Raw genomic sequence first — 54,119 nt, 5'->3', positions numbered from 1 at the left:
TGTGCGCGACCCGCAGAGCCCGTTGTTCCAACGGATCAGTGGCGCATACGAGCGGGCGGTGGGCTCGCCGATGCCGTTGGCGGCCATTGGCGGGGGCACCGACGCGAAGGGCCAGGTCAATCTGGTCGCGGCCGGCCCGCTCTTCACCGTGTCGTTCGGCCCACCGATCAACTACCACGGCCTGGACGAAGGCGCGCCGATCGAAGACCTTCAGCTCGGCGCCCGCATCCTCAACCAGATCATGCTGGACGAGATCGCCAGCAAGACCGCGAAGTAGCGGCTGCCCCTCGGGGGCGGTCCAATGTGAGGCGGCGGCATGCCGGGGGCGTCGAGCAGAGCCCCCAATGCCGCCCCTGGTTCAGAACAGCGTCATGCTGAGCCGGCGGCGGTACTGGTCAACGACGGGATCGGCCGGGGCGGTGTTCACCTTCCCCGCCACCTCCACCGCGCCCTTTGGTGCGGCATCGGCCTTCGCGGCCGGTGCCGGCTTGCTCATCAACTCGAGGATGGCGACGTAGGCCTTGCGGGCGAGTTCGTCGTTCCAAGCCTTGTCGCGCATCAGGATCTCGAGCAGCTCGTCCATCGCTTCGGTGAAACGCTGCGCGGCGAAGTGAACCTGGGCCAGTTCGAAGCGGGCGTCGAAGTCGCGCTTGTTGGCGGCAATGGCCGCCGCGAGGGCGTCAGGGGTGCGGGCGGAGGCCGCCTTCTCCTGCGCGTCGATCCAGTGGCCGGCCGCGGCCAGGCGGGCGTCGAGCAGCACCTTGCTGGCAACCGGCTCGAATGCGCGGCGCGCCTCGACCGTGCGGCCGGTGGTGAGCAGGGCGCGAAGGTAGTCGTAGCGGATGCCATCGTTGGCGGGGTCGATGGCGACGGCTTCCTGCAGCCGCTCGAGGGCATGCTCGGCGTCGCCCTCGGCCAGCAGCTCGTCGGCAAGCTCGGCCTCTTCGCTGGCTTCGGCTTCCTCGGCGCTCGGCACGTGCTTGTCGAGGAACTCGCGCAGCTTCGATTCCGGCAGCGCCCCCACGAAGCCGTCCACCGGCTGGCCGCCCTTGAACAGCACGCAGAAGGGAATGCTGCGCACTCCGAACATCTGGGAGAGCTGGCCCGAGATCTCCGGCTGTTCATCGGCGTTGAGCTTGGCGAGCTTGAAGCGTCCGGCGTAGGCCACCTCCAGCGCCTCGAGCACCGGCGTCAGTGCCTTGCACGGGCCGCACCACGGCGCCCAGATGTCGAGCAGCACCGGCTGCTCGAGCGAGGCTTTGATCAGGTCGTTCTCGAAGTTTTGAATGGTGATGTCCATGGTGTCTCAGCCGTCGGGCAGTGAGGAGGGCGGGCGCGGGCCGCCTACAATCCGGGTCTGTTCAGCACTTGGAGCGAGCCTTGAGCAGCGCCCCCGTGGTTGGCGTGGTGATGGGGTCCAGCAGCGACTGGGAAACCCTCCGCCTCGCCACCGAGATTCTCGCCGAGTTCGGCATTCCCTTCGAAGCGCGGGTGGTCTCGGCCCACCGCATGCCCGACGACATGTTCGCCTACGCCGATGCCGCCGCGGGCCGCGGCCTGCGCGCCATCATCGCCGGTGCCGGCGGTGCGGCACACCTGCCGGGCATGCTGGCCGCCAAGACCACCGTGCCGGTGCTCGGCGTGCCGGTGGCCAGCCGCCACTTGCAAGGGGTCGACTCCCTGCACTCCATCGTCCAGATGCCCAAGGGCATTCCGGTCGCCACCTTCGCCATCGGCACGGCCGGTGCGGCGAACGCCGCCTTGTTCGCGGTTGCGATGCTGGCCAGCGAGCAGCCCGAACTGCGCAGCCGGCTCGAGGCCTACCGCGCCCGCCAGACGGAAGCCGCCCGTGCCATGACGGCCGACCTGAAATAAGCTGAAGCGCCCCGTGTCCACGATTCCCTTCATCGCGCCCGGCGCGACCCTCGGCGTGATGGGCGGCGGCCAGCTCGGTCGCATGTTCGCCCATGCCGCGCAGCAGGCCGGCTACTTCACGGCAGTGCTCGATGCCGACGCCGACAGTCCGGCCGGCACGGTGTCGCACCATCACGTGCGCGCCGGCTACCGCGATGCCGCGGGCCTGGCCGAGCTGGCGCGCCTGTGCGCCGCCATCACCACCGAGTTCGAGAACGTCCCTGCCGACTCCCTGCGCACGCTGGCCGCGCAGCGTCCGGTGGCGCCCTCGGGGGAAGCGGTCGCCACCTGCCAGGACCGCGCCGTGGAAAAGGCGCACATCGTGGCCTGCGGCGTGCCCTGCGCACCGCACGCCGTGATCGAAACGGCCGCCCAGCTGGCCGCCGTGGATGCCGACCTGCTGCCGGGCATCCTCAAGACCTCCCGGCTCGGCTACGACGGCAAGGGTCAGGTGCGGGTGGACACCCCCGAGGCATTGGCGGCCGCCTGGGCCGAGCTGAAGCAGGTGCCCTGCGTGCTCGAGAAGCGCCTGGCGCTCGCCTACGAGGTGAGCGTGATCGTGGCGCGCGGGGCCGCAGGTGAACTCGTTCACTTCCCGCTGCAGCAGAACCTGCATCGCGAGGGCATCCTTGCCGTCACGCAGGTGCCGGCGCCGGACGTCACGCCCGAAGTACAGCAACAGGCCGTCGACGCGGCCGGACGCATCGCTGCCACGCTCGGCTATGTGGGCGTGCTGTGCGTTGAGTTCTTCGTGCTGGCGGATGGCCGCCTGGTGGCCAACGAAATGGCGCCGCGGCCGCACAACTCCGGCCACTACACCCTCGATGCCTGCGACCTCTCCCAGTTCGATCTGCAGGTGCGTGCGCTGACCGGCGCACCGCTCGTCGCGCCGCGCCTGCATTCGAGTGCCGTCATGCTGAACCTGCTGGGCGACCTCTGGTTCACCGCAGGTGGCACCGAACCCGTCGAACCGCCGTGGCAGCACGTGCTGGCCCTGCCGGGTGTCCACCTGCACCTCTACGGCAAGACCGAAGCGCGGCCGGGCCGCAAGATGGGCCATCTGAACGTCACGGCCGCCTCGCCGGCCGAGGCGCGCGACGTGGCCTTGCGCGCGGCCGAGTTGCTCGGCCTCGCGGCCTGGTGAACCGGAGCCTGCCCGTGCGGCTCGACGGACACGACCCTGCGGCCATTGCCCGCGCGGCCCAGGCCCTGGCCGAGGGCGAACTCGTGGCGCTGCCCACCGAGACGGTGTATGGGCTCGGCGCGCGGGCCGACGACGACGCGGCCGTGGCCAAGGTCTTCGCGCTCAAGGGCCGGCCGGCGGACCATCCCCTGATCGTTCATGTGGCCCAGGCAGCCGATGCGCGAGCCTTTGCGGCCGACTGGCCGCCGGTCGCCCAGCGGCTGGCCCAGGCCTTCTGGCCCGGGCCGCTCACGGTCATCGTGCCGCGCGCGCCCGGCATGGCGGCCGCGGCAGCTGGTGGGCAAGACACCGTGGGCCTGCGCTGCCCGGCGCATCCGGTGGCGCATGCACTGCTGCTCGCCGCGCGCGAGCGGGGCGTGGCCGGTGTCGCGGCGCCCAGCGCCAACCGCTTCGGCCGCATCAGCCCGACGCGCGCCGACCACGTGCTCGACGAATTCGATCCGGGTCTGCTGGTGCTGGATGGCGGCCCGTGCCAGGTCGGCATCGAGTCGAGCATCGTCGACTGCTCTCGCGGCCGGCCCGTCCTGCTGCGGCCGGGCGTGATCACCCGCGCGCAGCTGGAGGCGGCTGCCGGCGAGCGACTCCTCGACCGCGACGCCGCAGCTCCCCGTGCCTCCGGCACCCTGGACGCGCACTATGCCCCGCGCGCGAAGCTGCGCCTGATGGCAGCCCCCATGTTGCGGGCCGCCCTGGAGATGCTCGACGGCACGCCCTTGAAGCTGGCGGTATATTGCCGCACGGTGCCGGCCAAGGTCGCCGGCAAGGCGCTCTACCGCGCCATGCCGGAGCGGCCCGAGCAGGCCGCGCAGGAACTCTTTTCGGTCCTGCGTGAACTCGACGCCCAGGGGGTGTCTCTGATCTGGGTCGAAGCGCCTCCCGCCACCCCCGAATGGGATGGCGTGCGGGACCGGCTGACCCGTGCTGCCGCGTCGTGACACCGTTGTCCGGCCCGGCCTTTCTCAAGTTTTTGGAGCGTTCATGATCTTTTCCGGTGATGTCCTCAAGGCCTTCGGGCGCACACCTGTGGCTGCGGCCGTCCTCGGTTCGCTGCTCCTTGCCGCCTGCGGTGGAGGCGACCAGAAGGAGACCTTCCGGGCGACGCGCATCGTGAGCTTCGGCGACGAGAACACCCTGATCAACCCGGACGGCACGCAGTACACCGTCAACAACCCCCTGGCCGCCACGGCCACGACGCCGGCCTACGCGCCATGCGCGGTGAATCCGGCCTGGATCCAGGTCGTCGCCACCCAATACGGCCTCGGCTTCGGCGAATGCACCGGCACCGCCATCAAGCCGCAGGCGCAGATGAAGGCCGTCGTGGGCGAGACCGTGGCCGGCGCGCGTGCCAAGGTCAACGCCTTCCATGCGGCGACGCCCCTGGCCACCGGCGACCTGGTCACGATCATGGTCGGTGCGCACGATCTGGTGGCGATGTACGAGGCCAATCCCACGGCCGCAGGCAACGACCTCACCACCCTGCAGACCGCCGCCTTCAACCTGGGCCGCGACCTGGGCAGCCTCGCGTTCGAGGTCGTCGACCGCGGCCCGAAGGTGCTCATCACCACCGTGCACAACCTGAGCACCGCTCCGCTGGCGCCCACCGGCACGGATGCCGACGCGACCGCCCGCCGCAAGGTGCTCGACACCATCTCCAAGGCGTTCAACGACGGCCTGAACGATCGCCTGAGCGACGATCCCAACGGGGGCGGTCGCAGCGGCGCCGTGCTCGAGGTGGACCAGCAGATCGAGAAGTACCGCCGCAACGTCGACGCGGCCTACACCGCCATCGGCGACCGCGTGAACCCTGCCTGTGTGGTCGCCGGCACCACGACCCCGATGGCCGATGCGGACCTCGATACCTGCACGTCCACGTCGGCCACCGACCCGCGGCTGACCAACCTGTGGGCCGGTCGCATGCAGTTCGGCGTCGCGACGCACCTGCAGCTCGGCCTGGATGCCGTCACCCGCATCACCGGCAACCCGTTGTGATCTGAAGCGGCGGCCCTGCCGCCGCGGGCTCGGCCGGGACGGCCCGGCTGGCCGGCTCACCCCGGCCGCAGTCCGCCGTCCGCCGCCGTGAGGCGGCAGCGGCCCCGTTTGCTAGAGGTTGCCGGTCCACTGGGCCAGCGCCTCGAGGGCCGGCCGGGCTGCGCCCGCATTCGGATGGTTGATCACCGCCACCAGCACGTGGCGGCGCCCCGACGCACCCAGCACGTAGCCCGCGATGCCCGTGACATCGCGCAATGAGCCCGTCTTCAGGTGGGCGCGGCCGGCATTGGCATTGCGCGTGCGGCGCATCGTGCCGTCCACGCCGCTGACCGGCAACGAGCTCATGAGCTCCGGCATCGCAGGCCCCATCCAGCTCGCCTGCAGCACACGCGCCAGCAACTGTGCGGTGACTCGCGCGTCCCGCGAGAGCCCGGAGCCGTTGTCGAGCACCGTGCCGGCCGCGTGGTCGCCGAAGCGGTCGATCAGCCACTGGCGCAGCACCACCTGCGCCGCCTCGGGCGAACCGATGCCGCGCTGCGTGAGGCCGAGCGTCAGGAAGAGCTGCTGGGCCATCACGTTGTTGCTGAACTTGTTGATGTCGCGCACCACTTCGGCCAGGGGGGGAGAGGCGAACTCCAGCGTCGGCGCCACGGGGGGCGCCGTGCCCGCGCGCACCTGGCCATCCAGGCGGCCGCCGAGTTCCCTCCACATGCCGGCAATGGCCCGCTCGCTGAAGCGCTGCGGGTCCGCAGGCGCCACCGACCACTCGCGCGTGCCGCAACTGGCGGGGTAGCCGCCCGTGAAGCGCACGCGGTCGGGCCGGGTGAAGTCGGCGCGGAGTTCGCCACGCCAGTCGTCGCACGCTCCCTTGGTGAGCGGCACCGTGTCGTCCGCGCGCACACCGTCGAGCGGCACGTCGGCGCTGATCGCTGCCACCTGGCGGCCCGGGACCGGGGTGAAGCCGTACGTCACCGACTTGTAGTTGACCAGCAGCGCATCCGGGCCGGCGTTCGACGGTCGGTAGGGCTCGTTGTCGAAGGCCGCCGCATCGTGCGCCGGCAACGCGAAGGCACTGCGGTCCAGCACGATGTCGCCTTCGATGCGTCGGATGCCCAGCTGCTGCACGCGGCGCAGCAGTTGCCACACGCGCTCCACCACGAGTTTCGGGTCGCCGCTGCCCTTGATGTACAGCGAGCCCTTGAGCACGTTGCCGCGCACCTCGCCCTCCACCCACACCGGCGTGCGCCACTGCCAGGCCGGGCCGAGCAGGTCGAGCGCCGCGGCGGTGGTCAGCAGCTTCTGGAGGGAGGCGGCATTCACCGGCTGGTGCGGCTGCCAGCTCAGGCGCGGCAGTGGCTGCCCCACTTCCTGAACCAGCACCACCAGGTGTTCGGGCGGCACGTTGGCACGTGCCAGGGCGGCTTCGACTTCGGGCGGGAGGGGCGTTGCGGCAAGCGTCGGCAAGGCGGCCGCAAGGGTGCAGGCCAGCGCGGCCGCGGCGCGCAGGAACATCGGCTTTCTCATGCGTCGATGATCGCACGCAGGCGTGACGTGACGGTGGTGCGAGGGACGCCCGCCGTTCGGGCACGCCCCGAAGGGGTTCGACCAGGCCGCCCCCTCACAACGCCGCATGATCATCACCGCTTGCTCGAATCTCAATGCCAGTTATTTGTGGGACAGGACACTAGACTTGAGGGATGAACACCTTGCTCGCCTTCGACACCTCGACCGATCTGATGAGCATTGCGCTCGGCACGCCATCGGGCAGCGTCGTTCGGGAGTCCGAGGGCGGGGCGCTGGCCTCTGCCCGTCTGGTGCCCGACGTCATGGCATTGCTGGCCGAAGCGGGCGTGGCGCTCGGCGACGTCGATGCCATCGCTTTCGGGGCCGGACCGGGTGCCTTCACCGGCCTGCGAACCGCCTGCTCGGTGGCGCAGGGGCTGGCGCTCGGCGCCGGCAAGCCGGTGGTGCCGGTCGACAGCCTGATGCTGGTGGCCGACGACGCGCGGGCTCAGCTCGGCGATGCGGCGCCCGCCACGCTCTGGGTCGCCATGGATGCGCGCATGGGGCAGGCCTATGCCGCGCCGTACCGCTGGGACGAGGAACGCTGGACCGCACTGGAAGCCCCGGCGCTGTTCGATCCGGCGGCGCTCGCCGCCCGCTGGCAGGCCGAGCTGCCCCGGGCGGTCGCCGGGTCCGCGCTCAGCGCGTTCGGCTCCGCCCTCGGCCTGCCGGGCGGCATGACGACCGTGCCCGCGGCCCGCTCGCGCGTGCAGGCCTTGCTTCGCGTCGCCCGCATGCAGTGGAAGGCGGGCGCCGCGGTCGATGCCGCGCTTGCGCTGCCCGTCTATGTGCGTGACAAGGTGGCTCAGACCACGGCCGAGCGCGAGGCGCAGCGCTCCCACGAGGCCGCCGCGGGAGGTGGCGCTTGAAGCCGTCGGTCCGGGATCAACGACAATGGCGGCCGATGACGGTGATGCAGCTGGATGCGGTGCTGGCCATCGAGCAGGTGGCCTACAGCGTCCCCTGGACGCGAGGCAACTTCATCGACTCCATCGCCTCCGGGTACGAGGCCTGGTTGCTGATGTCGCCCGACCAAGGGGTCCTCGGCTACTTCATCGCCATGGACGGCTATGAGGAAATGCACCTGCTGAACCTCACGGTGGCGCCAGCGGTGCAGGGCCGGGGCCACGGCCGCGCGATGCTCGACCGTCTGGTGGACATCTGCCGGGCCCGCGACGCGCTGCAGCTCTGGCTCGAGGTGCGCGAGAGCAACGACCGCGCGCGGGCGCTGTACCAGCGCTACGGCTTCGTGCCGGTGGGCGTTCGGCGTGACTACTACCCGCTGCCCCCAGGGGTGCCGGGGCGGGAAGATGCAGTGGTGATGAGTCTGAAGACGGCGACGACGGAGTGACGATGGTGGTGAGCGAGCGTCAGGCGGCAATGTTGAAGGAGATGGGCATCCGCCTGTGGCGGCCGCCCGTGCCCGATGCCGCCTCCACGTCGCCCCTGCAGGCCGATGCGGTGGAGGCCGCGCCCGCTGCGGCGGCGCCCGTGCCGCGTGCTGGCACGGAGGCCCTGCGGCCGATGACCCCGCCCGCCGCCTCCGACGCTGCACCGGCGCGGCCCGGTCGCGAGGCGCCCGCGCCGGATGCCGAGCCGGTTGCCGCAGTCTCGCGGCCGGTGCGGTTGCGCGAGCCGGTGGCACCGGTCGGGGACCCGGTAGGCGGCGTCGCCGGCATGGGCTGGGAGGCGCTCGAAGACGCGGTGGCCAATTGCACCGCCTGCGCGCTGTGCGAGGGCCGCACCCGGACGGTGTTCGGCGTGGGCCACGCCAGTGCCCACTGGATGGTGGTGGGCGAGGCGCCCGGTGAGCAGGAGGACCGCCAGGGCGAGCCGTTCGTCGGCAAGTCCGGCCAGCTGCTCGACAACATGCTGGCCGCCCTCGGCCTCACGCGGCAGCCGGCCGAGGCCGCGCGCCAGGTCTACATCGCGAACACGGTGAAATGCCGGCCCCCGGGCAACCGCAATCCCGATCCGACCGAACTGGCCCGCTGCGAGCCCTACCTGGTGCGGCAGATTGCGCTGGTCAAGCCGCGCGTCATCCTGGCCATGGGACGCTTCGCGGTGCAGAGCCTGTTGCGCAGCAACGAGCCCATCGGCCGGCTGCGCGGCCGCGTCCACCAGTTCGAAGGGGTGCCCCTCGTCGTCACCTACCACCCGGCCTACCTCCTGCGCAACCCGGAGGACAAGGGCCGCGCCTGGGACGACCTCTGCCTCGCCCGCGAGGTGCTCGCCCAGGGCTGAGCCGGCTGGCGCCGCGGCACGCTTTACGTTCAGAAAAGGTCACTGGGCCGATGTGAGCGATATCATGCGCTGCCCGGGGCAGGGCTTGCCGCGCTTCGATCACGCCCCGCGTGATGCCCCCACCACCACATGATGAACGACCCACGCGCGTTGCCCGACAGCGATCTGCCCGCGCCCGACGACTGGCCCTGCGCGCTCGCCTGCCTGGACGAGAGCGGGGCGGTGCTCACGTCGACGGCGGCCTTCACCGAAGGCCTCGGCATGGCCGAGGGTGCGCATCCGTCGTGGGTCTGGTCGGCCGTCCTCACGCCCGGCTCGTTCGCGCAGCTTCAGGCGGCGCTCGCACTGCAGCGCGACTTCCATCTCACCTTGTCCTTGAAGGACACGCCGACCCATCCGGGTGGCCTGTGGTTCGACGTGCGGGCCCGCTGGGACAAGGCCCGCGCCCGCTATGCCTGCGTGTTCCTCGACATCACCGAACGCATGCTGGCCGATGCCGAGGCCCGCCACCGGGCCGACCAGTTCAAGTTGCTGGCGGACAACGTGCCGGTGCTGATCGCCTACTTCGAGGCGCGCTCGCTCACCTGCCAGTTCGCCAACCAGCAGTACGCCGCCACCTTCGGGTTGACCGAGCAGGAAATCATCGGCCGCAACGTGGCCGACATCATCGGTCCCGGCGCGAGCCGCGAGATCGAGCCCTACGTCGAGACGGTGGTGCGCCGCGTCGCGCCGACGGCCTACGAGCGTGAGCTGACCGGTCGCGACGGGGAGCGCCGGTGGCTGGAAGTCAACCTGCTCCCGCACATCGCGCCCGATGGCGAGGCGCTCGGGGCCTTCGTCCTCATCTCGGACATCACCCGCCACCGCACGGCCGAGCAGGCCCTGCGCGAAACGCAGGACCGGCTGGCGAGGTTCATGCAAGCCACCGCCGAGGGCATCGCCTTCCTGCAGGAGGGCGTGATCACCGACGTCAATCCGGCGGCGTGTCTGCTCGTGGGCCGCACGCGCGAGGAGCTGGTCGGCGCCCGCACCCTCGACATCGTGGCCCCGGACCAGCGGGCGAAGGTGGCCGACACCATCCGCGCCGGCACCGAGACGCCCTACGAAAGCGTGCTGCTGCACAAGGACGGCCGTCGCCTGCCGGTGGAGCTCATCGGCCGCACCATGGAGCACAAGGGCGAGCGCATCCGCATGACCATCGTGCGCGACATCCGCGAGCGCTACGCCGCGCAGGAGCACATCCGCCACCTGGCCCTGCACGATGCCCTCACCGGCTTGCCCAACCGGGCGAGCCTCATGGAGGACATCGGTCATCAGATCGCCGCCGCGCGTCGCGCCGACTCGCAGTTCGCGCTGCTGTTCATCGACCTCGACCACTTCAAGCGGGTGAACGATTCGCTCGGTCACCTGGTGGGCGACACGCTGCTCCAGACGGTGGCGCGCCGCATCACCGACAGCCTGCGCACCACGGACCGCGTGGCCCGCTTCGGCGGAGACGAGTTCATCGTGCTGCTGCCGAATACGCTGGAGCGACTGGACATCGAGGAGGTCTGCAACAAGCTGCTGGCCGCCATCGAGGTGCCGGTGAACGTCGACGGACGCCTCATCTCCGTCACGCCCTCGATCGGCATCTCGGTGTTCCCCCACGACGCCGGCACCGCCGACGCCCTGATCAAGAACGCCGACACCGCGATGTACCTCGCCAAGTCGCGCGGGCGGGCCAACTACCAGTTCTTCACCCCGGCCATGGCCCGCTCGGCCCTGGAGGCGCTGGTGATGGAGAGCCAGATGTCCCAGGGCCTGGTGCATGGCGAGTTCGTGCTGCACTTCCAGCCGCAGGTGCGGGCCGACGGTACCCTCGTCGGGGCCGAGGCCCTGATGCGCTGGAACCATCCTGAACGCGGCCTGCTGATGCCCGACGCCTTCATCGAGCTCGCGGAGCAGCAGCGCCTGATGCTGCCGCTCGGCCAGTGGGCCTTGCGCGAAGCGGTGCGCTGCGCCCGGCGCTGGCATGCCGCCGGCATTCGCCATGCCCCGGTGGCGGTGAACCTGTCGAGCGTGCAGTTCCAGACCAGCGGGTTCACGGCCCTCGTGCAGCAGCTGCTGCGCGACGAAGGCGTGCCGGGCGAGCTCATCGAGCTCGAACTCACCGAGCGCATGTTGATGGACGACCTGCCCGAGGTGCAGCGCAAGCTCGGCGAGTTGAAGGCCATGGGCATCCGCATCTCGGTCGACGACTTCGGCACCGGCTATTCGTCGCTCGCGCACCTCAAGGAGCTGCCGATCGACAAGATGAAGATCGACCGCTCGTTCGTGCACGATCTGCCGGGAGACCCCGACTCCAACGCCATCGCGCGGGCCATCATCGAGATGTCGCGCGGGCTGGGCTTGAAGGTGATCGCCGAAGGCGTGGAGACCGTCGCCCAGCGGGACTTCCTGTCGGAGGCGGGATGCGACGAATTCCAGGGCCTGCTGGTGAGTCGCCCGCTGGCGGTGGACGACTTCGAGGCCTGGGCGCTGGGCTCGCAGGTGCTGTCGACCTGAGCCTGCGCCTGAGCGGGACGCCGAGCCCCAGGCCCGGTCCGGCGCCTCAGGCCTTCTTCTGCTTGACCGGACGGGTCCAGCCGTCGAGCACCATCTGCTTGCCGCGCGCGACGGCCAGGCTGCCGGCCGGCACGTCCTTCGTGATGGTGGAGCCGCCCCCGATGGTGGCCCCGTTGCCCAACGTCACGGGCGCGACCAGCACGCAGTTGCTGCCCACGTGCACGTCTGCGCCGATGGTGGTGCGGTGCTTGTTGGCGCCGTCGTAGTTGGCGGTGATGCTGCCGGCCCCATAGTTGACTCGTTCGCCCACCGTGGCGTCGCCCAGGTAGGCGAGGTGATTGGCCTTGGCGCCGCGCGCGAGCGTCGAGTTCTTCACCTCGACGAAGTTGCCGATGTGCACTTCGTCGCCCAGCTCGGCGCCGGGCCGCAGGCGGGCGAAGGGGCCGATCAGCGCCCGCTCGCCGACGGTGGCGCCGAGGGCCTCGCCATCGATGTGGGTGAAGGGATGGATCACGGTACCGGCGCCGATGCGGGCGTTGCGGATCACGCAGTTGGCGCCGATGCGCACGTTGTCGGCGAGCGTGACCTCGCCCTCGAAGACGCAGTTGACGTCGATTTCGACGTCGGCGCCGCAGGTGAGGGTGCCGCGCACGTCGAAGCGCGCCGGGTCGGCCAGGCGCACGCCGGCATCCATGTGGCGCACGGCGAGCGTGCGCTGGTGCAGGCGTTCGAGTTCGGCGAGCTGCACCGGGCTGTTCACGCCGAGCACCTCCACCTCCGCGGCCGGCTGGGCCGCCACCACCGGCACGCCGTCGGCCACGGCCATGGCCACGATGTCGGTCAGGTAGTACTCGCCCTGGGCGTTGTCGCAGCGCAGCTGCGCGAGCCACTGGCGCAGGCGTGCCGTCGGCACGGCCATCATGCCGGTGTAGACCTCGCGGATCGCGCGCTGCGCCGGCGTGGCGTCCTTGTGCTCGACGATGGCGCGCACCGCCTCGCCGTCCCGCACGATGCGGCCGTAGCCGGTGGCGTCGGCCAGTTCGATGGTCAGCAGGGCGAGGCGCTCGCCACCGCAGGCCTCGACCAGCGCGCGGGCGGTCTCGGCACGGATGAGCGGCACGTCGCCGTTGAGGATGAGGGTGGTGCCGTCGGCGTGCAGCGAGGGCGCGGCCTGCTGGACGGCGTGGCCGGTGCCCAGCTGGGGCATCTGGCGGACGAACTGCAGGTGCGGCGCCTGGACGGCCGCCTCGACCTGCTCGGCGCCGTGGCCGGTGATCGTGATGATGCGGTCGGCCCCGAGCGATGCTGCGGTTTCCAGGACGTGCTGCAATAGGCTCCGCCCGGCCAGCTTGTGCAGCACTTTCGGCAGGCTGGATTTCATGCGGGTGCCCTTGCCCGCGGCCATGATCACGATGTCGAGCGCCATGCAGCATCCTTGTTCGAAGACCGCAATTATCGGCGTGCTCCTGCTTTTCACCACCCTGCTTTCGGGGTGTGGTGCGCTGCGCCTGGCCTATGGTCAGGCTCCCGATCTCGTCTACTGGTGGCTCGACGGCCATGCCGATTTCACCGATCCGCAGAGCGAGCGGGTGCGGGCCGACCTGGGCCGCTTCTTCGACTGGCACCGCCGAACCCAGTTGCCCGACTACGCCGGCCTGCTGTCGCGTGCGCAGGCCCAGCTGCGCTCACCCGAGCCGGTCACGCCGGAGGGGGTATGCCGCTGGTCAGACGAGATCGCCGCCCGCATCCAGCCCATGGTGGACCAGGCGCTGCCCATGGCGGCCGAGTCGGTGCTGCAGCTGGCCCCGTGGCAGCTGAAGCACATGGCGCACAAGTTCGACAAGGTGAACGCGAAGTTCCGCGACGACTACCTCCAGCCGGACCCGGCCGAGCGCCTCGAAGCGGCGGTGGAGCGGACGGTCGACCGCACCGAGTCGCTCTACGGGGACATCGACGACGCGCAGCGCGAGCGCATTGCGCGCCTCGTCGCCGCATCCCCCTTCGACCCGGCGGTCTGGCTGGCCGAGCGCCAGCAGCGCCAGCAGGACCTGCTGGCCACCTTGCGCACCCTGAAGGCGCGTCAGGCGACCGTCGGTGAGGCTCAGGCGGCGCTGCGGGCCCTGGTGGCGCATGTGCAGCGCTCCCCCCGTGAGGCGTATCGCGAGTACGACACGCGCCTGCGCAGCTACAACTGCATGGTGGGCGCGCAGGTCCACAACGCCATGACGCCGGCCCAGCGCCAGCGGGCGGTCGAGCGGCTCAAGGGCTGGGAGGACGATCTGCGGGCCTTGTCGACCAGCCGCTGACGGGCCGGACATGCGGACGATCCGCCCGGGGCCCGGGCGGCACGCAGCGAGCGGTCAGGGCAGCGGAACGCTGACACGGCGCGGGTTCACGCCGGTGTGCGGGAAGTCCTTCATCGCCGCCTTGAACATCGCGCCGAGCAGGTCCTCGCCGCCCGGGGTGTTCCCGTCATTCGTGGCCCGCGCCTCGTAGAGCGGCTCGCCGGACGTGCGATCGCGGATCAGCATCACCACCTCGCGCTCGTAGCGCGGGCTGTCGAAGTGGTAGATGACCTGCGGCCCGTAGAACGAATGGCGTCCGAAGCGCGAGTAGTACAGCCCGCCGCGCCACCACAGCGGGTCGTCGTAGGGCGAGCGCTCGGCGCGGCTGGCGCGGGCACCGATCTGCACGGAGACGTCCGCGGCCTTGGGGTCGGCCGCCGGCTTGAAGCCGGCGGCTTCCAGCGCCGGCCGGGCGATGCCTTCGAGGCGCTCCTGGTCGCGGGCACGCGCCTCCTGCGAAGGCAGTCGCTCGAAGGCGTAGGTGCCCACGGCGCGGGCAGGTGCCCATTTGCTGTAGGTCGAGACATCGCTCTCGACGGTGTTGAAGCCGGCGCAGCCCGCCAGCCCGAAGGCCAGCGTGCCCAGCGCGAGGGCAGTCTTCCACATGATGTTCGGCTCCCGGTCCAGGTTCAGGTTCAGCGCTGCAGGGTGATGACGCCCGTGGCCGGCACGGCCGGCGGCGCGCAGATCTCTTCGTCGTCGAAGGCGCGGTCGCCGTCAGGGTCGGCCACGCCTGTCGCTTGGAGCGTGGCGAAGGGGAACAGGTTCCGGTCCATCAGGTGCGAGGGCACCACGTTGCCCAGCGCCGAGAAGAGGTTGTCCACGCGGCCGGGGAAGCGCTTGTCCCAGTCGCGCAGCATCTGCCGGGTCTGCACCCGCTGCAGGTTCTCCTGGTTGCCGCAGAGCGAGCACGGAATGATGGGGAACGCGCGGTGCACTGCCCAGCGCTCCAGATCGGTCTCGGCGACGTAGGCGAGCGGCCGGATGACCACGTTGCGGCCGTCGTCGCTCACGAGCTTGGCCGGCATGCCCTTGAGCTTGCCGCCGAAGAACATGTTCATGAAGAGCGTCTGCAGAATGTCGTCGCGGTGGTGGCCGAGCGCGATCTTCGTGCAGCCGAGCTCACCGGCCACGCGGTACAGGATGCCGCGCCGCAGCCGCGAGCACAGGCTGCACATCGTCTTGCCTTCGGGAATGACGCGCTTGACGATCGAGTAGGTGTCCTGGTTCTCGATGTGGAACGGCACGCCGCGCGAGGCCAGGTACTCCGGCAGGATGTGTTCCGGAAAACCGGGCTGTTTCTGGTCGAGGTTCACCGCCACCAGCTCGAAGCGGATGGGCGCGCGCTGCTGCAGGTTGAGCAGGATGTCGAGCAGGGCGTAGCTGTCCTTGCCGCCCGACATGCACACCATGACCTTGTCGCCCTCCTCGATCATGTTGAAGTCGGCGATGGCCTGGCCTGCCAGGCGGTGCAGGCGCTTGGAGAGCTTGTTGATCTCGTAGTCGGCGCGGGTGCGCTCGGACGCGCCTTCGGGGCCGTGGCCGGAGGCGGGGGAGTGGGAAGGAGAGGGGGTGGGGGCGTCGATGACGGCGGTCATGGTCAGGCTTCCTTCTTCAGGCCGAACACCTCGCAGCCGACGGAGTCGCAGTCGGGGTAGACGTCGGGCTTTTCGGTGGAGACGCGCGCGGCCTTGACGCGGGGGTGCTGCAGCATCAGGGCCAGCACCTCGTCGCACAGAGTTTCCTGCAGATGGATGTGGCCGCGCTTGACCCGCTCGCCGATGGTGCGGCGCATGAAGTCGTAGTCCACCACCTCATCGAGCTCATCGTTGCGCGGGGTCGACTGCGCCAGCGGGATGTAGAGGTCGACGTTGATCAGCACGCGCTGCTCGCCGCGCTTCTCGAAGTCGTGCACGCCGATGTTGATCCACACCTCGTAGTTGCGCAGGAAGAGGCGCCGGCAATCCATCAGGCTCGGGTGGCTGAGCAGGCTATGCATGGAGGCGGCTCCGGCGGAGGGACGAGCGGGTCATCAGGGGGCTTTCGGTGCCGCGTCGCGCGCGAGGAACATCACATCGCGCGCCTGCGGCTGCAGGTGCTGGCCGCCGTCCACCAGGAGGGTGGTGCCGGTGATGGCCGGGGAGTCGATCAGAAAACGCACGGTGCGGGCGATGTCGGCCGGCAACGAGGCGCGCTTCAGCGGGGTCAGGGCGTGGGCGGCGGCGAATTCACCGTCGGTCATGGGCCCGGATGGCAGCGTGACACCCGGTGCCACGCCGCACACCCGCAATTGTGGCGCAAGTGCCTGCGCCAGCATCACCGTGGCCGCCTGCAGGGCGGCCTTGGACAGGGTGTACGAGAAATAGTCCGGATTCGGGTTCCACAACTTCTGGTCCAGCAGGTTCACCACGCAGGCGGTGTGCCCCACCGCCGTGGCGTGGGCGTGCAAAGCTTGCGCCAGCAGCACGGCCGGCGCGGTGTTGGCCCGCCAGTGCAGGTCCATCGCGGCGAGCGAAAAGCTCTGGGCGTCGTCGTACTCGAAGGTGGAGGCATTGTTGACCACGGCATCCAGGCGGCCGAAGTGGGCCACCACTCGGGGCACGAGGGCGCGGCAGGCCGGCTCGTCGGCCAGGTCGGCCGCAAAGGCCATCGCGTGCGCGCCACTCGCCCGGAGTTCGGCCACCGCGTCCTCGGCCTCGGCCTGCGAATGGCGGTAGTGCACGGCCACATCGTGGCCGGCGGCGGCCAGATCGAGGGCAATGGCACGACCCAGGCGGCGGGCGCTGCCGGTGACCAGCACAACAGGGCGATCGGTCATGGTTCCTACAATGGCGGGATGCAACCCAATGAGTCCGTCAGTGTATCGGCGGCCCTTCCCCGCCTGATCCACGAGGCCATCGCCCGCAATGGCGGCTGGCTGCCCTTCGACCGGTTCATGGCGATGGCGCTCTACGCCCCCGGCCTCGGCTATTACGCCAACGCGAGCCGCAAGTTCGGGCAACTGCCCCAGTCCGGCAGCGACTTCGTCACGGCGCCGGAGCTCTCACCGCTGTTCGGGCGGGCCCTGGCGCGCCAGCTGGGAGAGGCCCTGCAAGCGAGCGGCACCTCGGAGGTGTGGGAGTTCGGCGCCGGCTCGGGCGCACTGGCCGAATCGCTGCTCGATGCGCTCGGGGCCGCGGTCACGCGCTACACCATCGTCGACCTGTCGGGCAGCCTGCGCGAGCGCCAGCAGGCGCGGCTCGCGCGCTTCGGTGGGACGGTCCAGTGGGTGGACCGCCTGCCGGACCAGCTGGCCGGCGTGGTCGTGGGCAACGAGGTGCTCGACGCCATGCCGGTGCAGCTGCTTCACTTCGATGGCGTCGCATGGCATGAGCGCGGCGTCGTGGCCGCCCCGGATGGCACGGGCTTCGCCTGGGCAGACCGCCCCAGCGACCAGCGCCCGCCCACCGACGGCCCCTGGGTGCCCGGCACGGTGACCGAGGTCCATCCGCAGGCGGAGGCCTTCATCGCCACGCTGGCTGACCGCCTGGAGCGCGGCGCCGCCTTCTTCATCGACTACGGCTTCCCCGAGGCCGAGTACTACCACCCGCAGCGCCATGGCGGCACCTTGATGTGCCACCGCGCCCACCAGGCCGATCCCGACCCCCTGTCCGACGTGGGCCAGAAGGACATCACCGCTCACGTCAACTTCACCGGCATCGCGCTGGCCGGCCAGGACGCGGGCCTCGACGTGCTGGGCTACACCTCGCAGGCCAACTTCCTGTTCAACTGCGGCATGCTCGAGTTGATGGAGGGCGGTGACCTGCGCACGAACCTGCCCGTCCAGGTGCTGCTGCACGAGCATGAGATGGGCGAACTGTTCAAGGTGATCGGCTTCGCCCGCGGCTGCGATGCCGCCTTCACGCAGGGGCCGGTCGGCTTCTCGCGTGGCGACCGGTCACACCGACTGTGAAGGCCCGCCCATGATCCGCTGGTTGATCGGCGTCTTCATCGTGCTGCTGTTGTTCGGCAACTTTCACCGCTGGCTCGAACGCATCGGCCTCGGGCGGCTGCCCGGCGACATCCGCTTCACCCTCTTCGGACGCCAGTTCTTCTTCCCCTTCGCCAGCAGCGTGCTCATCTGCGTCACGATCCTGCTGATCGGCAAGCTCTTCTGAGGTGCTGAGGTACTCGCAGTCAAGGCGGGCCGTGGTTCGCCGGGCGGCGGTGGAACGCGGCCTGCAAGAAGCGCAGGCCCGCGATGACCTCGTCCACGCGTGAGGGTTCGAGCGCACCGATGCGCTCGCCCAGGCGCCACTTGTAGACGCACGACACCTGCGAGGCGACCACGACGCTCTGCCGGGCGAGGCCGCCTTCGCCCGGTGTCAGCAGCACGTTGCCGGGCTCGGTCGCCTTGTGCAGGTTGGAACTCAGGGCGCACACGACCACGGTCCCGATGCGCGAGTGGTTGAAGACGTCGTCCTGGACGACGACGTGCGGGTGCGGCGCGCCGGGAATCGATCCCCGGGTTTCGTCGGGCGCGATCCAGAAGATGTCGCCCCGGTTCACGTCGGGCGCCGCGGCGGGCGGGGCAGGCGTACGGTCCATCAAGGGGTGCCTCGGTTCAACGGGTGTGGTTTCGATCGCTGCCCTGCCGGACGCAGTGCGGGCCGGGTTCGGGCCCGGCGAAAAGCATCAAGCCGGAGGGCCGGCGAGTGCCTGGGCGATCGCCTGCACCCTGGCTGCGCGGATGGCGTCGGCGATCGCCGGCCCCTGGCGGCCCTGGGCGATGGCCGCTTCCGCCACGCTGGCGGTATCGACGGCCTGCGCTGCAGCCAACGCACTCAGCAGGCGGGGCCGCTGCGGATACGGTTCGTCCTCCCGGCCGAGGCGGCCGCGGGCATCGCACTCGCAGGCCAGCAGCACCTCGGCGAAGCGCTCGGGGCGGCGCCAGGCGTCGCAGCGTTCGAGCAAGCGGACCACGGCGGCCGCGTCGAGCGATTCGCTGCGGTGCACGTTGCCGTGCTCGCGTGCCACCGTCTCGGCAACCTCCCTGCACTCGTTGGGCACGCGCAGCCGCTCGCACACCTGCTTCACCAGGCGCACGCTGCGCGCCTCGTGGGCGATGTGGCGCGGCCATTCCTCGGGACGCGTCGTGCCCTTGCCGAGGTCGTGGCCCAGGCAGGCGAAGCGAACGGTGAGGGGCGCATCCAGTCGGGCGGCCGTATCGAGCACCATCATCAGGTGCACCCCGGTGTCCACCTCGGGGTGGTGGGCCTCGGGTTGCGGAACGCCCCACAGGCAGTCGACCTCGGGCAGCAGGCGAGCCAGGGCGCCGCAGCCGCGCAGCACCTCGAACATGCGGGAGGGGCGGTCTTCCATCAGGCCGCGCGCGAGTTCCTGCCACACCCGCTCGGGCACGAGCGCGTCCACCTCGCCGGCCGCGACCATGCTTTCCATCAGGGCCTCGGTCTCGGGCGCGACCGTGAAGCCGTCGAAGCGCGCGGCGAAGCGGGCCAGGCGCAGGATGCGCACGGGGTCTTCGGCGAACGCGGGCGACACATGGCGCAGCACGCGATCGGCGAGGTCCTGGCGGCCGTTGTACGGGTCGACGATCGTGCCGTCTTCGGCCTGCGCCATCGCGTTGATGGTGAGGTCACGACGCTGCAGGTCTTCCTCGAGCGTGACGTCAGGGTGGGCGTGGACCGCGAAGCCGCGGTAGCCCGGCGCCGTCTTGCGCTCGGTGCGGGCCAGGGCCACCTCCTCGTGCGTCTGCGGATGCAGGAACACGGGGAAGTCCTTGCCCACCGGCAGGTAGCCCAGGTCGAGGAGTTCCTGCGGCGAGGCACCCACGACCACCCAGTCGTGGTCGTTCACGGGGCGACCCAGCAGCGCGTCGCGCACCGAGCCGCCCACGAGCCACTTCTTCATGCGCGCGCGGTGCGGTACTGTTCCTCGAAGGGGAGGAAGTCCTTCTCGGCGCGCGCCGCTTCGCACCAGGCCGAGACGCTCTTGAGGGCCAGCACGCGGTCCATGTAGGCGCGCACCGCCGCGGGCACCGGCGCGCCGTACGTGACGAGGCGGGTGACGACGGGCGCATAGAACGCGTCGGCGATGGAAAAAGCGCCGAACAGCATGGGGCCACCGGACTCGGCGAGCAGGCCGGTCCACATGGCGATGATGCGGTCCAGGTCGGCTTGCAAGGCGGGCTGCTCCTTCAGCACGCGCTGGCCCACCTCGGACAACTGAGCCTCGATGTTCATGCCCCAATGGCTGCGCAGCGCCGAGAAGCCGGAGTGCATTTCGGCGCACACGCTGCGTGCGCGCGCGCGCTGCCTGACATCGGTGGGCCACAGTTGGCGGTCCGGAAAGCGTTCCGCCAGGTACTCGGCGATGGCGAGCGTGTCCCAGACGGCGAAGTCGCCGTCGAGGAGCACAGGCACCTTGCCGACCGGATTCAGGCTGGTGATCTCGGCCTTGAACTGCGAGCCCGGCTCGAACGAGTCGAAGCGCACCAGCACTTCCTCGAACGGAATGCCGGCCTCGGTCATCAGCACCCAGGGGCGCATGGACCATGACGAGTAGTTCTTGTTGCCGATGTAGAGCTTCATTCCCTCGGACTCCCTGCGCATATTGGTGGTGGTGGAACGTCAGCGTCCGGCGGTGCGGCGCCAGACGTCGAGCCGGGCTACGCTGTCGCGCCGGGCCAGCAGCATGGGCATGACCGCCTCCAGTGCGGCGGGCGTGATGCCGAGCTCGGCCAGACCGGGCAGCGTGCCGGTCGCCACATTGTCCACCCTGAGGGAGTCGAGGTTGTCGCGCGACATCAGCGGCTCGCCGGGCAGGCATTCCATGGCGAGTGCCTGCAGGCGGGCGAGCGGCCCGGGCAGGCCGAACACCGGCCGCGCGTGGCCCGACCAGCGCCCGGCCAGCCGCACGAGCTCGGCCAGCGTGTAGACGCGCGGCCCGACCAGCTCGTACGTGCGGCCGATGGTGTCCCGCCGCGCCAGCGCCAGGGCAATGGCATCCGCGACGTCATTGACCCAGACCGGCTGGAGGCGACTGTCGGCACCGGCGAGCGGCATCACCGGGAACATGCGCTGCAGGCCGGCGAAGAGGTTGAGGAACTGGTCCTGCGCGCCGAAGATGACGGAGGGTCGCATCACGGTGACGTCGAGCCCCGATGGGGCGAACACCGCTTCCCCGGCCGCCTTGCTGCGCTGGTAGCGGGAAGGTCCGTTGGCCGAGGCGCCGAGCGCGCTCACGTGAACGATCCGCTTCACCCCGACCCGGGCGCAAGCCTGCACCAACCGGCGTGGCAGCTCCGCGTGCGTGCGCTGGAACTCGGCCTCGCTGCCGTGCAGGCGGGCAATCAGGTTGACCACCGCATCACTGCCGGCCAGCACCCGATCGAGGTCGGCGTCACGGTTGACGTCGGCCGGGATCACGTCGACCGTGGGCAGGAACTGCACCCGCCGGCCCCGCTGCAATTGCCGCGTCGGGACCACGATGCGTGGACCGGCGCCACCGTGGCGCGACACAAGTTGTTCACACAGGCTTTGGCCCACAAAGCCCGTCCCCCCCAGCACCAGGATCTTCTTCAAGGCTGCTCCGTCAAGGCAACTCCGCATCAGGCGCCGGCACGCCGGCTTCACGCGGACCAATGGTCGCTCCCAGTCGCGCCTTCAGCGAAGGCGCCCGGGTGGCCTCCCTATTGTTCAACAAGGCGGCGTAGAACGTGGCGTTGGACAGCACTTTCTTCACGTAGTCGCGGGTCTCGGAAAAGGGCACGTTCTCGACCCAGATGGCGGACTCCAGGCGCGGACCCTCCCGCCAGCGGCGAGGGCGGTTCGGTCCGGCGTTGTAGGCCGCCGTGGCCATGGCCTGCGAGCCGCCCAGGTCGTCGAGGATGAGCTTCAGGTAGCTGGTGCCGAGCTTGAGATTGACGTCGCGGTCCTGCAGCATGTCGGGCGAGTAGGACATGCCGACCTTGCGGGCCGTCCAACGCGCCGTGGCCGGCATCACCTGCATCAGGCCGGATGCGCCCACGCCGGAGCGGGCGTCCACGATGAAGCGAGACTCCTGGCGAATCAGGCCGTAGACGAACGCGGGCTCGAGGCCGGCCTGCGAGGCGTGGTGTGTGAGCTCGCGCCGGAACGGCGTAGGAAAGCGCTGCGCCATGTCGATCTCGACCTGCGTGCGCTCGCTGGTGTTGATGCAGCGGTCCCACAGTTCGCGTTCGCAGCCGAGCTGGGCGGCCGCGCGCAAGGCCCGGTCGTCCATGCCACGCAGGGTGAAGTTCCACTCGCGGTTGCCCTCGTTGCGCAGGCCGACCGAGATCAGCAGCAGTGCGCGCGACAGTCCGGGCACCCGAAGCGCCGCATCGCGCTCGTCACGGGTGAGTGGAGCCGGCACCGGGGGCAGGGTGATGGGCCGGCCCAGCTCCTCGGCGGCCAGCGACCCGTAGTAGTGGTACTGCCCGGCGATGCTGGCGAGCATGTCGTCGGCCTGCTTGCGCAGCGCGGCGGGGTCGGAGGAATCGGCGGCGAGCGCGTGCAGAGCGCGCGCCTTCCAGTACACCCACGTCGGGTCGCCTTGCTCCTTCGGCTCCATGGCGTTGATGGCCTGGACCACCTGCTGCCAGCGCGGCTTGCCGTCGTTGGCCCGCAATGCGGCGCGGGCCTTCCAGGCGAGCGTGTTGTCGGCCCAGACGGGCTCGCGGTCGGTGCGTGAGGCCAGCAGATCGGCCTGCTGGAAATAGGTGGAGGCCGCCGGCAGCAGCCGGATGGCGGCCTGCTTGCCCACCGTGGCCCAGGCCCAGGCGGCCTGCTCCGGCCGCAACTCGTTCTGCCAGCTGTTGAGCTGCTGGGCTGCGAGCTCCGGGTCCATGGCGGCTTGCCGCATGAGGGCCAGGGTGACCAGTTCGGTGGCCGTCCGGTCCATGGGTGGCCTGCGGCGGGCGAGGTAGCGCGCCGGGTTGTCGCTCAGCTCGGTGACGTCGCCGGCGAGTGAGGGGGCCACCAGCTGCACCGCCTGCTGGGCGGCGCGCGGCTTGTTGATGTCGATCGCGACGCGGGCACGGCGCCAGGCGTCTGCAGCCGCGAACTGCCGGGCCTCGAAGAGCGTGGTGGCCAGCAGTGCGCAGCCGTCGTCCGCGTCCTTCTGGGCGAACCAGGCGGTACGGGCGGCCTCCCGCACGTTCTTGCCGGCGAGGTGGTCCGCGAGCAGGGCGTAGCACGTGACCTCACGGTCGTCGTTCATGCGAAAGCGTGGGTAGTCGGCCGCGAGGGCCGCCCAGTCGCGGCGCTTGCCGAGCTCGAGCAGCCAGTCGTTGCGCAGGCGGTCTTCGACGTAGGTGCCGGCCCAGCGACGGTAGAAGGCGGCCACCTCGTCGGCCTGGGCGGTGCTCATGCGGGCGTTCAGGTCCCAGTAGTGCACCCAGGACGCGAGGGCCTGGTTCTCGGCGATGGCCGCGTCCCGCAGGGCGCTCAGGCGCGCCGTGTCCTTGCGGCGGTGCGCGTCGCGCGCTTCCAGCACGTTGCCGGGGGTGGCCGGTTCCTGCGCGCACGCGGGCAGACCGACGGAGAGCAAGGTGACCGTGGCCGTGGCCGCCATCCAGTGGGCGGTGAGGCGTCGGCCGGCCGCGAGGGGCCCATATACTCGATTGGAGTTCTTCAACGTGTCTTTCATGGGTGGATTGATGCCCTCTGACCTGCCAGATTCCGCGCGCACCGCCTTGCGCCAGCAACTGCTGGCCGACCGCACGCGGTTCATGCAGACCCCCGCTGCCGAAGCGGCTGCGCGCGCGCTCGCGACCCAGGTGCGAGTCGTGCTGGACCAACTGGTTCCCGAATGCCTCGGGCTGTACTGGCCGATGCGATCCGAATTTAACGCAGTGGCCCTCGGCCTGCAGGACGAAAAGGACCTGGCCGTGGCCCTTCCTTTCGCCCGGCGCGATCCGCCGTCCATGCACTACCGGCTGTGGGACGGCACCGAGCCCGAGGCGCGCGATGGATGCGGGCTGCCCACGGCAAGTGGCGCGCCCGTGCAGCCCGATGTGGTGCTCGTGCCCTGTGTCGGCTTCACCGAGGACGGCTATCGCCTCGGCTACGGCGGCGGGTTCTTCGACCGCTACCTGGATGCGCATCCGGACACCACGGCCGTCGGCGTGGCCTGGTCGGTCGGTCGCATGCCTCGTGAGGCCTTCACGCCGGCCGCGCATGACCGGCCGCTGATGCTGGTCGTCACCGAGAACGGGGTCATCGGCTAGGAGTGTGGGCGGCAGAGAGAAGGGCTCGCGCCGGGGCGAGTCGCGGTGGCAGACGAGGCGCCGGCGAGGCCGTGTGGCGAGCCACACAACGAGTCGGCAACGAAGGATGGCGCCGCGAATCGCCCCGGCCCGAAGGGTTGGCCCTGAAAGGGGGCGTCGGCGTCGTTGCAAAAGCTCGCCGGGTGTACAACCCGGCTCCGCTTTGCGCCTATCCGGCGCCCCCTTTCAGGGCTAACGCGAGCCCTTCTCTCTGCCGCGCACACTCCTAGCAGGTACCGCCACGCCTGCGACGGTTTCCCGAGCGGTCGACTTGCCGCCGGGCGCGGCCTTCTGTCCGGCCTTCGCGGGGGCTTTGGCCGCCTTCTTGGCTGCTGGCGTTGCGCTCGCCTTGCGGGCGACCGCCGGTGACGCCGAGGAGGGGCGCGGCTTGGCGCGCTTGGGCGCGGTGCGCGCGCGCAAGGCGGCTTCCAGCGCCAGTCGCGCCCAGTCGCGCATCACGGCCGGCGACTCCATCGCCTCGTCAGGCGCGCTCCAGTAGCTGGTGGTGACGGTGCGCCCGGCGCCCTCGTAGGCGAAGGGATGGCAGCCCGCCGCCTGGTAGCGTGCCATGGTGAGGTCGTCCGCCTTGAGGAACAGCTGGTCGCCGAACCCGAGCGCCAGGAACACCTCGTCGACGTAGAGGCCGTGACCGCCGAACATCCGCCGCACGCGAACCGGTCCGAGCGAGCCGAGAAGTTCAACGCAGTGAACGATGTAGTCGGGAAGGACCTGGGAGGAAGGGGAGCGGGTGGCCATGCCCACAGTCTTGCACAATGGTGGCTGGCTCTGAGGCAAGCGCATGAACCCGACCGAACGCGACACGCTCCGCGAGAAGCTCATCAAGGACCGGCAGGCCCTGCCCGACCGCCTGGAGCGCGCGGTGCAGTTGCAGCACGTGCTGCGCACCTGGCTCGTCAGCCGGCGCGAGTCCTCCATCGGCGCCTACTGGCCCATCAAGGGTGAATTCGACCCGCTGCCGGCGCTCTTTCGCTGGAGCGAAGGCGGCCCGGAAGGGTCGCCGCGGCGCATCGGCCTGCCGGTGACGAACCGCGAGACCGAGTCCCTGGCCTTCCATGTCTGGTACCCCGGCTGCCCGATGGAGCTCGATGCACACGACATTCCGAAGCCCAAGGACACCGACGTCTTCCAGCCCGCCATCCTGCTGCTGCCCTGCGTGGGCTACGGACCGGGCGGGGTGCGCCTGGGCTACGGCGGCGGCTTCTACGACCAGACCGTGGCGGCGCTGAACCCGCGCCCGCTGACGGTGGGCGTGGGCTATGCCCATGGCTTCCTGCCGATGCTGCGGGCCCGGCCCGAGGAGACGCCGCTCGACGTGATGATCACCGAAGACGGCGTGATGTTCTCGAGGTGAGGCACCCGCGGGGCGACGGGTTGTCGCCCCGGTCGGGTGCCCGATGCAGGCGGCCGGAGCCGCTCCCGAGCCTCTGGCGCGGCCTACCAGCCCAGGCGTCGGGCGAGGGCGAGCGTGGCCGCGCTCTGGTTCATCGTGTAGATGTGGAAGGCGGGGGCGCCGCCTTCGCGCAGGCGCTCGCACAGGGCGCTCACCACGTCGAGGCCGAAGGCCTTGATGGACTCCACGTCGTCACCGAAGGACTGCAGGCGCAGGCGGATCCAGCGCGGGATCTCGGCGCCGGTGTTGTCGGCAAAGCGGATCAGGCCGCTCGCGTTGGTGATCGGCATGATGCCCGGCACCACCGGCACGTCGGCACCGAGGCGCGCCGCCTCGTCCACGAAGCGGAAGTACGCGTCGGCGTTGAAGAAGAGCTGCGTGATGGCCGAGTTGGCACCCGCCTGCACCTTGGCCGCGTAGGCCTGCAGGTCGGCCTGAGGCGAGCGGGCCTGAGGGTGCATCTCGGGATAGGCAGCCACTTCGATGTGGAAGTGGTCGCCGGTTTCCGCGCGGATGAAGGCGACGAGGTCGCTCGCGTAGCGGAACTCGCCAAAGCTGCCATAGCCGCTCGGCAGGTCGCCGCGCAGTGCAACGATGCGGCGCACGCCCTCGGCCCGGAACTGCGCCAGCGCGTCACGGATGGTCGCCTTGTCGGCACCGACGCAGGTGAAGTGGGGCGCGCCCTCCACGCCTTCGGCGAGGATGTCGTGCACCATGCTCAGCGTGCCCTTGTGCGTGGAGCCCCCGGCCCCGGCCGTCACCGAGCAGAACGACGGCTTCAGGGCGTAGAGCTCCTGGCGCACGGCGGCGTACTTGGCCACGCCGTCGGGCGTCTTGGCGGGGAAGAACTCCAGGCTGAGGGGCAGCTTGGCGGAAGAGGCGGTAGTCGGGCTCATCGGGGTAGGGTCCTGGGTGCGGTGCTCACTGCGGCTCGACGGCCTGCGCCCACACGAAGAATTCGGTGTTGCCGTTGCCCCCGGTGATGGGGCTCTGGAAGTACGCGCGCAGTTGCAGCGACTGCTGGCGGCAGGCCTGGCGGATGCGCGTCTCGACTTCCTGGAACAAGGCCTTGTCGCGCACGATGCCGCCCTTGCCGATCTGGTGCGGCTGCAGTTCGAACTGCGGCTTCACCAGGAGGAGCAGGTGGCCTCGCGGCGCGAGGTAGTGGACCAGCGTCGGCAGCACGTGGGTGCTGGAGATGAAGGACAGGTCGCCGGTGACGAAGCCGAAGCTCTGCGGCTTGACCGCGGCCTCGAAGGCCGAGCCCTTCACGTCGCGTGCGTTCACGCCCTCGAAGGACTGCACCCGCGGATCGGCCGCCAGCTTGGGGTGCAGTTGCCCGTGGCCGACGTCGATGCCCACCACTCCCGCGGCGCCATGTTGGAGCAGGGCGTCGGTGAAGCCGCCCGTGCTCTGGCCGGCGTCGAGGCAGGTCATGCCGGTGACGTCGATCTTGCAGTGGGCGAGGGCACCCTCCAGCTTGAGGCCGCCGCGCGAGACGAACTTGAGTTCGGCATCGTCGGTGACCTCGAGCTGGCATTCCTCGGGCACGTCTTCACCGGCCTTGCGCGGCACCGCCCAACCCTTCGGGCCGAGCCACCGCACCGCACCGCGCTCGATGAGCCGCTGGGCGGCCGAGCGGGTGGGCGCCAGGCCCTTCTGGAGAACGAGTTGGTCGATGCGCATCGGAAAGGCCTGATCAGTAGCGGTAGGTGTCGGGCTTGTACGGGCCCTGCTTGTCGACGCCGATGTAGGCCGCCTGCTCGTCGGTGAGCTCGGTCAGCATGGCGCCGACCTTCTTCAGGTGCAGGCGCGCCACCTTCTCGTCGAGGATCTTCGGCAGCACGTAGACCTTGCCCACCTGGTAGGCGTCGGGGCGCGTGAAGAGCTCGATCTGGGCGATCGTCTGGTTGGCGAAGCTCGAGGACATCACGAAGCTCGGGTGGCCCGTGCCGCAGCCGAGGTTCACGAGGCGGCCCTTGGCCAGCAGGATGATGCGCTTGCCGTCCGGGAACTTGATGTGGTCGACCTGCGGCTTGATCTCTTCCCATTCGTACTTCTCGATCGAGGCGATGTCGATCTCGTTGTCGAAGTGGCCGATGTTGCAGACGATGGCCTGGTCCTTCATGGCGGCCATGTGGTCGTGCGTGATGATCCGCTTGTTGCCGGTCGTGGTGACGAAGATGTCGGCCTTGTCGGCGGCGTACTCCATGGTCACGACCTTGTAGCCTTCCATCGCGGCCTGCAGGGCGTTGATCGGGTCGATCTCGGTGACCCACACCTGGGCGCTGAGCGCACGCAGAGCCTGGGCCGAGCCCTTGCCCACGTCGCCGTAGCCGGCCACGACGGCCACCTTGCCCGCGATCATCACGTCGGTCGCGCGCTTGATGCCGTCGACGAGCGATTCACGGCAGCCGTAGAGGTTGTCGAACTTGCTCTTGGTGACGCTGTCGTTCACGTTGAACGCGCGGAACAGCAGCGTGCCCTTGGCGCTCATCTCGTTCAGGCGGTGCACGCCGGTGGTGGTCTCCTCGGTCACGCCGATGATCTGGGCGGACTTGCGGGTGTACCAGGTCGGGTCCACGGCCAGCTTGGCCTTGATGGCAGCGAACAGGCAGGTCTCTTCCTCGCTCGTCGGGTTCGACAGCAGCGAGGCATCCTTCTCGGCGCGCTGGCCCAGGTGCATCAGCAGCGTGGCGTCGCCGCCGTCGTCGAGGATCATGTTCGGGCCTTCGCCGTCGGTGCCCTTGGCGCCGAACTCGAAGATGCGGTGGGTGAAGTCCCAGTACTCGGCGAGGGTCTCGCCCTTGTGCGCGAAGACCGGCGTGCCTTGCGCCACCAGGGCGGCGGCGGCGTGGTCCTGCGTCGAGAAGATGTTGCACGAGGCCCAGCGCACCTGGGCGCCGAGGGCCTGCAGCGTTTCCACCAGCACGGCGGTCTGGATGGTCATGTGCAGGCTGCCGGTGATGCGGGCGCCCTTGAGCGGCTGCGACTTGGCGAACTCGTCACGGATGGCCATCAGGCCGGGCATCTCCGTCTCGGCGATGCGGATTTCCTTGCGGCCCCAGTCGGCGAGCGACAGGTCGGCGACCGCGTGATCGGTATGGGGTTTGAGAATGGCGTTCATCGGGCAGGCTCCTGGGGTTGGGAACCCGCACGGGCACATGCCACGGGGAAGCGGTCGGCCCCTTCAGGGGCGGACTTCGGCACTCACCCACGAACACGTCGTCGTGCGGGTGAGCGCGGTTGCAAGTCGAAGTTCCGAGCCTGGGGCACCACGCCATGCGGGGGTACCTTGCAACGCTCCTCGGAAAGTTCGGAGATTGTAATCCGAGGCCGGCGGTGCCGTCAGTCAGTCAAGCGCGGAAATGCACGGATTCATGCGCGTCATCATGGCCGGGCCGAAGATCGTGGCAAAGGCCACGTCCTTGGCGTCGCGCGCCACGCCGGTGCGCACCAGCTCGTCGAGTGGCGACATCTTGGTCGGGTCGAAGGCCACCCAGCCGCAGCTCAGCCAGGCCTCGAAGACGGCGTGGAAGTCGGGCGGGGGGTCGTCGAAGGTCGCGTAGCCGACCGCCAACCGGGCCGGGATGTTGAGCGCCCGGCAGAAGGTGATGCCCAGGTGGGCGAAATCGCGGCAGACCCCGGCCCGCTGCAACAGCACATCCCGGGAGGTGGATGTGGCGTTGGTGGAGCCGATCTGGTAGTCGATGTTGTCGTGGATCCAGTCGCTGATTGCCAGCACGCGCCCGTAGCCCATCGGCACCTGGCCAAAGAGCTTCTGCGCGAAGCGGCTGAGTTCGTCCGACTCGCAGTAGCGGGTGGCGAAGAGGTTGTGCAGCACGTGGTCGGGCAGCTGGGCGAGGGGCACTTCGGTGGCCTCCCGGGCGTCGGGCTCGGGCAGGCGGCGCACCTGGGCGCGGTAGCGGACGCTCAGCGGTCCGCTGCCCGCGCGCAGGCGCACGAAGCGGTGGTGCTCGATGGGATCCTCGAAGATGTGCGTCGGGACCGCCGGGCTGACCTCGAAGGACTCGGAGATCAGGTGCTGGCGCGGCGTCGTCATCGCGTGCAGCTGGAACAGGAATTCGCAGTCGCCGCCGAGGTCGTACGCCAGTTCGCAGTCGATGTCGAAGCGTCGGCCCTGCGGCGTGTCGGTGGCGTTCGCCGTGTGCAGGTGCGGCTCGGCCGGCTCGGCGGTGCAGGGCAGGGAGAGGTCGAGGGCAGTCGTGCTCATGGGAGGCCTGGCATCAAGGGGCGGGCTCGGAAGCGAGGCGCCGCTGGTGCCATTGGAGGTGATTCCGCCGCAGTGCACCATCGGCGCCTCGCGCACGAGGCAGTAGGACAACGTGCGTAGCAATTCCCGGGCCCCGCATCCGCCCGGGCCGGCATCGCGGTGCAGGCCGTGCGACGATGCCGCCCATGCTCACCGCTCGCACGCCGGCATCCACCCTTCGGATCGCGGTGGCCCTGGCGCTTGCCACGGCCGTCTCGCTCGGCCTCGCCCGTTTCGCCTACGCCCTGCTGCTGCCGCCGATGCGGTCCGACCTGGGGTGGAGTTACCTCACGGGCGGCGCCATGAACACCGTGAACGCCGCCGGCTACCTCGTCGGCGCGCTGCTCGCCCCCGCCTGCCTGCGGCGCTTCCACGCCCGACCGGTGCTCGTGGTGAGCGCCGTGCTGACGAGCGTCCTGCTCGCCTTGCACGGCGCCGCACGGGGCGATGCCGCCTTGTACGGGCTTCGCTTTCTCACGGGCTGCGCCAGTGCGGGCACCTTCGTCTCGGGCGGGTTGCTCGCGGCGCGACTGGCCAGCGGCCCGGCCGTGCCGCCCGGTCTCGTGCTCGGCATCTACTACGGTGGCGCCGGGCTCGGCATCGTCGCGGCCTCGCTGCTGGTGCCGCCGCTGGCCGGCATGGCCATGCCCGGCGCGTGGCAGTGGGCCTGGGCGGCGCTGGGCGCGGCCGGCCTGTGCGCCGCAGCCGTCACGGCGCGGGCCACCCGGGGCTGGCAGGACGACGCGACCGCGGCCGGGGCCGCCTCGCCCTTCGAACTGCGGCGCTTCGCGTTCGGCCTCGCCGGCTACTTCTGCTTCGGACTGGGCTACATCGGCTACATGACCTTCATCATCACGCTGCTGCGCGAGCAGCGTTTCGGCGACGGCCTGATCACCGCCTTCTTCACCCTGCTGGGTCTGGGCACGGTGCTGTCGTCCTGGCTGTGGGCGGGCTTGCTGCAGCGGCATCGCAACGGAGTGCCGCTGGCGCTGCTCAACGTCCTGCTGGCCGGGGCCACGCTGCTGCCGGTGCTGAGCCGGCACCCGGTGGCGGTATTCGCCTCCGGCGCGGTGTTCGGCGGTGTGTTCCTGTCGGTGGTGGCGTCGACCACCGCGCTCGTGCGGCACAACGCCCCGCCCGCGGCGTGGTCGCGGGGCATCAGCGCCTTCACCATCACCTTTGCCGCTGGCCAGATCATCGGGCCGAGCGGGGTGGGGTGGGTGGCGGATGGACCGACCGGGCTGGTCGGCGGCCTGGCCGCGTCGGCCGCGGTGCTGCTGTTGGGTGCGCTGCTGGCGTGGCGTCAGAAGGCACTGGTCTGAACCGTCCCCGGCCGGCGTGCGCCGGCGGAGACGGCCCGCGTCAGGCGGTCAGAGACCGGCGGCGGCGCGCAGCGTGGCGGCCTTGTCGGTCGCCTCCCAGGTGAACTCCGGCTCCTCGCGGCCGAAGTGGCCGTAGGCGGCGGTCTTCTCGTAGATCGGACGCAGCAGGTCGAGCATCTGGATGATGCCCTTCGGGCGCAGGTCGAAGTGGGCGTTGACCAGCTCGGCGATCTTGTGGTCCGGGATCACGCCGGTGCCTTCGGTGTACACCGTCACGTTCATCGGGCGGGCCACGCCGATGGCATAGGCCACCTGGATCTGGCACTGGCGCGCCAGGCCCGCAGCCACCACGTTCTTCGCCACGTAGCGGGCGGCATAGGCGGCCGAGCGGTCGACCTTGCTCGGGTCCTTGCCGCTGAAGGCGCCGCCGCCGTGCGGGCAGGCGCCGCCATAGGTGTCGACGATGATCTTGCGGCCGGTCAGGCCGCAGTCGCCCTGCGGGCCGCCGATGACGAAGCGGCCGGTCGGGTTGATCAGGTAGCGGGTTTCCTTCAGCCACTCCTTCGGCAGCACCGGCTTGATGATCTCCTCGATGATGGCTTCGTTGAACGAGGCCTTCATCTTGGTCGCCGACTCGCTCTGGTCGGGGTGGTGCTGGGTGGAGAGCACCACGGTGTCGATCGAGTGGGGCTTGCCGTCGACGTAGCGCATCGTCACCTGGCTCTTGGCGTCCGGGCGCAGGAAGGGCAGCCGGCCGTCCTTGCGCAGCTGCGCCTGGCGCTCCACCAGGCGGTGGGCGTAGTAGATCGGCGCGGGCATCAGTTCGGGCGTCTCGTCGCAGGCGTAGCCGAACATCAGGCCCTGGTCGCCGGCACCGATGTTGAGGTGGTCGTCGGAGGCGTGGTCCACGCCCTGGGCGATGTCGTTGCTCTGCTTGTCGTAGCAGACCATCACCGCGCAGCCCTTGTAGTCGATGCCGTACTCGGTGTTGTCGTAGCCGATGCGCTTGATGGTGTCGCGCGCGATCTGGATGTAGTCGACGTGCGCGTTGGTGGTGATCTCACCGGCCAGCACGACGAGACCGGTGTTGGTCAGCGTCTCGGCGGCCACGCGGGAGCGGGGGTCCTGCTTGAAGATGGCGTCGAGGATGGCATCCGAGATCTGGTCAGCGACCTTGTCGGGGTGACCTTCGGAGACGGACTCGGATGTGAAAAGGAAATCGTTCGACACTCTTAAACTCCAGTAGGTTGCAAATTGCGTTGCCGACCGGGAGGGTTCTGAGCGGCGAACGCTTTAGCAGGATTTATGAGTCGCCCTGCAAGTAGTCCAGTAACTCGGCGACGTGCGCATTATAGAAACCCCGTTTCCCATGTTGAGCCTATTTCGTTGGTTTTCCCGGCTTCCGCTGCCCTTGCTCCACGCGATTGGGGGGGTGCTCGGCTGGGTGACCTACGCGGCCTCGCCCACCTACCGGCGGCGTCTTCGCGCGAATGCCGAGCGCGCCGGTGTGCCGGCGTCGGCATGGCGCGGCGCCGTGGCTTCGGCCGGCCGCATGGTGGCCGAGCTGCCGTTCCTGTGGGCGCGCCCGGCCGGCGTACCCATCCTGCCCAAGGTGCGCTTCGAGGGCGAGGCGCTGCTGTCGGAGGCGCTGGCCCAGGGCAAGGGGGTGCTGCTGCTCACGCCGCACATGGGCTGCTTCGAGGTGACGGCCCAGGCCATCGCCGAGCGCTTCGGCGCCACCCGCCCCATCACGGTGCTGTACCGCCCGGCGCGCCAGCCCTGGCTGCGCGACCTGGTGCGCACCTCGCGCGAACGCACTCACCTGTTCGCCGCGCCCGCCACGCTCACCGGGGTGCGCCAGATGATCCGCGCCCTGCGCCGTGGCGAGATGGTGGGTCTGCTGCCCGACCAGGTGCCGCCCGAGGGCATGGGCGTGTGGGCGCCCTTTTTCGGTCAACCGGCCTACACGATGACCCTGGCGGCGCGCCTCGTTCAGCAGACGGGCGCCGTGGTGTTGCTCACCTGGGGTGACCGATTGCCCAACGGGCGCGGTTATGTGCAGCGCTTCTTTCCGTTTCCGGAATCCCTGCCAGACGATGCGGCAGAATCCGCGGCCGCGATCAACCGGGCGATGGAGGGGCTGATCCGCCAGTGCCCCGCGCAATACCTGTGGGGCTACCACCGGTACAAGCAGCCCCGGTCGCAGCCGCCGGTCGACGATTCGGCCGTGGACAAGGACAAGCAATGAACATGGGCACACGGCTGCTCCTCGGGTTCCTGTGGCTGGTGCAGTGGCTGCCGATGCCGGTGCTGGCCGCGCTCGGGCGCGCGCTCGGCCGGCTGTTGTGGGCGCTGGCGTCGTCGCGCCGGAAGATCGCGCTGCGCAACCTCGAACTGTGCTTTCCCGAGCTCGCGGCGGATGAACGCCGGCGGCTGGCGCGCGAACATTTCCAGTGGCTCGGGCGCAGCATCCTCGAGCGCAGCCTGCTGTGGTTCGCCTCGGCCGAGCGGCTCAAGCGGGTGATCCAGGTCGAGGGTGATGTGAAGCTCGCCGAGCGCAGCAAGAAGCCGGTGATGTGGCTCGTGCCGCACTTCATGGGCCTGGACGTGGCCGGTGTGGCCGTGCTGATCTTCCAGAACCACGAAGGCTGCTCGATGTACCAGGAGCAGAGCAATGCGGCCATGAACGAGGTGATCCGCCGCGGCCGGCTGCGCTTCGGCCATGCGCAGATCTTCCCGCGCAGCGACAAGGCCTTGCCGCTCATCCGTGCCATCCGCCGGGGCGTCGCCTTCTTCAACCTGCCCGACATGGACTTCGGCGAGCGCGATGCGGCCTTCGTTCCGTTCTTCGGCGTGCAGGCGGCCACGCTGCTCGCGCCCTCGCGCATGGCGCGCGCCCTCGACATGGTGGTGCAGCCGGTGATCGCCGAGATGCTACCTGGCGGGCAGGGCTACAAGGTGCGCTTCGGCGAGCCCTGGACCCACTTCCCGACCGACGACCCGGTCGCCGACACCGCTGCCATGAACCGCTGGATCGAAGAAGAGATCCGCAAGAACCCCGCGCAGTACCTGTGGGTGCACAAGCGCTTCAAGACGCGGCCGGCCGGCGAGGCCTCGCTGTACTGAGGCCTTCGGCCGGGCGCGGCCGGCGGCCCGGGCGGATAATCGCGCGATGCGACTTCACTTCACCAAGATGCATGGTGCGGGCAACGACTTCGTGGTGATCGACGCCACCCGTGCTCCGCTCGACCTCACGCCGGCGCAGCTGCGCCTCCTCGGTGACCGGCGCTTCGGCGTCGGTGCCGACCAGATCCTGGTCGTCGAGCGCACGGCCAGCCACGGTGTCGACTTCCGCTACCGCATCTTCAACGGCGCGAGCGGCGAGGAGGTCGAGCAGTGCGGCAACGGGGCCCGCTGCTTCGTCCGCTACGTGGTCGACCAGGGTCTGACCGACAAGTCCACCATCCAGGTGGAAACCATGAACACCCGGCTGGAACTGCGCCTGCAGGACGACGGCCGCGTCACCGTCGACATGGGCGCCCCCGTGTTCCCGCCGGCCCAGGTGCCGTTCGAGCCGAGCGGCCTGTCGGCCCGCAGCGTCAACGGCTTCGAGCTGTGGCCGCTCGACCTGAACGGGGTCACCGCCGAAGTGGCCGTGGTGTCGATGGGCAATCCGCATGCGGTGCGTTTGGTCGACGACGTGGACGCCGCGCCGGTCGATTCGCAGGGGCCGTTGATCGAGCGGCATCCCCGCTTCCCGCGCAAGGTGAATGCCGGCTTCCTGCAGGTGCTGGACCGCGGGCATGTGCGCCTGCGCGTCTACGAACGGGGTGCGGGCGAGACGCTGGCCTGCGGCACCGGCGCCTGCGCCGCGGTCGTCGCCGGCATCCGCCTCGGCCTGCTCGACGCGAAGGTCGACGTCGAGACCCGCGGCGGTCGGCTTACCATCGAGTGGCAGGGCGGCGATTCGAGCGTCCGCATGACCGGCCCCGCCGTGACCGTATTCCAAGGAGACATCGAGCTGTGAGCATGAACCTGCAAGGCATCACCGAAGACGACATCGCCAACTACCTGGCGAACACGCCCGGGTTCTTCGAGCGCCACGCCGAGCTGCTGGCCTCCATCCACCTCACCAGTCCGCACGGCCAGCGGGCCGTCTCGCTGCAGGAGCGGCAGATGGAGATGCTGCGCGACAAGCACAAGGGCCTGGAGATGCGGATCATGGAGATGATCCGCCATGGCCAGGAGAACGTCGCCATCGCCGACCGCCTGCACCGCTGGACGCGCGCGCTGCTGCTCACCCACGATCCGGTCGAGGTGCCGGCCGTGCTGGTGCGCGAACTGCAGCACCAGTTCCTCATCCCGCAGGCCGGCATCCGGCTGTGGGGCGTGGCTGAAGCCTTCCAGGGCCAGCCGTTCTCCCAGGCGGTGAGCGCCGATGCGCAGAGCTTCACCTCCAGCCTCACCACGCCCTACTGCGGCATGAACTCCGGCTTCGAGGCGTCGGGCTGGCTGGACGATGCTGCGGCCGTGACGTCCATGGCCCTCATCCCCCTGCGGGCCGACCTCGCCACACCGGCCTTCGGCATGCTGGTGCTGGGCTCGCCCGACCCGACGCGCTTCAGCGCCGACATGGGCACCGACTTCCTGGTGCGCATCGGTGATCTGGCGAGCGCGGGCCTGTCGCGCCTGCTGCCGACGGCCTGACCATGCCGCGCGGGGCAGTGGGGCAGACCCCGGCCGGCGCCACCCAGGCGTCTGCGGTGTCCGCGCCACCCGCTGCGCTGGCCGACGACATCGTTCGTCACCTGCAGCACCTGCAGGTCGAGCGTCGCCTGGCCGCGCGCACACTCGAGCTCTACCGGGAAGCGCTGGCGCGCCTGCAAGGCTACGCCGAAGCCCAGCCCGTCGACCTGCGGGCGGTGCAGGTCTTCCACGTGCGGCGATGGGCCGCCATGCTGCATGCCGGTGGCCTGGCGCCACGCAGCATCGCGCTGGTCCTGTCGGCCTGGCGGGGCTTCTATCGCTGGCTGGGCCACGACGGCCTGGTGAAGCTCAACCCGGTCGAAGGCGTTCGTGCACCCAAGGCCGCGGTGCCGCTGCCCAAGGCGCTGTCGGTCGACCAGGCCGTCACCCTGGCCGAGGCGCCGGGCGATGACGATGCGCCGGCGCTGGTGGCGCGCGACCAGTGCGTCGTCGAGTTGCTCTACGGATGCGGCTTGCGCGTGGGCGAGCTGGTGGGCCTGGACGTGAGGCCCGGCGCCGCCGCCGGCGGCTGGGTCGACGCGGCCGACGGCATGGCGCACGTCATGGGCAAGGGCAGCAAGCGCCGCGGCGTGCCGGTCGGCGGGCCGGCGCTGAAGGCGTTGGCCGCCTGGCTCGACGCGCGCCCCGGCATGGCGCGGCCCGAGGAGCCCGCCTTGTTCGTGAACCAGCGCGGCACGCGCATGACGGCGCCCCAAGTGCGCGGCCGGCTCAAGCGGCGCGCCTTGCAGGCAGGCCTGCCCACCCACGTCCACCCCCACATGCTGCGCCATTCCTTTGCCTCGCACGTGCTGCAGTCCAGTGGCGACCTGCGTGCGGTGCAGGAACTGCTTGGCCACGCCAACATCCGCACCACGCAGGTCTACACCAAGCTCGACTTCCAGCACCTGGCCAAGGTGTACGACGCCGCACATCCCCGCGCCAGGAAGCGCTGAATCGGCGCCGCCCGCCTTGCACGCGGCGACAATCGCGGCATGAAAACGATCACCCTGCGCGAAGGCAAGGACCGCTCCCTGCGCAAGCGCCACCCCTGGATCTTCCCCGGCAGCATTGCCAGCGGCAAGGCGGACCCGGGCGAGACCGTGCGCGTCAACGCCCCCGACGGCAGCTTCCTGGCCTGGGCCGCCTACAGCCCGGCGTCGCAGATCCGGGTGCGGGCCTGGAGCTTCATCGAGACCGAGCGCATCGACGCCGCCTTCTTCGAGCGCCGCGTGCGCGAGGCGGTGGCCATCCGGGCCCGCCTGCCGATCGCCAGCGACGGGGTGCGCCTCATCCATGGTGAGGCCGATGGCCTGCCCGGCCTCATCGTGGACCGCTACGGCGACACCTTGAGCGCCCAGTTCCTGTCGGCCGGCATCGAACGCTGGAAGAACGTCATCGCCGACCAGTTGCTCAAGGTCACCGGCCTCTCGCGCCTGTACGAACGCAGCGACGCCAGCACCCGCGAGCTGGAGGGGCTGCCCTCGGTGACGGGCTGGCTGCGTGGCAGCGGCGACACCGAGGTGACCATCCGCGAGCACGACTGGCGGCTCACGGTGGACGTGGCGGAGGGCCACAAGACAGGCTTCTACCTCGACCAGCGCGACAGCCGAAAGCTCTTCGCCGACACCGTGCGGCACTTCGGCTGCCAACGGGTGCTCAACTGCTACAGCTACACCGGCGGCTTCAGCGTGGCGGCGCTGGCGGGTGGTGCGGCGCAGGTGACGAGCGTCGACTCCTCGGGGCCGGCACTCGCCCGTGCCACACGACACGTCGAGCTCAACGGCTTCGATCCGTCGCGCCACGAAGCACTCGACGCGGACGTGAATGCCACCTTGCGCGAGTTCGTGCGCCAGGGCCGCCGCTTCGACGCCATCGTGCTCGACCCGCCCAAGTTCGCGCCAACCGCGGCGCATGCCGAGCGGGCGGCGCGCGCCTACAAGGACATCAACCGCCTCGGCTTCATGCTGCTGGAGCCGGGGGGCCTGCTGTTCACCTATTCGTGCTCTGGGGGCATCAGCGCCGATCTCTTCCACAAGATCGTCGCCGGCGCCGGACTCGACGCCCCGGCCGACGGGCTGATCTATGCCCGCACCGGCGCTGCGCCAGACCACCCGATGACGATCACCTTCCCTGAGGGTGAGTACCTGAAGGGCCTGGTGGTCCTCAAGCGCTGAAGCGTGCGGCGAGGGGGCGGCTTGCCCGCCGCTCAGCCCATGCGCACGCAGTCGCGGCCGGCGCGCTTGGCGGCATAGAGCGCCGCATCCGCGCGGGCCAGCAATTGCTCGATGCTCTCGTCCGGCTGGCACACCGCCACGCCGAGCGAAACCGTCACCTGCAGGTCCGCCGCCACGCGGCCCCAGTCGTGCCTGGCCACGCCGTCCCGCACACGCTCGGCCGCAAGGTGGGCCGACGATGCATCTTCGGTGGCGGTGAGCACCGCGAGGAACTCCTCGCCGCCGTAGCGGCCCAGCCGGTCGGTGTCCCGCATCTCGGCCGCGGCCCGCTTCGAGAAGTAGCGCAGCACCTCGTCGCCCACCTGGTGGCCGAAGCGGTCGTTCACCTGCTTGAAGTGGTCGATGTCGAGCAGGATGATGGCGAAGGACTGGCCGGTGAGTTCGAGCTTGCGGTGCTGCTGCGAGAGGAGCTCCATCACGCTGCGGCGGCTGAGGGTGCCGGTGAGGCCGTCGCGGTTGGCCCGGCGGTGCATCTTCTCGAACTTCTTGCGCAGCTTGGCGTTGCGCTGCATCAGCATGTCGCGCAGCTCGGCGCCGTACAGGTCGAGCAAGGTGCTGCGTGCCAGGATCAATGCGAACCATGCCACGCTGATCACGCGTTGGAGGCCTGTGTCCATCGGCAGGTCGAGGTGCAGGTCCGAGAAGCCGATCACCGCGCCCACGCCCACGGCGATCAGCGCGGAGGTGGCCAGCACGTGCGTTCGCGACACCTTCATCGCCCCGAACGCATGGATGATGAGCAGGTTCATCAGCAGGAGCACGCCGATGCCCGGCACCCACATCATGAACGCGAGGTTGATGGCCGAGTGCATCAACATCTGCGGCACCACGAGGTAGGGGTCGCTCAGGCTTTCGCTGCGACCGAGGCGCAGCAACAGCGAGAAAATGCCGCACGCCACCGCCCCGGCAGCCGCATACGTCCAGGGCACCAGGGCCTCCAGTGCGCCGGCGTGGGCCAGCCCCAGCAGCAAGGCCGTGTCGACGGTGTAGCTGATGAACACCACAGCCAGCATCTGCAGGCACTGGCGCTGCCGATCGGTGCGCCGCGCAGGGGTGGCGGACCGGGCGGCTTCGGCGCGGGGTTCAGCGGGGGTCGAGGCAGACATGGGCGGAGCGCAGCGGAAGGTCGGGCGTCGGTCGGGTGGCCGGCGATCGGCTCGTTATCGGCGTGCCGTGCCTCGGCTTGAACCGACGACATGCGGCAGTACCACCGCGGGCTCGAATTTGGCACGCTTCACGCTGAAGAACGCCTTCACGTTGCGCACATTGGCGTCCTGCGTGAAGAGGCGGTGCACCAGCGCGTCGTACGCAGGCATGTCGGCCACGTGCAGCACCAACATGAAATCCGGCCCGGGGGAGACACGGTAGCACTGTTGCACCGCCGAATCGGCCACGGCCCGGGCTTCAAATGCAGCCAAATGTTCAGCGCCTTGCCGGTCCAGCGTGACCTCGGCCAAGGCGGTGAGCCCGGCGCCGAGCCGCTCGCTCGACACGATGGCCACGCGGCGCTCGATGACGCCCGCCTCGACCAGCCGGCGAACGCGGCGCAGGCAGGTGGCGGGCGAGGTCTTGACCGCGGCGGCCAGGTCCTGGTTCGACAGCGAGGCGTCCTGTTGCAGCACCCCCAGGATGCGGTGGTCGGTGTCGTCCAAAGTCACTGGGATGGTGGATCCTTGCAATTCTGGTGACGACATGGGGGCCTGATTTCAGGATGATGTGACTTTGGTGGATTATTGCGATTGGGTGTGAAAGATGCAAACTCCCTTCACCGCTCGGCGCCTACCATCGCACACCTTTTCGCAGTTTCCGGAGCGTTCCCATGTGTGGCATCGTCGGCGCCGTCAGCACCCGCAACATCGTCCCCATCCTCATCGAAGGCCTGAAGCGCCTTGAGTACCGGGGCTACGACTCCTGCGGCGTGGCCGTGCACCAGTCGGGCCAGCTGCGCCGGGCGCGCAGCACAGCCCGCGTGTCAGAGCTGCAGGCCAACGTCGAGACCGACCATGTGCAGAGCGGCACGGGCATCGCCCACACCCGCTGGGCCACCCACGGCGCCCCCGCCGTGCACAACGCCCACCCGCATTTCTCGCACGGCCCGGCCGGAGACGCGAACATCGCCGCCTCGGGCCGCATCGCCGTCGTGCACAACGGCATCATCGAGAACCACGACGAACTGCGCTTCGAACTGAAGGCCAAGGGCTACGGCTTCGACAGCCAGACCGACACCGAGGTCATCGCCCACCTGATCGACCACCTCTACACCGGCGACCTGCTCGACGCCGTCCAGCGCGCCACCCTGCGCCTGCGCGGGGCCTACGCCATCGCCGTGTTCTGCCGCGACGAACCGAACCGCGTGATCGGCGCCCGCGAAGGCTCGCCGCTGGTGCTGGGCGTCGGTGACGGCGAGCACTTCCTCGCCTCAGACGCCATGGCCCTGGCCGGCGTCACCGACCGCATCATCTACCTGGAAGAGGGCGACGTCGTCGACGTGCAGCTCGGCAAGGTGTGGATCACGAGCCGCACCCCCGAAGGCCGCGCCTACGGCGCCGCGCCCGCCACCGCCGCGCAGGCCTTCCGCCCCGTGCAGCGCGAGGTGCGCATCGTCCACGCCCACACCGGCGCCGCCGAGCTCGGCCCCTACCGGCACTTCATGCAGAAGGAGATCTTCGAGCAGCCGCGCGCCATCGCCGACACGCTCGACGCCGTCGACAGCATCTCCCCCGACCTCTTCGGCGACGGCGCCTACCGCATTTTCAAGGACATCGACTCCGTCCTCATCCTCGCCTGCGGCACCAGCTACTACAGCGGCTCCACTGCCAAGTACTGGCTCGAGAGCATCGCCAAGATCCCCGTGAGCGTGGAGATTGCGAGCGAATACCGCTACCGCGACAGCGTGCCCAACCCACGCCAGCTCGTGGTCACCATCACCCAGAGCGGCGAGACCGCCGACACGCTGGCCGCGCTCAAGCACGCCCGCAGCCTGGGCATGGAACACACCCTGACCATCTGCAACGTGGCCACCAGCGCCATGGTGCGCGAGTGCCGCCTGGCCTACATCACCCGCGCCGGCGTCGAGATCGGCGTGGCCTCCACCAAGGCCTTCAGCACCCAGCTCGTCGGCCTCTTCCTGCTGACCCTGGCCCTCGCCCAGGTGCGCGGCCACCTCACCGAGGCGGAGGAACTCGCCCACCTCAAGGCCCTGCGCCACCTGCCCGTCGCCGTGCAAGCGGTCCTGGCGCTCGAGCCTCAGGTCATCGCCTGGGCCGAAGACTTCGCCCGCAAGGAGAACGCCCTCTTCCTCGGCCGCGGCCTGCACTACCCCATCGCCCTCGAAGGCGCCTTGAAGCTCAAGGAAATCAGCTACATCCACGCCGAGGCCTACCCCGCCGGCGAACTCAAGCACGGCCCGCTCGCCCTGGTGACGTCAGAAATGCCCGTCGTCACCATCGCCCCGAACGACACCCTGCTGGAAAAGCTCAAGAGCAACCTCCAGGAAGTGCGCGCCCGCGGCGGCGAACTCTTCGTCTTCGCCGACGCCGACACCCACATCGAGCCGAGCGAAGGCGTGAAGGTCATCCGCATGCCGGAGCACTACGGTGCCTTGTCGCCGATCCTGCACGTGATTCCCTTGCAGCTGCTGGCGTATCACACGGCGTGTGCGCGGGGGACGGACGTGGACAAGCCGCGGAACTTGGCGAAGAGTGTGACAGTGGAGTGAGGGATTGGGGCACGGGAGGGTACTTGTGGCGGCCGGCCCGGGATCGTTCCCCGCGGGCGGGTCCCTGACGCGGCCCCACGCGGAGCCTCATCCTGTCATTGCCTTCAAGAGCCGGCGCGTGCGCAACGGTCCCGGCCTCAACACATCGGTGCTGTCGATGAACTGATCCACGGCACCCACGCCGGGCAGCAGGGCGACGACCTCCGGGTCCCGGATTGTCGCGAGGAGTGCGGCGGCGAATCGGTCGCCATGGATCACCAGGTAGGGCCGTTCGTGGAACGGGCTGGCCTCGACCGGCAGGGTCGCCGTCAGGCCCAGCCCGTTGAACCTTGCCGCCACGGCGGCGTAGGCGTCTGACAGGTGCCTCTCGCGGGAGTGCCAGTCAGCGGCCTGCAGCACTCGCCGGAGCAGAGGCTCGAGGGCCGGCCCGCAGTCGAGGCGCTTGAACGCGGTGCCCAGCCACTTGCTGTAGGGGGCATACCGTCGCTCGACCAGGAAGCACAGGCGCATGAGGTCGCGCACGAGACGAGCCCCCACGACCATCGAACCGAGTTCGTCCCCGACGTCACCACAGCGGCCGACGAAGGCTTCTTCCTGCGAAATGCGGGTCCATTGGGCAGCCAGGAGGTAGCGCCACAGGTCGTCCGGATACCACTGCCACCGCTTGCGCACGGCATTCAGCTGCTGCAAGCCGTCGTGGAAGACCGCGCCGGCCGTGATGGACAGCAGCGTCTGTTGCGGGACGGCCAGCCAGTCCTGCACACGAGGCTGCTCTGTCGCGCCAACGCTCGTGTGGTCCCGCCAGAACTGCTCGAGGCTCTGCACGGTGACGAGGTGCTGTACTCGACCCGAGACCGCCGGAACCAGCAGGCGAACGCCGATGGCGTCGGGCGGACCGAAATGGGTGGGAATGCCGTTCTCCGCATGCGGGAGCTCGTCCGCCAGTCGCTCGTGGATCTGCTCGGCGTAGGCCTCCACGTCCGCCGGTGCAAGGAACAGCTGCAGACGTGGCCCCCAGTGGTGGTCCATCGACTGCGGCGTGTCGAAGCCCAGTACCTCCGAGCCGGTTCCCAACAGCGCAGCCGAATAGGCCACGTGGGGCCAATGCGTCGCCAGGATTGGAGCGACCGCCTCGTCGTGGAACTGCCGGCACAGCTGCAGGCCGGGAATGAAATGCGCCATGGATCAAAACTCGGCTGCCGGTGGGAGCGCGCCAGTTTGCCACTGGCGCATCGGCCGGTTGTTTTCAGGGCGCCTCCGAACGCGGCCTGACCGAGCCTTCCCTTCCACGGCATGCGTGCCCGATCAGTGACGTCGGGCGATTCGCCGCAATGCCTGATTCACATGCGGCGCCGCCGCTGGGTTGGTCGCTCGGACAGTGGTTTTGGACGTCTTCGGTAGCAATGCGAGCTGCCCACAAGACCAGGCCTTGCTTCATTCGATGTCTGGCCGATGGACAAGCGCCCCGAAGTTCGACTTCCAGACGCCGGCGTCGCCCAGTGTTCGTTTCGGACAAAGCGCTCGTCTAAGTCCGCGAGATCGAGATACCGCCGTCGACCAGCATGGCCGCGCCGGTCATGAAGGACGAGGCATCGGAAGCCAGGAACAGTCCTGCTTCGGCGATCTCATCTGGCCTGGCGAGGCGCTTCAACGCATGGATGCTCGCCACCTGCGCCATGGCCTCAGGCGTGCCGTTCATCTGGTGAGCCATCGGCGTGTCGGTGCCTCCCGGCAGAAGGGCATTGACGCGCAAGCCGCTGCTGCCGAATTCGGCCGCGAGTGCTTGCGTCAGCCCGACCAATCCCGCCTTGCTGGCGGCGTAGGCCGCCATGCCCGGAAAGCCCACGGTGTGGCCGACGAACGAGGAGGTGAACACCAGTGAACCTGCGCCGGTCTTGAGCATGGCCGGGATCTGGTATTTCGCACCGAGAAATGCGCTGGACAAGTTGGTCTCGAGCGCGGTGTTCCAGTCGTCCAGGGAAAGACGCGTCGTGTCACCACTGCCGGCCAGGGTGCCTGCGTTGTTGAAGGCGACGTCCAGCCGACCCCACACGGACTGGGCGACGTCCACCAGTTCGCGCGCATAGGCTTCCTGGCGCACGTCACCGGGCAGGCAGACGGCGCTTCCTCCACGCGCTTCGATCTCCGCCGTGAGTTCACGCAGTGCCGACTCGCCACGGGCGGCCAGCACGAGCTTCGCACCCTCGTCCGCAAACAGAAGTGCGGCAGCGCGGCCGATGCCGGAACTTGCCCCCGTGATGATGGCTACCTTGCCCTCGAGTCTCATGATCGCTCCTGTGATGAAGAGCGCGAGTCTGGCGAAGTGCGGCGTGATGCACTCGCCACTTCCGGACTTGCCATCTAGGGCGTGAGCGCGATGCTGCTGGCGACGCGTGCGGTTCGTCTTCGCGCACGTGGTGACGCCCGGTCGCTCGATGTGCATCACCCTTCTGCGGCACTGTCGGTGCGGTCGTCTGCCACCAGCCCAGGGTTTTCGAAGGGTGGGTCGAAATGACGTCCTCCGCCGAGGCGATGCAAGCCCCGAGGTCCCGCGCGCCGACGAGGGCCAATCGGTCCCATGACACCTTGACCCGGGCCGACTTCCAAGGCGCCGAAGCGCCGGATGAGACGGCAGTCAGCGGCCGGACAACTCGCGCACGCGACTTTCGTCATCCATACGCTGCCGCACCCCGCCGTCCTCCCCTGTGCCTTCGCGCATGGGCGCATGCAGGTTGCCTGAGGTGGCCGGCGCGGGCGGCGCGCGTTCGATCTGCAGCCGGTGGTACACGTCGGCCGACAGCCGCTCCGTGAGGTCCGGCAACCAATTGTGCGAGAGCACGGCGCCCGTGCCTTTCCATCCCACCGCGTGTTCCTCGGTGGGGTACAGCGACACGTGCACGATGGCGTCCGCCACCTTTGCCACGTCGTCGAGCGCGATCTGCTGCGGCGTGTGTCCGGTGTAGTTGGCGGCGTGCGTGAAGAGCGGCGTGTCCGTGGCCCAGGGCATGACCGTCGCGACCGTGACCTGCGGTGCCAGGCCCGCCAGCCGCAGCTCCTCGTTGAGTGCCCGACCAAGGGCCAGCACGCCGGCTTTCGTTGCCGAGTAGGAGGCTTGGTAGGCCAGCGGCAGCACGCCTTCGACCGAGCCCACATTGATCAGGGTGCCGCCCGTCGGCTGTTCGCGGAAGCGCCGCAACGCGGCATGGCTGCCGTGGATCACCCCCTTGAGGTTCACGTCGACGATGCGGTCATGGTCCGGCAGCGGGACATCCGTGAACGGGCCGATGGCGACCACCCCTGCGTTGTTGACCCACACGTCGATGCGGCCGAAGCGCTCGACGGCGGCGGTGGCGAGCCGTTCCATGTCCTGTGCCTTGCTGACGTCGACCGTGACGACCAGCGCCTGCCCGCCGGCGGCTTGCGCCTGGGCGGCCACCTCGTTCAAGACCTCGGTACGTCGGGCGGCCAGCACGACGTTCGCGCGAAGCGAGGCAAGGCGAAGCGCCGTGGCGCGGCCAATGCCGCTCGACGCGCCGGTGATGACGAAGGTCTTCTTCGCCAAGGGCTGGCGGTCGTCATCGCTGAGCCGGCCGGGTGTCGCGCAGCCACTGAGCAGAGCCATCGCAATCGTTGCCAGCAGCAGGGTCAAGGCGTTCATGCCGAACGCCGGCCCGGCGGCTGGGGCACGCAGTCCGTTCGCACATGTGCCGCGCGTTTTGGCAACCGTACTCAGGGCGATGAGTCCCGCCGATCGTCCGGACCGCGATGGGGGTCCCACCCTTCGGGCTCGGCACGCACGTGCATCAGGACGTTGGACAGGTCCTTGCTCGCTGCGTCGCGTTGTTCCATGCGGGCACTCCATGCGCTCAAGTGGCCACGTGGTGCGGCAATCGCCGTGCCCTTGTTCAAGGTGTTGCGCTCGGCCGCTCCGACCCGAGCTGCGGCCACGCGAGGTCTGCGGCGCAGGACCGTGCCTGCCCGGAGACGTACGCCTGAAAGCATTCGCTCCGGACCCGGCACCGTGCCGCAGACGCACGCTGCGTCAGACGTCGTGCCCGCAGCGGTCGGTCAACCGCGTGGCTTCGGCAGCATCTCCGGCGCCGGCCGCACTCCGGCGAACTCACGTTGGTAGGCGAACGTCAGCAGCTGGTTGGCCGGCGTGTCGAGCTTTTGCAGCAAGCGCGGATACAGATCGACTTCTTCATCCTGCTTCGCATGGCGCAGCACGGCGGCCTGCAGGGCGCTCACCTTGTCCGTCCAGGCCGCCTCGTCCTCGATCGAGGTGAGTTCGACCTCCGCGTTCATCACCTTGGCATGGGCCTGGTCGAGGTACAGCTTGTCCGATTCACTGACCAACCCGTGGCGCGCCAGGGCGGGATACAGGACGTTCTCTTCGGCGACCGAATGGGCCGTCAGTTCGTAGGCCAGCGTGCGCTGCAGGCGCTGTCGGCGCAGGTACGTCTTGTCGGTGCTGTCGAGGAGGCGGTCGAAGGTCTTGGCGACCAGCAGGTGATGTGCCTTGACCATGTCGAACCAGTTGCCGCCGCGCGCGGCGGTCTGGGCCACGGCATTGTGCAGGCCCAGCCAGGCCGATGACGCGGCGGCGCTGGCAATCAGGGTGCGTCGATTGAGGAGGGCTGAAGGGGTCATGGGAAGCCTCTGCGTTGAGAGCCGCTTGGGCGGCCGGGTTGCGGAGTGCCGGTCGCCGTGGGGCGGCGCCGCTCGTAGCAGAAGCAGAGCAATCGGCGTGCACCGCGTCCAGGACACACGGACGCACTTGGCGCAGCAGGTATGAAGAAAGCGCGCGGGGCGCCCCGGCCACCCGGCAGGGGTACACGGCCCAGCCCAGCGTCAGTGGCGTGGACGCGGATCGCCATGCAGTCGTCCGCCGAGCCGACCGGATCGGTCCGGAGGGCCGACGGGCAAGCGAGTTGCGGGGATCCGTCCACCAGGCGACGAGCCCGCGCGTCCTCTTGGCTGCCTGATGCCTTACGCCTGCCGGACCGATTCCATGTGCCCGTGCGGGCGCAGGCTGGGTACGTTGACCTCACGCAAGTCGATGCGCCGCCAGCGCGCCTCGGCGAAGCTGTAGACCGCGAAGGCCGCGAGGCCGAGGCCGATCGCCAGCAGCAGCAGGCTGCCGAACGGCATGCCCTGCAGCGCATCCAAGGCTTCCTTGAGGCCGGGCGGGTCGGTGGGCTCATAACGAGCGCCGCCCATGAACAGCAGCGCGGCGATGATCAGGAACACGATGCCCCGCGCGGCCAAGCCCACCTGCGAGATCGGTCGCACCCAGCGCATGACGTGCTCGGGGCATTCGAAGTAGCGCTCGAACCCGGCGCGCCATGCCTTCACCAGGTGGGCGATGCCGGTGCCCAGGGGAATCAGCGCGATGGCGTAGATGAGGAGGTTGGAGTTCTCGAACTCGAGCAGCCGCGAGAGCATGTCCCCGCCCGCGCCTCCGCCACCCCCACTCCCTCCGCCCGCACCGACGTCCACGCTGCTGACCAAGCTCAGCGCGAAGAACGCGAGCACCACGTGGGTGATGCCACTGGCGATCAGGGCGGCGCGGATGACCAGTCCCTTCAGGTCCGTGCCGTGGTTGTCCGTGTCGGCCAGGGCCTGGATCATCCGCCAGATGGCGTAGCCGATGAGGCCGACGAACACCGCCCACAACAGGGCCTGGCCATACGGTTCGCCCATCATCTGCTCGACGGCTCCTTTCGTGCTGACGTTGTCGCCGCTGCCCCGCGCCGCCTGAACGGCGAAGAAGGCGACGATCAGGTACACGATGCCGCGGGCGGCGTAACCGCTGCGCGCCAGCAGCTCCAGGCCCTGCGTGGAATTCACCTGCGTTGTTGCGACCTTGGTCATTTTGTTGTCTCCCTGTGAGCGCCGCTGGCATGGGCTGCGGCGGATCAAGGAGCAATCACCGTGCCCAGCGTTGGGCAGGTCATTCCGCCTGGCGTCCCAGGCGGCCCCGTTGCTGCCCCAAATCGCTGCCATCGCTGGCCGTAAGCGGCGACAGCGACGTCGACCCCACGGGAGGCGCGGCGGCGCGAGGGTCCGCACCGCCGTCCGAACTCACCGGCGAATGAACGCCAGCAGGTCCTGGTTGAGGCGGTCCTTGTGGGTGTCGGTGATACCGTGCGGGCCGCCGGCGTACTCGATCAGCGTCGCGCCGGGAACGAGCTTCGCGGTGGCGCGGCCGGTGGTCTCGATCGGCACGATCTGGTCGTCGTCGCCGTGAATCACGAGGGTGGGCTTGTCGATCTTCTTCAGGTCTTCCACGAAGTTGCTTTCGGAGAAGGCCTTGATGGAGTCGAAGGTGGCCTTGTGTCCCGCCACCATGCCTTGGCGCCAGAAGGAGTCGACGAGGCCCGGCGACGGCGTGGCGCCGGGCCGGTTGAAGCCGAAGAACGGGCCGGCCGCGATGTCCTTGTAAAGCTGGGCGCGGTTGTCGAGCGAGCCCTTGCGGAGCCCGTCGAACGCCGCCATCGGCACGCCGTTCGGGTTGGCCTGCGTCTTCACCATGATGGGCGTCACCGCGCTCACCAGCACCACCTTGGCGACGCGCTGGGTGCCGTGGCGGCCGATGTAGCGCGCAACTTCGCCACCGCCGGTGGAGAAGCCCACCAGCGTGGCCTTCGTGAGGTTCAGCTGCGCCATCACCGTGGCCAGGTCATCGGCGTACTGATCCATGTGGTTGCCGTTCCATGACTGGCCCGAGCGACCGTGGCCGCGGCGGTCGTGGGCGACCACGCGGTAGCCGTGGTCGGCGAGGAACATCATCTGGGCCTCCCAGCTGTCCGAGTTCAAGGGCCAGCCGTGACTGAAGACAACCACCGGGCCGTTCTTCGGGCCCCAGTCCTTGTAGTAGAGCGGCGTTCCGTCCCGGGCAGTGATGTGATCGGACGCGAATGCGGCGAGCGTCCGCGGGGCCGCTTCGGCCGCGGCCGGTGCGGCGCTGGCCGCGCTGGCGGCGACGGCGAGAGTGGAGGCGACGAAGAGCTGGGCGAGGCGGGTCATGGCGAGGTCCTGTCAGAAAGGTCAATGAAGTGCCTGTCGGCAGGATGAACTTTGAGGCGGAAGCCCTCGCCGCACATTGCATGGGGTACGGGCTTCTTGATCAATCGTTCAGGCCGTTCGTCTCGGGCGTCAAGGCTACGCTCCACCCGCACGTCGAGCCGATTGCAAGACGCGAAGGGCCGTCATCCTCTTGAGTGCGCCGCATCCGCGAGTGACGCTTGCTCGGTGCGTGACCCCAGGCCATGATGGGCCGAGGGCGTTGTCGCGTCGTACCCTCAGACCGGCGGCAGTTCGACCGGCTCAGCGCACGGCCAGCGACGAACCGGCGCCCGGACCGGACCCTCCACCGTGGCGCCGCGCCAGCGCGATGAGCAGGTGCATCCCGGCGCCCAGCAGCAGGAGCAGCACGCTGCCCATGCCCCACACCACCCAGGCCGCCACCGCCAGCCCGTCGGCCAAAGCCGGGGCTGCCTGCAACAGGCGGTCGATCAGCGGGCCCAGGCCGGTGACGAAGTCGCTGATCCACTGCAGGGCTTGAGGCGGCACCCAGGGTGACAGCCAAGCCGGCAGCGTGATGACGCCGGTCGCCGAAGCCGCTCCGGACAGCGCGCCAGCGGAGGCGATCGTCCATGCGGCGACGGCATGAACGGCCCAGGCCGACAGGGACCAGAGCGCGATGAGCGATGCGACGACGAACCAGCTGAGGGCATAGAACATGGTTGGGCTTTCTCGAGTGTTTGAACGCTCTGCAGTGTGAAGACGGCTTGGCCTCGGATCAACCAGACGGATGCGCACGGCTAGTTCGCTTTTGCCGCACCGGATCGCAGGGGTTGCAGCGTTGAGCCGCGAAGCCTGAAGTCTGCATTCGCGGACCGGCCATGCGCTGGGTGCGCTTCATGCTGCGGCGCATTGGCCTTCTCATGCCGCACGCCGAGGTCAGCATGTCCGACGTGATCCCGCGTTGCGGCTCCGTGTCCTGCGACGGTGTATCCAGCTGGCCGAAGGCGACGCCCGGGTCGACGATGGGGAGTGGATCGTGCTTGCTGCCGCGGTCGAGCACTGGGGCTTGCAGCACGAGATGCTGCGGGCGTCCGCCCCGAGCTGAGCGGGCGACGCGGGCGACCGCTGCGAGATGCCGGCGCTCAGCGAGGCGGTCGCTCCGTCGGGGGTGCTCGACGCGATGAAGACGCCGGACCTTCAGCCGATGCGCCCTAGCGCCGCTTTCTCCCCGTACCGGCTTCCTTCTTCAACCGCAGCGCATCGACCACCAGCGAGAACGCTGGTGAGGGCTGCCGACGGCTGGGGTAGTAGAGGTGGTAGCCCTCGAACGGCGGGCACCAGTCCTCGAGCACGCGGACCAGGCGGCCCTCGATGAGGTGGGGGGAGAACTCCTCCTCCGGAAGGTAGGCGATGCCGAGCCCGGCCAGTGCCGCCTGAACGATGTGCGGCGTGCTGTTGAGGGTCACCTGTCCTTCGACCCGGACGTTCAACTGCTTGCCCCGCCGTTCGAACTCCCAGACGTACAGGCCGCCGTGCGTGGGGAAGCGCATGTTGATGCAAACGTGCGCGGTGAGGTCTGCGGGCGACTTGGGCTTCGGGCGCCTGGCGAAATAGTCAGACGTGGCGACGGCGGCCATGCGCAAGGGCCCGCCGATGGGCACGGCGATCATGTCCTTGTCGATGGTGTCACCCAGGCGCACCCCGGCATCGAACCGATCGGCGACGATGTCCCTGAAGCCGTAGTTCACGTCGAACTCCACCTGGATGTCCGGGAACGACTGCAGCAGGGGCGTGATCTTGGGAAGCAGCGTGCTGCGCAGCACGTGGTCGCCGCAGGTGATGCGCACCGTCCCGGCGGGCTTGTCGCGCAGCTCCGACAACACGCCGAGCTCCGCCTCGATCTCGTCGAAGCGATGGCCGATGGCTTTCAGCAGCCGCTCGCCCGCGATGGTGGGAGAGACGCTGCGCGTGGTGCGCGTCAACAGCCGGATCTCGAGGCGGGCTTCCAGGCCGCTGATCGCCTGGCTCAAGGCCGATTGCGTGACGCCCAGCAGTGCTGCGGCGCGCGTGAAGCTCCCTTCGCGTGCAACCGTCACGAAGGACAGCAGGTCATTGAGGTTTCGTCTCACCATGATCGGGAGTCTCTCACGCGGCGGGATTAGCTCAGCTAATAAACCCAATAAGCATTGAGTAGCTAGTCAGGTAAGTGCACGCCCGGGAAAATTCCGCCCATGCCGACGAAAGGTCGGTGCCGACGAACCCGTGCAGAAGGAATCCACCGTGGACACGAACAATGAATCTCGCAACGCAACGCCCTCGGCCAGCCGTCGCAACTTGCTCACGGTGGCGGGCGTGAGCCTCGCGTCCTTGAGCGTGGGTTCCGCCGCTGCGGCCCCGGCCGGCCCCGATAGCGAGGTGCGGCTGGGCAGCACCTGGGACAAGACCTTCCCGCGCAGTGCCAAGGTCGAGCACCGCAAGGTCACGTTCAGGAACCGCTACGGCATCGTCCTGGCCGCGGACGTCTACCAGCCGCGCAACGCGAAGGGCAGGCTGCCTGCGATCGCCATCGGCGGCCCGTTCGGCGCGGTGAAGGAGCAGTCGTCGGGGCTCCATGCCCAGACGCTGGCCGAGAGAGGCTTCGTCACGGTCGCGTTCGACGGCTCCCATACCGGCGAAAGTTCGGGCATTCCCCGCAACGTCGCCTCGCCTGACATCAACACCGAGGACTTCAGCGCAGCGGTCGACTTTCTCGGCCTGCAGCCGAACGTCGATCGCGAGCGCATCGGCATGCTCGGCATCTGCGGATGGGGCGGCATGGCCTTGAGCGCGGTGGCCGTCGACAAGCGGGTGAAGGCGGTGGCCGTGAGCACCATGTACGACATGACGCGGGTGATGTCGAAAGGCTATAACGACAGCATGACGTCCGAGCAGCGGGCCCGGGTACTCGAGCAGCTCAGCCGGCAGCGCTGGACGGACGCCCGTAGGGGAGCGCCCGACTACCAGCCCGCCTACAACAAGGAGCGTGCGGGAGCGCAGTTCCTCATCGACTATCACGACTACTACATGACGCCGCGCGGGTATCACGCGCGGGCGGTGAACTCGGGCAACGCCTGGACGCGGACGACGCCGCTGTCGTTCATGAACATGCCGATCCTCACGTACATCAAGGAGATCGCCCCGCGACCCATTCTCTTCATCCATGGAGAGAAGGCCCACTCACGCTATTTCAGCGAGACGGCCTACGCCGCCGCGGCGGAGCCCAAGGAGCTGGTCATCGTCTCGGGGGCAAGCCACACCGACCTGTACGACCGGGTCGACATCATTCCGTTTGACAAGCTGGCGTCGTTCTTCACGCAACATCTGGCGTCTGCATGACACAGCGGACGGAGCCCGCCGATGGGCCGGCGCACTGGGGCGGCGTGTTCGCCATGTCGCTGTGCGTCTTCGCGCTCGTGGCATCCGAGTTCATGCCCATCAGCCTGTTGACGCCCATGGCCCGCGACCTGCTGGTCAGTGAAGGGATGGCCGGACGAGGCATCGCCATCTCGGGCGTGTTCGCCGTGCTGGCGAGCTTGTCGATCGCCAAGCTGGCCGGCACCATGGACCGCAAGATCGTGCTGCTGGTGCTCACCGTCCTGATGGGCGTGTCCGGGGCCGTGGTGGCGTTGGCCCCCAACTATGTTGTGTACATGGCAGGGCGTGCGCTCATCGGTGTGGTGATCGGCGGCTTCTGGTCGATGTCGGCGGCCATGGCCATGCGCCTCGTTCCGCCTCGCCAGGTGCCCAGGGCCCTGGCGATCTTCAATGGGGGCAACGCGCTCGCGACGGTGATCGCGGCGCCGCTCGGCAGCTACCTGGGCGCCGTCGTCGGATGGCGGGGCGCGTTCCTCGCCCTGGTGCCGGCGTCCATGCTCGCCTTGGCCTGGCTGTGGTTGGCATTGCCTGCGCTCCCGGCCGGCCCGCGTTCGGCTGCTGCAGGCAACGGGTTCAAGCTGCTCAAGCGCCGTGCCGTGCTCTATGGCCTCGCGGGCTGCGGCGCCTTCTTCATGGGGCAGTTCACCTTGTTCACCTATGTGCGGCCATTCCTCGAATCCGTGACGCAGGTCGACGTGCCCACGCTGTCGCTGCTGCTCCTGCTGGTCGGCGTCATGGGTGTCCTGGGCACCGCCATGATTGGCGCGCTGCTCAGGTCCAGCCTGCACGGCACGCTCATGGTCGCTCCCACGCTCATGGCCGGGGTGGCCCTGGCCTTGATCCCGCTCGGCGCGGAGGTCGTTCCCGTCGGGCTGCTGCTCGGTGTGTGGGGATTGATGGCGACGGCGACCCCGGTGGGATGGTGGAGCTGGGTCGCGCAAACCATGCCGGACGATGCCGAGGTGGGGGGCGGCTTGATGGTGGCCGTTGTCCAGCTCGCCATTGCCCTTGGCTCCACTCTGGGCGGCGTGCTGTTCGACGCCCGAGGCCTGGGGAGCACGTTCGCTGCGAGTGCCATTGTCCTCGTGATCGGCGCATGGCTCACCTTCAAGGCGTCGCGCCCACAATGGCGTCGAGCGGCATGATGCTGCTTCCGATGAAAGGAACCCCGATGGCTCAGTCGAACGCGGGTGCCGACCCAGGCCGCCTTGGCGCGCAGAGCGCCGTGCGACGTCGCGGACCTTGGCGCGGCGCATCGCTGCGATCGCGCATGCTGCCGCTGCTTTTCGCCGCAGCGGGGGGCGTTCATGCCGCTCAGCCAGCGCGCGAGGCATCGTCCCCGGCGCCCACGAGCAGTTCACCAACCACCGGTTCACCGACCATGACAAGGACACCCGATGAATCACGCAGGTGGATGACCGTCGGCGAGCGTCGGTTCGCCTTCACCCTGGCCGACACCGACACCGGTGCCGCTCGCGCCCTCGACGCCATGCTGCCGCTCACCCTCGACATGGAGGAGCTCAACGGCAACGAGAAGAAGAAGGACTTGCCGAACGCGCTGCCGACCCAGGCGGTGCGGCCGGGCACGATCCGCAGCGGCGACATCCTGCTGTGGGGCGGGCGCACCGTCGTCGTCTTCTACATCACCTTCGAATCGCCGTACGCGTACACGCCTCTGGGGCACGTGGACGATCCGGCGGGCCTGGCGCAGGCGCTTGGCAGGGGTGACGTGCGAGTCGTGTTTTCCAGGAGGTAGCTCGGCCTGCGTCGGGGCCACACCGATTGACCCTCGCACCCGCACGTTGCAGGCCGGCAGCGGGGCGCCAGCCGCTGGCTGCGGCACTGGGCAGCCCTTCTGCGGTTTCCGGTCGTCGAGCCGGG

Annotated in this window: 54 protein-coding genes and 1 riboswitch (1 of these 55 cut by a window edge); of the genes, 26 read left to right on the top strand and 28 right to left on the bottom strand. The window is 69.4% G+C overall.

What is annotated here, in order from left to right; translation table 11 throughout:
- Positions 1-277 carry the 3' portion of a M20/M25/M40 family metallo-hydrolase gene (locus ACSQ2F_RS18130; protein WP_436025365.1) on the top strand. Its footprint begins 1,436 nt before the window's first position, so 277 of the gene's 1,713 nt are visible here — the last part of the coding sequence; its start codon lies off the left edge, out of view; its stop codon occupies positions 275-277.
- Positions 278-358: 81 nt separating this feature from the next.
- On the opposite strand, the gene ACSQ2F_RS18125 is transcribed toward ACSQ2F_RS18130, so the two are convergent.
- The gene (locus tag ACSQ2F_RS18125) at positions 359-1,300 is read right to left on the bottom strand and encodes a tetratricopeptide repeat protein (RefSeq protein WP_436025363.1); all 942 of its coding nucleotides are present in this window, start codon (positions 1,298-1,300) and stop codon (positions 359-361) included.
- A 110-nt stretch (positions 1,301-1,410) separates the two neighbouring features.
- Here ACSQ2F_RS18125 and purE point away from each other — a divergent pair, with 110 nt between their 5' ends.
- The 4 genes from purE to ACSQ2F_RS18105 are packed head-to-tail and all read left to right on the top strand — an operon-like array spanning position 1,411 to position 5,107.
- Positions 1,411-1,875, top strand: coding sequence for a 5-(carboxyamino)imidazole ribonucleotide mutase (gene purE / locus ACSQ2F_RS18120; RefSeq protein ID WP_436026873.1), 465 nt, complete (start codon positions 1,411-1,413; stop codon positions 1,873-1,875).
- 58 nt (positions 1,876-1,933) lie between these two features.
- On the top strand, positions 1,934-3,058 hold the full coding sequence (locus ACSQ2F_RS18115; protein WP_436026871.1) for a 5-(carboxyamino)imidazole ribonucleotide synthase: 1,125 nt from the start codon (positions 1,934-1,936) through the stop codon (positions 3,056-3,058).
- Between the two features lie 14 nt (positions 3,059-3,072).
- Positions 3,073-4,053 (top strand): L-threonylcarbamoyladenylate synthase, encoded by a 981-nt coding sequence (locus tag ACSQ2F_RS18110; RefSeq protein ID WP_436025361.1) that lies wholly within the window; start codon positions 3,073-3,075, stop codon positions 4,051-4,053.
- 43 nt (positions 4,054-4,096) lie between these two features.
- Positions 4,097-5,107, top strand: a complete 1,011-nt coding sequence (locus ACSQ2F_RS18105) for a hypothetical protein (RefSeq protein WP_436025359.1) — start codon at positions 4,097-4,099, stop codon at positions 5,105-5,107.
- 111 nt (positions 5,108-5,218) lie between these two features.
- Here the strand turns inward: ACSQ2F_RS18105 and dacB are convergent, their stop codons facing one another.
- Positions 5,219-6,631 carry a D-alanyl-D-alanine carboxypeptidase/D-alanyl-D-alanine endopeptidase gene (gene dacB, locus ACSQ2F_RS18100; RefSeq protein WP_436025357.1) on the bottom strand — a complete coding sequence of 471 codons (1,413 nt, stop codon included), beginning with the start codon at positions 6,629-6,631 and terminating at the stop codon, positions 5,219-5,221.
- A gap of 173 nt (positions 6,632-6,804) precedes the next feature.
- Here dacB and tsaB point away from each other — a divergent pair, with 173 nt between their 5' ends.
- The 4 genes from tsaB (at position 6,805) to ACSQ2F_RS18080 (ending at position 11,458) form a co-directional block, all read left to right on the top strand.
- Positions 6,805-7,539 carry a tRNA (adenosine(37)-N6)-threonylcarbamoyltransferase complex dimerization subunit type 1 TsaB gene (gene tsaB, locus ACSQ2F_RS18095; protein WP_436025355.1) on the top strand — a complete coding sequence of 245 codons (735 nt, stop codon included), beginning with the start codon at positions 6,805-6,807 and terminating at the stop codon, positions 7,537-7,539.
- A gap of 35 nt (positions 7,540-7,574) precedes the next feature.
- Positions 7,575-8,021, top strand: a complete 447-nt coding sequence (gene rimI, locus ACSQ2F_RS18090) for a ribosomal protein S18-alanine N-acetyltransferase (RefSeq protein ID WP_436025353.1) — start codon at positions 7,575-7,577, stop codon at positions 8,019-8,021.
- A gap of 2 nt (positions 8,022-8,023) precedes the next feature.
- A complete protein-coding gene (locus ACSQ2F_RS18085; RefSeq protein WP_436025351.1) occupies positions 8,024-8,914 on the top strand; it encodes a uracil-DNA glycosylase in 891 nt (296 codons plus the stop codon).
- A gap of 132 nt (positions 8,915-9,046) precedes the next feature.
- The gene (locus ACSQ2F_RS18080; RefSeq protein WP_436025349.1) at positions 9,047-11,458 is read left to right on the top strand and encodes a putative bifunctional diguanylate cyclase/phosphodiesterase; all 2,412 of its coding nucleotides are present in this window, start codon (positions 9,047-9,049) and stop codon (positions 11,456-11,458) included.
- Positions 11,459-11,504: 46 nt separating this feature from the next.
- Here the strand turns inward: ACSQ2F_RS18080 and glmU are convergent, their stop codons facing one another.
- Positions 11,505-12,884, bottom strand: a complete 1,380-nt coding sequence (gene glmU / locus ACSQ2F_RS18075) for a bifunctional UDP-N-acetylglucosamine diphosphorylase/glucosamine-1-phosphate N-acetyltransferase GlmU (RefSeq protein WP_436025347.1) — start codon at positions 12,882-12,884, stop codon at positions 11,505-11,507.
- Between the two features lie 34 nt (positions 12,885-12,918).
- On the opposite strand from glmU, the gene ACSQ2F_RS18070 reads away from it, so the two are divergent.
- The gene (locus ACSQ2F_RS18070; RefSeq protein WP_436025345.1) at positions 12,919-13,764 is read left to right on the top strand and encodes a DUF6279 family lipoprotein; all 846 of its coding nucleotides are present in this window, start codon (positions 12,919-12,921) and stop codon (positions 13,762-13,764) included.
- Between the two features lie 54 nt (positions 13,765-13,818).
- Here ACSQ2F_RS18070 and ACSQ2F_RS18065 read toward each other — a convergent pair whose 3' ends face one another.
- From ACSQ2F_RS18065 to ACSQ2F_RS18050, 4 genes are read right to left on the bottom strand one after another with little or no spacing between them, the layout of a single operon-like run.
- A complete protein-coding gene (locus ACSQ2F_RS18065; RefSeq protein WP_436025343.1) occupies positions 13,819-14,409 on the bottom strand; it encodes a DUF4136 domain-containing protein in 591 nt (196 codons plus the stop codon).
- Between the two features lie 29 nt (positions 14,410-14,438).
- Positions 14,439-15,401, bottom strand: a complete 963-nt coding sequence (gene ttcA / locus ACSQ2F_RS18060) for a tRNA 2-thiocytidine(32) synthetase TtcA (RefSeq protein ID WP_436025341.1) — start codon at positions 15,399-15,401, stop codon at positions 14,439-14,441.
- 2 nt (positions 15,402-15,403) lie between these two features.
- Positions 15,404-15,802: a dihydroneopterin aldolase gene (locus tag ACSQ2F_RS18055; protein WP_436025339.1), complete on the bottom strand. Its 399-nt coding sequence runs from the start codon at positions 15,800-15,802 to the stop codon at positions 15,404-15,406.
- 33 nt (positions 15,803-15,835) lie between these two features.
- Positions 15,836-16,621 (bottom strand): SDR family oxidoreductase, encoded by a 786-nt coding sequence (locus ACSQ2F_RS18050; protein WP_436025337.1) that lies wholly within the window; start codon positions 16,619-16,621, stop codon positions 15,836-15,838.
- Positions 16,622-16,639: 18 nt separating this feature from the next.
- Here ACSQ2F_RS18050 and ACSQ2F_RS18045 point away from each other — a divergent pair, with 18 nt between their 5' ends.
- A complete protein-coding gene (locus tag ACSQ2F_RS18045; RefSeq protein WP_436025335.1) occupies positions 16,640-17,755 on the top strand; it encodes a class I SAM-dependent methyltransferase in 1,116 nt (371 codons plus the stop codon).
- 10 nt (positions 17,756-17,765) lie between these two features.
- Complete coding sequence (locus ACSQ2F_RS18040; protein WP_436025333.1) at positions 17,766-17,960, top strand: DUF2905 domain-containing protein; 195 nt, start codon at positions 17,766-17,768, stop codon at positions 17,958-17,960.
- A 19-nt stretch (positions 17,961-17,979) separates the two neighbouring features.
- On the opposite strand, the gene ACSQ2F_RS18035 is transcribed toward ACSQ2F_RS18040, so the two are convergent.
- The 5 genes from ACSQ2F_RS18035 to ACSQ2F_RS18015 all read right to left on the bottom strand — a co-directional run bounded on the left by ACSQ2F_RS18035 (position 17,980) and on the right by ACSQ2F_RS18015 (position 23,397).
- Entirely contained in the window at positions 17,980-18,390 is a 411-nt protein-coding gene (locus ACSQ2F_RS18035; protein WP_436025331.1) for a type II toxin-antitoxin system PemK/MazF family toxin, read from the bottom strand.
- An 87-nt stretch (positions 18,391-18,477) separates the two neighbouring features.
- Positions 18,478-19,713, bottom strand: coding sequence for a multifunctional CCA addition/repair protein (locus tag ACSQ2F_RS18030; protein WP_436025329.1), 1,236 nt, complete (start codon positions 19,711-19,713; stop codon positions 18,478-18,480).
- The gene (locus tag ACSQ2F_RS18025) at positions 19,710-20,393 is read right to left on the bottom strand and encodes a glutathione S-transferase family protein (RefSeq protein WP_436025327.1); all 684 of its coding nucleotides are present in this window, start codon (positions 20,391-20,393) and stop codon (positions 19,710-19,712) included. The genes ACSQ2F_RS18030 and ACSQ2F_RS18025 overlap by 4 nt, the downstream gene beginning before the upstream one ends.
- 39 nt (positions 20,394-20,432) lie before the next feature.
- Positions 20,433-21,386: a complex I NDUFA9 subunit family protein gene (locus ACSQ2F_RS18020; protein ID WP_436025325.1), complete on the bottom strand. Its 954-nt coding sequence runs from the start codon at positions 21,384-21,386 to the stop codon at positions 20,433-20,435.
- A 10-nt stretch (positions 21,387-21,396) separates the two neighbouring features.
- Positions 21,397-23,397 carry a transglycosylase SLT domain-containing protein gene (locus tag ACSQ2F_RS18015; RefSeq protein WP_436026869.1) on the bottom strand — a complete coding sequence of 667 codons (2,001 nt, stop codon included), beginning with the start codon at positions 23,395-23,397 and terminating at the stop codon, positions 21,397-21,399.
- 85 nt (positions 23,398-23,482) lie between these two features.
- Here ACSQ2F_RS18015 and ACSQ2F_RS18010 point away from each other — a divergent pair, with 85 nt between their 5' ends.
- Positions 23,483-24,052, top strand: a complete 570-nt coding sequence (locus ACSQ2F_RS18010; protein ID WP_436025323.1) for a 5-formyltetrahydrofolate cyclo-ligase — start codon at positions 23,483-23,485, stop codon at positions 24,050-24,052.
- Between the two features lie 231 nt (positions 24,053-24,283).
- Here the strand turns inward: ACSQ2F_RS18010 and ACSQ2F_RS18005 are convergent, their stop codons facing one another.
- Complete coding sequence (locus ACSQ2F_RS18005) at positions 24,284-24,847, bottom strand: TfoX/Sxy family protein (RefSeq protein ID WP_436025321.1); 564 nt, start codon at positions 24,845-24,847, stop codon at positions 24,284-24,286.
- 43 nt (positions 24,848-24,890) lie between these two features.
- Between ACSQ2F_RS18005 and ACSQ2F_RS18000 the strand changes: the two genes are divergently transcribed.
- Positions 24,891-25,463, top strand: coding sequence for a 5-formyltetrahydrofolate cyclo-ligase (locus tag ACSQ2F_RS18000; RefSeq protein ID WP_436025319.1), 573 nt, complete (start codon positions 24,891-24,893; stop codon positions 25,461-25,463).
- Between the two features lie 83 nt (positions 25,464-25,546).
- Here ACSQ2F_RS18000 and ACSQ2F_RS17995 read toward each other — a convergent pair whose 3' ends face one another.
- The 4 genes from ACSQ2F_RS17995 to ACSQ2F_RS17980 all read right to left on the bottom strand — a co-directional run bounded on the left by ACSQ2F_RS17995 (position 25,547) and on the right by ACSQ2F_RS17980 (position 29,736).
- Entirely contained in the window at positions 25,547-26,398 is an 852-nt protein-coding gene (locus tag ACSQ2F_RS17995; protein ID WP_436025317.1) for a methylenetetrahydrofolate reductase, read from the bottom strand.
- 25 nt (positions 26,399-26,423) lie between these two features.
- On the bottom strand, positions 26,424-27,188 hold the full coding sequence (locus ACSQ2F_RS17990) for a TlyA family RNA methyltransferase (protein WP_436025315.1): 765 nt from the start codon (positions 27,186-27,188) through the stop codon (positions 26,424-26,426).
- 13 nt (positions 27,189-27,201) lie between these two features.
- Positions 27,202-28,629, bottom strand: coding sequence for an adenosylhomocysteinase (ahcY, locus tag ACSQ2F_RS17985; RefSeq protein WP_436025313.1), 1,428 nt, complete (start codon positions 28,627-28,629; stop codon positions 27,202-27,204).
- 104 nt (positions 28,630-28,733) lie between these two features.
- A riboswitch (S-adenosyl-L-homocysteine riboswitch) is annotated at positions 28,734-28,817 on the bottom strand.
- A gap of 37 nt (positions 28,818-28,854) precedes the next feature.
- Positions 28,855-29,736, bottom strand: a complete 882-nt coding sequence (locus ACSQ2F_RS17980; RefSeq protein ID WP_436025311.1) for a transglutaminase-like domain-containing protein — start codon at positions 29,734-29,736, stop codon at positions 28,855-28,857.
- Positions 29,737-29,912: 176 nt separating this feature from the next.
- Between ACSQ2F_RS17980 and ACSQ2F_RS17975 the strand changes: the two genes are divergently transcribed.
- Entirely contained in the window at positions 29,913-31,097 is a 1,185-nt protein-coding gene (locus ACSQ2F_RS17975) for a YbfB/YjiJ family MFS transporter (protein WP_436025309.1), read from the top strand.
- Positions 31,098-31,145: 48 nt separating this feature from the next.
- Here ACSQ2F_RS17975 and metK read toward each other — a convergent pair whose 3' ends face one another.
- Positions 31,146-32,327 (bottom strand): methionine adenosyltransferase, encoded by a 1,182-nt coding sequence (gene metK, locus ACSQ2F_RS17970; RefSeq protein WP_436025307.1) that lies wholly within the window; start codon positions 32,325-32,327, stop codon positions 31,146-31,148.
- Positions 32,328-32,466: 139 nt separating this feature from the next.
- Between metK and ACSQ2F_RS17965 the strand changes: the two genes are divergently transcribed.
- From ACSQ2F_RS17965 to ACSQ2F_RS17940, 6 genes are read left to right on the top strand one after another with little or no spacing between them, the layout of a single operon-like run.
- Entirely contained in the window at positions 32,467-33,345 is an 879-nt protein-coding gene (locus tag ACSQ2F_RS17965; protein WP_436025305.1) for a lysophospholipid acyltransferase family protein, read from the top strand.
- Positions 33,342-34,223 carry an LpxL/LpxP family acyltransferase gene (locus ACSQ2F_RS17960; protein ID WP_436025303.1) on the top strand — a complete coding sequence of 294 codons (882 nt, stop codon included), beginning with the start codon at positions 33,342-33,344 and terminating at the stop codon, positions 34,221-34,223. The genes ACSQ2F_RS17965 and ACSQ2F_RS17960 overlap by 4 nt, the downstream gene beginning before the upstream one ends.
- A gap of 46 nt (positions 34,224-34,269) precedes the next feature.
- Positions 34,270-35,124, top strand: a complete 855-nt coding sequence (gene dapF, locus ACSQ2F_RS17955; RefSeq protein WP_436025301.1) for a diaminopimelate epimerase — start codon at positions 34,270-34,272, stop codon at positions 35,122-35,124.
- Positions 35,125-35,126: 2 nt separating this feature from the next.
- Positions 35,127-35,804 (top strand): DUF484 family protein, encoded by a 678-nt coding sequence (locus ACSQ2F_RS17950; RefSeq protein WP_436025299.1) that lies wholly within the window; start codon positions 35,127-35,129, stop codon positions 35,802-35,804.
- Positions 35,805-35,806: 2 nt separating this feature from the next.
- On the top strand, positions 35,807-36,796 hold the full coding sequence (locus ACSQ2F_RS17945) for a tyrosine recombinase XerC (protein WP_436025297.1): 990 nt from the start codon (positions 35,807-35,809) through the stop codon (positions 36,794-36,796).
- Between the two features lie 39 nt (positions 36,797-36,835).
- Positions 36,836-38,017 carry a class I SAM-dependent rRNA methyltransferase gene (locus tag ACSQ2F_RS17940; RefSeq protein ID WP_436025295.1) on the top strand — a complete coding sequence of 394 codons (1,182 nt, stop codon included), beginning with the start codon at positions 36,836-36,838 and terminating at the stop codon, positions 38,015-38,017.
- Between the two features lie 32 nt (positions 38,018-38,049).
- Here the strand turns inward: ACSQ2F_RS17940 and ACSQ2F_RS17935 are convergent, their stop codons facing one another.
- Both ACSQ2F_RS17935 and ACSQ2F_RS17930 read right to left on the bottom strand, forming a co-directional pair.
- Entirely contained in the window at positions 38,050-39,183 is a 1,134-nt protein-coding gene (locus tag ACSQ2F_RS17935) for a GGDEF domain-containing protein (RefSeq protein ID WP_436025293.1), read from the bottom strand.
- A gap of 54 nt (positions 39,184-39,237) precedes the next feature.
- Positions 39,238-39,735 carry an Lrp/AsnC family transcriptional regulator gene (locus ACSQ2F_RS17930; protein WP_436025291.1) on the bottom strand — a complete coding sequence of 166 codons (498 nt, stop codon included), beginning with the start codon at positions 39,733-39,735 and terminating at the stop codon, positions 39,238-39,240.
- 161 nt (positions 39,736-39,896) lie between these two features.
- Between ACSQ2F_RS17930 and glmS the strand changes: the two genes are divergently transcribed.
- Positions 39,897-41,795 carry a glutamine--fructose-6-phosphate transaminase (isomerizing) gene (glmS, locus tag ACSQ2F_RS17925; protein WP_436025289.1) on the top strand — a complete coding sequence of 633 codons (1,899 nt, stop codon included), beginning with the start codon at positions 39,897-39,899 and terminating at the stop codon, positions 41,793-41,795.
- Positions 41,796-41,882: 87 nt separating this feature from the next.
- Here glmS and ACSQ2F_RS17920 read toward each other — a convergent pair whose 3' ends face one another.
- The 7 genes from ACSQ2F_RS17920 to ACSQ2F_RS17890 form a co-directional block, all read right to left on the bottom strand.
- Positions 41,883-42,977 carry a DUF4037 domain-containing protein gene (locus ACSQ2F_RS17920; RefSeq protein ID WP_436025287.1) on the bottom strand — a complete coding sequence of 365 codons (1,095 nt, stop codon included), beginning with the start codon at positions 42,975-42,977 and terminating at the stop codon, positions 41,883-41,885.
- Positions 42,978-43,320: 343 nt separating this feature from the next.
- Positions 43,321-44,082: an SDR family oxidoreductase gene (locus tag ACSQ2F_RS17915; RefSeq protein ID WP_436025285.1), complete on the bottom strand. Its 762-nt coding sequence runs from the start codon at positions 44,080-44,082 to the stop codon at positions 43,321-43,323.
- A gap of 348 nt (positions 44,083-44,430) precedes the next feature.
- A complete protein-coding gene (locus ACSQ2F_RS17910; protein ID WP_436025283.1) occupies positions 44,431-45,453 on the bottom strand; it encodes an SDR family NAD(P)-dependent oxidoreductase in 1,023 nt (340 codons plus the stop codon).
- A gap of 410 nt (positions 45,454-45,863) precedes the next feature.
- Positions 45,864-46,445, bottom strand: coding sequence for a hemerythrin domain-containing protein (locus tag ACSQ2F_RS17905; protein ID WP_436025281.1), 582 nt, complete (start codon positions 46,443-46,445; stop codon positions 45,864-45,866).
- 339 nt (positions 46,446-46,784) lie between these two features.
- Entirely contained in the window at positions 46,785-47,669 is an 885-nt protein-coding gene (locus ACSQ2F_RS17900) for a DUF1206 domain-containing protein (protein WP_436025279.1), read from the bottom strand.
- A gap of 210 nt (positions 47,670-47,879) precedes the next feature.
- Positions 47,880-48,824 carry an alpha/beta fold hydrolase gene (locus ACSQ2F_RS17895; RefSeq protein WP_436025277.1) on the bottom strand — a complete coding sequence of 315 codons (945 nt, stop codon included), beginning with the start codon at positions 48,822-48,824 and terminating at the stop codon, positions 47,880-47,882.
- A gap of 300 nt (positions 48,825-49,124) precedes the next feature.
- Positions 49,125-49,541, bottom strand: coding sequence for a hypothetical protein (locus ACSQ2F_RS17890; RefSeq protein ID WP_436025275.1), 417 nt, complete (start codon positions 49,539-49,541; stop codon positions 49,125-49,127).
- Positions 49,542-49,785: 244 nt separating this feature from the next.
- Here ACSQ2F_RS17890 and ACSQ2F_RS17885 point away from each other — a divergent pair, with 244 nt between their 5' ends.
- Positions 49,786-49,929 (top strand): hypothetical protein, encoded by a 144-nt coding sequence (locus ACSQ2F_RS17885; protein ID WP_436025273.1) that lies wholly within the window; start codon positions 49,786-49,788, stop codon positions 49,927-49,929.
- Between the two features lie 106 nt (positions 49,930-50,035).
- Here ACSQ2F_RS17885 and ACSQ2F_RS17880 read toward each other — a convergent pair whose 3' ends face one another.
- Positions 50,036-50,956 (bottom strand): LysR family transcriptional regulator, encoded by a 921-nt coding sequence (locus ACSQ2F_RS17880; protein WP_436025271.1) that lies wholly within the window; start codon positions 50,954-50,956, stop codon positions 50,036-50,038.
- Between the two features lie 148 nt (positions 50,957-51,104).
- Between ACSQ2F_RS17880 and ACSQ2F_RS17875 the strand changes: the two genes are divergently transcribed.
- The 3 genes from ACSQ2F_RS17875 to ACSQ2F_RS17865 all read left to right on the top strand — a co-directional run bounded on the left by ACSQ2F_RS17875 (position 51,105) and on the right by ACSQ2F_RS17865 (position 53,994).
- Positions 51,105-52,199 carry an alpha/beta hydrolase gene (locus tag ACSQ2F_RS17875; RefSeq protein WP_436025269.1) on the top strand — a complete coding sequence of 365 codons (1,095 nt, stop codon included), beginning with the start codon at positions 51,105-51,107 and terminating at the stop codon, positions 52,197-52,199.
- Entirely contained in the window at positions 52,196-53,383 is a 1,188-nt protein-coding gene (locus tag ACSQ2F_RS17870) for an MFS transporter (RefSeq protein ID WP_436025267.1), read from the top strand. The genes ACSQ2F_RS17875 and ACSQ2F_RS17870 overlap by 4 nt, the downstream gene beginning before the upstream one ends.
- A gap of 269 nt (positions 53,384-53,652) precedes the next feature.
- The gene (locus ACSQ2F_RS17865) at positions 53,653-53,994 is read left to right on the top strand and encodes a cyclophilin-like fold protein (protein ID WP_436025265.1); all 342 of its coding nucleotides are present in this window, start codon (positions 53,653-53,655) and stop codon (positions 53,992-53,994) included.
- The last annotated feature ends 125 nt before the right edge of the window (positions 53,995-54,119 follow it).

Origin of the sequence: Rhizobacter sp. LjRoot28 (genome assembly GCF_964253025.1) — a bacterium.
GTDB lineage: Bacteria > Pseudomonadota > Gammaproteobacteria > Burkholderiales > Burkholderiaceae_C > Rhizobacter.
Note: the sequence above shows the minus strand (reverse complement) of the source record. Positions and strands in the feature narration are given on the sequence as shown.

What these genes read in the sequence shown, in the direction of transcription:
- ACSQ2F_RS18015 (WP_436026869.1), bottom strand. Translation starts at nt 23,397, where the DNA reads ATGGCGGCCACGGCCACGGTCACCTTGCTCTCCGTCGGTCTGCCCGCG.
- ACSQ2F_RS18050 (WP_436025337.1), bottom strand. Translation starts at nt 16,621, where the DNA reads ATGACCGATCGCCCTGTTGTGCTGGTCACCGGCAGCGCCCGCCGCCTG.
- ACSQ2F_RS18105 (WP_436025359.1), top strand. Translation starts at nt 4,097, where the DNA reads ATGATCTTTTCCGGTGATGTCCTCAAGGCCTTCGGGCGCACACCTGTG.
- ACSQ2F_RS17890 (WP_436025275.1), bottom strand. Translation starts at nt 49,541, where the DNA reads ATGTTCTATGCCCTCAGCTGGTTCGTCGTCGCATCGCTCATCGCGCTC.
- ACSQ2F_RS18085 (WP_436025351.1), top strand. Translation starts at nt 8,024, where the DNA reads ATGGTGGTGAGCGAGCGTCAGGCGGCAATGTTGAAGGAGATGGGCATC.
- ACSQ2F_RS17920 (WP_436025287.1), bottom strand. Translation starts at nt 42,977, where the DNA reads ATGGCGCATTTCATTCCCGGCCTGCAGCTGTGCCGGCAGTTCCACGAC.
- ACSQ2F_RS18080 (WP_436025349.1), top strand. Translation starts at nt 9,047, where the DNA reads ATGAACGACCCACGCGCGTTGCCCGACAGCGATCTGCCCGCGCCCGAC.
- ACSQ2F_RS17995 (WP_436025317.1), bottom strand. Translation starts at nt 26,398, where the DNA reads ATGAGCCCGACTACCGCCTCTTCCGCCAAGCTGCCCCTCAGCCTGGAG.
- ACSQ2F_RS18005 (WP_436025321.1), bottom strand. Translation starts at nt 24,847, where the DNA reads ATGGCCACCCGCTCCCCTTCCTCCCAGGTCCTTCCCGACTACATCGTT.
- rimI (WP_436025353.1), top strand. Translation starts at nt 7,575, where the DNA reads ATGACGGTGATGCAGCTGGATGCGGTGCTGGCCATCGAGCAGGTGGCC.
- ACSQ2F_RS18115 (WP_436026871.1), top strand. Translation starts at nt 1,934, where the DNA reads ATGGGCGGCGGCCAGCTCGGTCGCATGTTCGCCCATGCCGCGCAGCAG.
- ACSQ2F_RS18035 (WP_436025331.1), bottom strand. Translation starts at nt 18,390, where the DNA reads ATGGACCGTACGCCTGCCCCGCCCGCCGCGGCGCCCGACGTGAACCGG.
- ACSQ2F_RS17910 (WP_436025283.1), bottom strand. Translation starts at nt 45,453, where the DNA reads ATGAACGCCTTGACCCTGCTGCTGGCAACGATTGCGATGGCTCTGCTC.
- ACSQ2F_RS17880 (WP_436025271.1), bottom strand. Translation starts at nt 50,956, where the DNA reads ATGGTGAGACGAAACCTCAATGACCTGCTGTCCTTCGTGACGGTTGCA.
- ACSQ2F_RS18030 (WP_436025329.1), bottom strand. Translation starts at nt 19,713, where the DNA reads ATGAAGAAGTGGCTCGTGGGCGGCTCGGTGCGCGACGCGCTGCTGGGT.
- dacB (WP_436025357.1), bottom strand. Translation starts at nt 6,631, where the DNA reads ATGAGAAAGCCGATGTTCCTGCGCGCCGCGGCCGCGCTGGCCTGCACC.
- ahcY (WP_436025313.1), bottom strand. Translation starts at nt 28,629, where the DNA reads ATGAACGCCATTCTCAAACCCCATACCGATCACGCGGTCGCCGACCTG.
- ACSQ2F_RS17990 (WP_436025315.1), bottom strand. Translation starts at nt 27,188, where the DNA reads ATGCGCATCGACCAACTCGTTCTCCAGAAGGGCCTGGCGCCCACCCGC.
- ACSQ2F_RS18125 (WP_436025363.1), bottom strand. Translation starts at nt 1,300, where the DNA reads ATGGACATCACCATTCAAAACTTCGAGAACGACCTGATCAAAGCCTCG.
- ACSQ2F_RS17940 (WP_436025295.1), top strand. Translation starts at nt 36,836, where the DNA reads ATGAAAACGATCACCCTGCGCGAAGGCAAGGACCGCTCCCTGCGCAAG.
- ACSQ2F_RS17895 (WP_436025277.1), bottom strand. Translation starts at nt 48,824, where the DNA reads ATGACCCGCCTCGCCCAGCTCTTCGTCGCCTCCACTCTCGCCGTCGCC.
- ACSQ2F_RS17915 (WP_436025285.1), bottom strand. Translation starts at nt 44,082, where the DNA reads ATGAGACTCGAGGGCAAGGTAGCCATCATCACGGGGGCAAGTTCCGGC.
- glmU (WP_436025347.1), bottom strand. Translation starts at nt 12,884, where the DNA reads ATGGCGCTCGACATCGTGATCATGGCCGCGGGCAAGGGCACCCGCATG.
- ttcA (WP_436025341.1), bottom strand. Translation starts at nt 15,401, where the DNA reads ATGACCGCCGTCATCGACGCCCCCACCCCCTCTCCTTCCCACTCCCCC.
- ACSQ2F_RS17935 (WP_436025293.1), bottom strand. Translation starts at nt 39,183, where the DNA reads ATGTCTGCCTCGACCCCCGCTGAACCCCGCGCCGAAGCCGCCCGGTCC.
- ACSQ2F_RS18000 (WP_436025319.1), top strand. Translation starts at nt 24,891, where the DNA reads ATGAACCCGACCGAACGCGACACGCTCCGCGAGAAGCTCATCAAGGAC.
- ACSQ2F_RS18025 (WP_436025327.1), bottom strand. Translation starts at nt 20,393, where the DNA reads ATGAAGCTCTACATCGGCAACAAGAACTACTCGTCATGGTCCATGCGC.
- dapF (WP_436025301.1), top strand. Translation starts at nt 34,270, where the DNA reads ATGCGACTTCACTTCACCAAGATGCATGGTGCGGGCAACGACTTCGTG.
- ACSQ2F_RS17905 (WP_436025281.1), bottom strand. Translation starts at nt 46,445, where the DNA reads ATGACCCCTTCAGCCCTCCTCAATCGACGCACCCTGATTGCCAGCGCC.
- ACSQ2F_RS18040 (WP_436025333.1), top strand. Translation starts at nt 17,766, where the DNA reads ATGATCCGCTGGTTGATCGGCGTCTTCATCGTGCTGCTGTTGTTCGGC.
- ACSQ2F_RS18055 (WP_436025339.1), bottom strand. Translation starts at nt 15,802, where the DNA reads ATGCATAGCCTGCTCAGCCACCCGAGCCTGATGGATTGCCGGCGCCTC.
- glmS (WP_436025289.1), top strand. Translation starts at nt 39,897, where the DNA reads ATGTGTGGCATCGTCGGCGCCGTCAGCACCCGCAACATCGTCCCCATC.
- ACSQ2F_RS18045 (WP_436025335.1), top strand. Translation starts at nt 16,640, where the DNA reads ATGCAACCCAATGAGTCCGTCAGTGTATCGGCGGCCCTTCCCCGCCTG.
- tsaB (WP_436025355.1), top strand. Translation starts at nt 6,805, where the DNA reads ATGAACACCTTGCTCGCCTTCGACACCTCGACCGATCTGATGAGCATT.
- ACSQ2F_RS17965 (WP_436025305.1), top strand. Translation starts at nt 32,467, where the DNA reads ATGTTGAGCCTATTTCGTTGGTTTTCCCGGCTTCCGCTGCCCTTGCTC.
- ACSQ2F_RS17980 (WP_436025311.1), bottom strand. Translation starts at nt 29,736, where the DNA reads ATGAGCACGACTGCCCTCGACCTCTCCCTGCCCTGCACCGCCGAGCCG.
- ACSQ2F_RS17950 (WP_436025299.1), top strand. Translation starts at nt 35,127, where the DNA reads ATGAACCTGCAAGGCATCACCGAAGACGACATCGCCAACTACCTGGCG.
- ACSQ2F_RS17900 (WP_436025279.1), bottom strand. Translation starts at nt 47,669, where the DNA reads ATGACCAAGGTCGCAACAACGCAGGTGAATTCCACGCAGGGCCTGGAG.
- purE (WP_436026873.1), top strand. Translation starts at nt 1,411, where the DNA reads ATGGGGTCCAGCAGCGACTGGGAAACCCTCCGCCTCGCCACCGAGATT.
- ACSQ2F_RS17945 (WP_436025297.1), top strand. Translation starts at nt 35,807, where the DNA reads ATGCCGCGCGGGGCAGTGGGGCAGACCCCGGCCGGCGCCACCCAGGCG.
- ACSQ2F_RS17865 (WP_436025265.1), top strand. Translation starts at nt 53,653, where the DNA reads ATGACCGTCGGCGAGCGTCGGTTCGCCTTCACCCTGGCCGACACCGAC.
- ACSQ2F_RS17960 (WP_436025303.1), top strand. Translation starts at nt 33,342, where the DNA reads ATGAACATGGGCACACGGCTGCTCCTCGGGTTCCTGTGGCTGGTGCAG.
- ACSQ2F_RS17870 (WP_436025267.1), top strand. Translation starts at nt 52,196, where the DNA reads ATGACACAGCGGACGGAGCCCGCCGATGGGCCGGCGCACTGGGGCGGC.
- ACSQ2F_RS17975 (WP_436025309.1), top strand. Translation starts at nt 29,913, where the DNA reads ATGCCGCCCATGCTCACCGCTCGCACGCCGGCATCCACCCTTCGGATC.
- ACSQ2F_RS18065 (WP_436025343.1), bottom strand. Translation starts at nt 14,409, where the DNA reads ATGTGGAAGACTGCCCTCGCGCTGGGCACGCTGGCCTTCGGGCTGGCG.
- ACSQ2F_RS18010 (WP_436025323.1), top strand. Translation starts at nt 23,483, where the DNA reads ATGCCCTCTGACCTGCCAGATTCCGCGCGCACCGCCTTGCGCCAGCAA.